The sequence below is a fragment of the Reyranella sp. genome (genome assembly GCF_017305915.1).
Taxonomy (GTDB): Bacteria; Pseudomonadota; Alphaproteobacteria; order Reyranellales; family Reyranellaceae; genus Reyranella.
Window position 1 is genome coordinate 1 of the sequence record NZ_JAFKJN010000043.1, and the last position, 46051, is coordinate 46051.

The 46051-nt window shown below is 68.0% G+C and carries 51 protein-coding genes, 1 tRNA gene and 1 pseudogene; 29 read left to right on the plus strand and 24 right to left on the minus strand.

Going from position 1 to position 46051, the window contains the following annotated elements; genetic code table 11:
* Window positions 1-216: 216 nt before the first annotated feature.
* On the minus strand, window positions 217-1890 hold the full coding sequence (locus J0J01_RS30930) for an NAD(P)/FAD-dependent oxidoreductase (protein WP_296387487.1): 1674 nt from the start codon (window positions 1888-1890) through the stop codon (window positions 217-219).
* Between the two features lie 65 nt (window positions 1891-1955).
* Here J0J01_RS30930 and J0J01_RS30935 point away from each other — a divergent pair, with 65 nt between their 5' ends.
* Both J0J01_RS30935 and J0J01_RS30940 read left to right on the plus strand, forming a co-directional pair.
* Window positions 1956-4259, plus strand: a complete 2304-nt coding sequence (locus J0J01_RS30935; RefSeq protein ID WP_296387488.1) for a xanthine dehydrogenase family protein molybdopterin-binding subunit — start codon at window positions 1956-1958, stop codon at window positions 4257-4259.
* A gap of 38 nt (window positions 4260-4297) precedes the next feature.
* Window positions 4298-5017 (plus strand): FkbM family methyltransferase, encoded by a 720-nt coding sequence (locus J0J01_RS30940; RefSeq protein ID WP_296387489.1) that lies wholly within the window; start codon window positions 4298-4300, stop codon window positions 5015-5017.
* Here J0J01_RS30940 and J0J01_RS30945 read toward each other — a convergent pair.
* Window positions 5014-5250, minus strand: a complete 237-nt coding sequence (locus J0J01_RS30945; protein ID WP_296387490.1) for a hypothetical protein — start codon at window positions 5248-5250, stop codon at window positions 5014-5016. The two genes, J0J01_RS30940 and J0J01_RS30945, sit on opposite strands and share 4 nt — an antisense overlap.
* A gap of 198 nt (window positions 5251-5448) precedes the next feature.
* Between J0J01_RS30945 and J0J01_RS30950 the strand changes: the two genes are divergently transcribed.
* Window positions 5449-6018 (plus strand): TIGR00645 family protein, encoded by a 570-nt coding sequence (locus tag J0J01_RS30950; protein WP_296387491.1) that lies wholly within the window; start codon window positions 5449-5451, stop codon window positions 6016-6018.
* Window positions 6019-6024: 6 nt separating this feature from the next.
* The gene (locus J0J01_RS30955; protein WP_296387492.1) at window positions 6025-6177 is read left to right on the plus strand and encodes a hypothetical protein; all 153 of its coding nucleotides are present in this window, start codon (window positions 6025-6027) and stop codon (window positions 6175-6177) included.
* A 243-nt stretch (window positions 6178-6420) separates the two neighbouring features.
* Here J0J01_RS30955 and J0J01_RS30960 read toward each other — a convergent pair whose 3' ends face one another.
* Window positions 6421-7449, minus strand: a complete 1029-nt coding sequence (locus J0J01_RS30960; RefSeq protein WP_296387493.1) for a LysR family transcriptional regulator — start codon at window positions 7447-7449, stop codon at window positions 6421-6423.
* A 166-nt stretch (window positions 7450-7615) separates the two neighbouring features.
* Here J0J01_RS30960 and J0J01_RS32790 point away from each other — a divergent pair, with 166 nt between their 5' ends.
* The 3 genes from J0J01_RS32790 to J0J01_RS30970 all read left to right on the plus strand — a co-directional run bounded on the left by J0J01_RS32790 (window position 7616) and on the right by J0J01_RS30970 (window position 9118).
* Complete coding sequence (locus tag J0J01_RS32790; RefSeq protein ID WP_365738907.1) at window positions 7616-7723, plus strand: twin-arginine translocation signal domain-containing protein; 108 nt, start codon at window positions 7616-7618, stop codon at window positions 7721-7723.
* A 106-nt stretch (window positions 7724-7829) separates the two neighbouring features.
* Window positions 7830-8708, plus strand: coding sequence for a tripartite tricarboxylate transporter substrate-binding protein (locus J0J01_RS30965; protein WP_296387494.1), 879 nt, complete (start codon window positions 7830-7832; stop codon window positions 8706-8708).
* A gap of 191 nt (window positions 8709-8899) precedes the next feature.
* Window positions 8900-9118 (plus strand): hypothetical protein, encoded by a 219-nt coding sequence (locus J0J01_RS30970; protein WP_296387495.1) that lies wholly within the window; start codon window positions 8900-8902, stop codon window positions 9116-9118.
* Between the two features lie 319 nt (window positions 9119-9437).
* Here J0J01_RS30970 and J0J01_RS30975 read toward each other — a convergent pair.
* Window positions 9438-9514: transfer RNA gene (locus J0J01_RS30975), tRNA-Arg, on the minus strand.
* Between the two features lie 157 nt (window positions 9515-9671).
* Between J0J01_RS30975 and J0J01_RS30980 the strand changes: the two genes are divergently transcribed.
* Entirely contained in the window at window positions 9672-11306 is a 1635-nt protein-coding gene (locus J0J01_RS30980) for a hypothetical protein (RefSeq protein ID WP_296387496.1), read from the plus strand.
* 202 nt (window positions 11307-11508) lie between these two features.
* Complete coding sequence (locus J0J01_RS30985) at window positions 11509-11769, plus strand: hypothetical protein (protein ID WP_296387497.1); 261 nt, start codon at window positions 11509-11511, stop codon at window positions 11767-11769.
* A 10-nt stretch (window positions 11770-11779) separates the two neighbouring features.
* On the opposite strand, the gene arfB is transcribed toward J0J01_RS30985, so the two are convergent.
* The 6 genes from arfB to rsmI all read right to left on the minus strand — a co-directional run bounded on the left by arfB (window position 11780) and on the right by rsmI (window position 16030).
* The gene (gene arfB, locus J0J01_RS30990; protein WP_296387498.1) at window positions 11780-12235 is read right to left on the minus strand and encodes an alternative ribosome rescue aminoacyl-tRNA hydrolase ArfB; all 456 of its coding nucleotides are present in this window, start codon (window positions 12233-12235) and stop codon (window positions 11780-11782) included.
* The gene (locus J0J01_RS30995) at window positions 12232-12786 is read right to left on the minus strand and encodes an ankyrin repeat domain-containing protein (RefSeq protein WP_296387499.1); all 555 of its coding nucleotides are present in this window, start codon (window positions 12784-12786) and stop codon (window positions 12232-12234) included. The genes arfB and J0J01_RS30995 overlap by 4 nt, the downstream gene beginning before the upstream one ends.
* Window positions 12783-13745, minus strand: coding sequence for a glutathione synthase (gene gshB / locus J0J01_RS31000; protein WP_296387500.1), 963 nt, complete (start codon window positions 13743-13745; stop codon window positions 12783-12785). The genes J0J01_RS30995 and gshB overlap by 4 nt, the downstream gene beginning before the upstream one ends.
* A 162-nt stretch (window positions 13746-13907) precedes the next feature.
* Window positions 13908-14750 carry a transglutaminase-like domain-containing protein gene (locus tag J0J01_RS31005; RefSeq protein WP_296387501.1) on the minus strand — a complete coding sequence of 281 codons (843 nt, stop codon included), beginning with the start codon at window positions 14748-14750 and terminating at the stop codon, window positions 13908-13910.
* A 3-nt stretch (window positions 14751-14753) separates the two neighbouring features.
* Complete coding sequence (locus J0J01_RS31010) at window positions 14754-15119, minus strand: YraN family protein (RefSeq protein ID WP_296387502.1); 366 nt, start codon at window positions 15117-15119, stop codon at window positions 14754-14756.
* Window positions 15116-16030, minus strand: coding sequence for a 16S rRNA (cytidine(1402)-2'-O)-methyltransferase (gene rsmI / locus J0J01_RS31015; RefSeq protein ID WP_296387503.1), 915 nt, complete (start codon window positions 16028-16030; stop codon window positions 15116-15118). The genes J0J01_RS31010 and rsmI overlap by 4 nt, the downstream gene beginning before the upstream one ends.
* Before the next feature lie 35 nt (window positions 16031-16065).
* Here rsmI and J0J01_RS31020 point away from each other — a divergent pair, with 35 nt between their 5' ends.
* Together J0J01_RS31020 and J0J01_RS31025 are read left to right on the plus strand one after the other, a co-directional pair.
* Window positions 16066-17232 (plus strand): penicillin-binding protein activator, encoded by a 1167-nt coding sequence (locus J0J01_RS31020; RefSeq protein ID WP_296387504.1) that lies wholly within the window; start codon window positions 16066-16068, stop codon window positions 17230-17232.
* On the plus strand, window positions 17232-17951 hold the full coding sequence (locus J0J01_RS31025) for an HAD family hydrolase (RefSeq protein ID WP_296387505.1): 720 nt from the start codon (window positions 17232-17234) through the stop codon (window positions 17949-17951). The genes J0J01_RS31020 and J0J01_RS31025 overlap by 1 nt, the downstream gene beginning before the upstream one ends.
* A gap of 36 nt (window positions 17952-17987) precedes the next feature.
* Here the strand turns inward: J0J01_RS31025 and J0J01_RS31030 are convergent, their stop codons facing one another.
* Complete coding sequence (locus J0J01_RS31030) at window positions 17988-18365, minus strand: (2Fe-2S) ferredoxin domain-containing protein (protein ID WP_296387506.1); 378 nt, start codon at window positions 18363-18365, stop codon at window positions 17988-17990.
* 2 nt (window positions 18366-18367) lie between these two features.
* Window positions 18368-18631, minus strand: a complete 264-nt coding sequence (locus J0J01_RS31035; protein WP_296387507.1) for a DUF6489 family protein — start codon at window positions 18629-18631, stop codon at window positions 18368-18370.
* Between the two features lie 29 nt (window positions 18632-18660).
* On the opposite strand from J0J01_RS31035, the gene J0J01_RS31040 reads away from it, so the two are divergent.
* Together J0J01_RS31040 and J0J01_RS31045 are read left to right on the plus strand one after the other, a co-directional pair.
* The gene (locus J0J01_RS31040) at window positions 18661-19815 is read left to right on the plus strand and encodes a diaminopropionate ammonia-lyase (protein ID WP_296387508.1); all 1155 of its coding nucleotides are present in this window, start codon (window positions 18661-18663) and stop codon (window positions 19813-19815) included.
* The gene (locus J0J01_RS31045) at window positions 19812-21854 is read left to right on the plus strand and encodes a thioredoxin domain-containing protein (protein WP_296387509.1); all 2043 of its coding nucleotides are present in this window, start codon (window positions 19812-19814) and stop codon (window positions 21852-21854) included. Before J0J01_RS31040 ends, J0J01_RS31045 begins: the two co-directional genes overlap by 4 nt.
* Here J0J01_RS31045 and J0J01_RS31050 read toward each other — a convergent pair.
* Window positions 21847-23268 (minus strand): FAD-dependent oxidoreductase, encoded by a 1422-nt coding sequence (locus J0J01_RS31050; protein WP_296387510.1) that lies wholly within the window; start codon window positions 23266-23268, stop codon window positions 21847-21849. The two genes, J0J01_RS31045 and J0J01_RS31050, sit on opposite strands and share 8 nt — an antisense overlap.
* A gap of 29 nt (window positions 23269-23297) precedes the next feature.
* Here J0J01_RS31050 and J0J01_RS31055 point away from each other — a divergent pair, with 29 nt between their 5' ends.
* Window positions 23298-24041 carry a creatininase family protein gene (locus J0J01_RS31055; protein ID WP_296387511.1) on the plus strand — a complete coding sequence of 248 codons (744 nt, stop codon included), beginning with the start codon at window positions 23298-23300 and terminating at the stop codon, window positions 24039-24041.
* Here J0J01_RS31055 and J0J01_RS31060 read toward each other — a convergent pair.
* Genes J0J01_RS31060 through tsaD form a run of 5 tightly spaced genes read right to left on the minus strand, consistent with a single transcriptional unit; the run spans window position 24017 to window position 27942 of the window.
* Window positions 24017-24910, minus strand: a complete 894-nt coding sequence (locus J0J01_RS31060; RefSeq protein ID WP_296387512.1) for a DMT family transporter — start codon at window positions 24908-24910, stop codon at window positions 24017-24019. The two genes, J0J01_RS31055 and J0J01_RS31060, sit on opposite strands and share 25 nt — an antisense overlap.
* A complete protein-coding gene (locus J0J01_RS31065; RefSeq protein WP_296387513.1) occupies window positions 24907-25317 on the minus strand; it encodes an EVE domain-containing protein in 411 nt (136 codons plus the stop codon). Before J0J01_RS31065 ends, J0J01_RS31060 begins: the two co-directional genes overlap by 4 nt.
* A gap of 1 nt (window position 25318) precedes the next feature.
* A complete protein-coding gene (locus J0J01_RS31070; protein ID WP_296387514.1) occupies window positions 25319-26308 on the minus strand; it encodes an NAD(P)H-dependent glycerol-3-phosphate dehydrogenase in 990 nt (329 codons plus the stop codon).
* Complete coding sequence (locus tag J0J01_RS31075; RefSeq protein WP_296387515.1) at window positions 26309-26920, minus strand: TIGR02466 family protein; 612 nt, start codon at window positions 26918-26920, stop codon at window positions 26309-26311. It abuts the gene before it with no gap.
* Window positions 26917-27942, minus strand: coding sequence for a tRNA (adenosine(37)-N6)-threonylcarbamoyltransferase complex transferase subunit TsaD (gene tsaD / locus J0J01_RS31080; protein WP_296387516.1), 1026 nt, complete (start codon window positions 27940-27942; stop codon window positions 26917-26919). Before tsaD ends, J0J01_RS31075 begins: the two co-directional genes overlap by 4 nt.
* A 168-nt stretch (window positions 27943-28110) precedes the next feature.
* Here tsaD and hemC point away from each other — a divergent pair, with 168 nt between their 5' ends.
* From hemC to J0J01_RS31110, 6 genes are all read left to right on the plus strand, one after another.
* Window positions 28111-29031, plus strand: coding sequence for a hydroxymethylbilane synthase (gene hemC / locus J0J01_RS31085; protein ID WP_296387517.1), 921 nt, complete (start codon window positions 28111-28113; stop codon window positions 29029-29031).
* A gap of 165 nt (window positions 29032-29196) precedes the next feature.
* A complete protein-coding gene (locus J0J01_RS31090; protein ID WP_296387518.1) occupies window positions 29197-30009 on the plus strand; it encodes a M48 family metallopeptidase in 813 nt (270 codons plus the stop codon).
* Complete coding sequence (locus tag J0J01_RS31095; protein ID WP_296387519.1) at window positions 30002-30232, plus strand: sulfurtransferase TusA family protein; 231 nt, start codon at window positions 30002-30004, stop codon at window positions 30230-30232. Before J0J01_RS31090 ends, J0J01_RS31095 begins: the two co-directional genes overlap by 8 nt.
* Window positions 30229-31428 (plus strand): phosphoglycerate kinase, encoded by a 1200-nt coding sequence (locus J0J01_RS31100; protein WP_296387520.1) that lies wholly within the window; start codon window positions 30229-30231, stop codon window positions 31426-31428. The genes J0J01_RS31095 and J0J01_RS31100 overlap by 4 nt, the downstream gene beginning before the upstream one ends.
* Window positions 31429-31665: 237 nt before the next feature.
* The gene (locus tag J0J01_RS31105; protein WP_296387521.1) at window positions 31666-33333 is read left to right on the plus strand and encodes a Na/Pi cotransporter family protein; all 1668 of its coding nucleotides are present in this window, start codon (window positions 31666-31668) and stop codon (window positions 33331-33333) included.
* Window positions 33334-33364: 31 nt separating this feature from the next.
* The gene (locus J0J01_RS31110) at window positions 33365-33973 is read left to right on the plus strand and encodes an NUDIX hydrolase (RefSeq protein ID WP_296387522.1); all 609 of its coding nucleotides are present in this window, start codon (window positions 33365-33367) and stop codon (window positions 33971-33973) included.
* Window positions 33974-33985: 12 nt separating this feature from the next.
* Here the strand turns inward: J0J01_RS31110 and J0J01_RS31115 are convergent, their stop codons facing one another.
* Together J0J01_RS31115 and J0J01_RS31120 are read right to left on the minus strand one after the other, a co-directional pair.
* Window positions 33986-34216 (minus strand): GDCCVxC domain-containing (seleno)protein, encoded by a 231-nt coding sequence (locus J0J01_RS31115; protein ID WP_296387523.1) that lies wholly within the window; start codon window positions 34214-34216, stop codon window positions 33986-33988.
* Entirely contained in the window at window positions 34213-34602 is a 390-nt protein-coding gene (locus J0J01_RS31120) for a hypothetical protein (RefSeq protein ID WP_296387524.1), read from the minus strand. The genes J0J01_RS31115 and J0J01_RS31120 overlap by 4 nt, the downstream gene beginning before the upstream one ends.
* 67 nt (window positions 34603-34669) lie before the next feature.
* Here J0J01_RS31120 and J0J01_RS31125 point away from each other — a divergent pair, with 67 nt between their 5' ends.
* The 8 genes from J0J01_RS31125 (at window position 34670) to J0J01_RS31160 (ending at window position 41873) form a co-directional block, all read left to right on the plus strand.
* Entirely contained in the window at window positions 34670-35101 is a 432-nt protein-coding gene (locus tag J0J01_RS31125; RefSeq protein ID WP_296387525.1) for a helix-turn-helix domain-containing protein, read from the plus strand.
* Window positions 35102-35278: 177 nt separating this feature from the next.
* Entirely contained in the window at window positions 35279-36541 is a 1263-nt protein-coding gene (locus J0J01_RS31130) for a Rieske 2Fe-2S domain-containing protein (protein WP_296387526.1), read from the plus strand.
* 90 nt (window positions 36542-36631) lie between these two features.
* The gene (locus J0J01_RS31135) at window positions 36632-38272 is read left to right on the plus strand and encodes an iron ABC transporter permease (RefSeq protein ID WP_296387527.1); all 1641 of its coding nucleotides are present in this window, start codon (window positions 36632-36634) and stop codon (window positions 38270-38272) included.
* Between the two features lie 15 nt (window positions 38273-38287).
* Window positions 38288-39292 (plus strand): extracellular solute-binding protein, encoded by a 1005-nt coding sequence (locus J0J01_RS31140; RefSeq protein WP_296387528.1) that lies wholly within the window; start codon window positions 38288-38290, stop codon window positions 39290-39292.
* A 3-nt stretch (window positions 39293-39295) separates the two neighbouring features.
* Window positions 39296-40387: an ABC transporter ATP-binding protein gene (locus tag J0J01_RS31145; protein ID WP_296387529.1), complete on the plus strand. Its 1092-nt coding sequence runs from the start codon at window positions 39296-39298 to the stop codon at window positions 40385-40387.
* Window positions 40387-41187, plus strand: a complete 801-nt coding sequence (locus tag J0J01_RS31150; protein WP_296387530.1) for an IclR family transcriptional regulator C-terminal domain-containing protein — start codon at window positions 40387-40389, stop codon at window positions 41185-41187. Before J0J01_RS31145 ends, J0J01_RS31150 begins: the two co-directional genes overlap by 1 nt.
* Window positions 41188-41235: 48 nt before the next feature.
* Entirely contained in the window at window positions 41236-41466 is a 231-nt protein-coding gene (locus J0J01_RS31155; protein WP_296387531.1) for an AbrB/MazE/SpoVT family DNA-binding domain-containing protein, read from the plus strand.
* On the plus strand, window positions 41463-41873 hold the full coding sequence (locus J0J01_RS31160) for a type II toxin-antitoxin system VapC family toxin (RefSeq protein WP_296387532.1): 411 nt from the start codon (window positions 41463-41465) through the stop codon (window positions 41871-41873). Before J0J01_RS31155 ends, J0J01_RS31160 begins: the two co-directional genes overlap by 4 nt.
* Before the next feature lie 5 nt (window positions 41874-41878).
* Here the strand turns inward: J0J01_RS31160 and J0J01_RS31165 are convergent, their stop codons facing one another.
* The 4 genes and pseudogenes from J0J01_RS31165 to J0J01_RS31180 form a co-directional block, all read right to left on the minus strand.
* Window positions 41879-42466: a septation protein A gene (locus tag J0J01_RS31165; protein WP_296387533.1), complete on the minus strand. Its 588-nt coding sequence runs from the start codon at window positions 42464-42466 to the stop codon at window positions 41879-41881.
* Between the two features lie 10 nt (window positions 42467-42476).
* Window positions 42477-43400, minus strand: a pseudogene (gene ftsY, locus J0J01_RS31170) (signal recognition particle-docking protein FtsY); the annotation flags it as partial.
* Window positions 43401-43420: 20 nt separating this feature from the next.
* The gene (dapF, locus tag J0J01_RS31175; RefSeq protein WP_296387534.1) at window positions 43421-44233 is read right to left on the minus strand and encodes a diaminopimelate epimerase; all 813 of its coding nucleotides are present in this window, start codon (window positions 44231-44233) and stop codon (window positions 43421-43423) included.
* A 20-nt stretch (window positions 44234-44253) separates the two neighbouring features.
* Window positions 44254-45147: a hypothetical protein gene (locus tag J0J01_RS31180; protein WP_296387535.1), complete on the minus strand. Its 894-nt coding sequence runs from the start codon at window positions 45145-45147 to the stop codon at window positions 44254-44256.
* A gap of 40 nt (window positions 45148-45187) precedes the next feature.
* On the opposite strand from J0J01_RS31180, the gene J0J01_RS31185 reads away from it, so the two are divergent.
* On the plus strand, window positions 45188-45790 hold the full coding sequence (locus J0J01_RS31185; RefSeq protein ID WP_296387536.1) for a 2-hydroxychromene-2-carboxylate isomerase: 603 nt from the start codon (window positions 45188-45190) through the stop codon (window positions 45788-45790).
* Window positions 45791-46051: the final 261 nt, after the last annotated feature.

Here is a 46051-nt window from a genome sequence, read left to right on the forward strand (position 1 = left end):
GGGTTTGCGAAGACAACGGCCGGGGCCCAAGCTCCCCAACGACGTGCAGTCTTGGTGCCAGACGGGCTCTCCTGCCGCGCCAGAGGATCGGGTGCGAGCCGATCCTCTGGCGACCGCAGTCTGCACCCATTCCAAGACACAAGGTGTCGGCGTCTTACGCTGACGGAGCGTCATCAGCCCCACCGAGCCTGTTGCCTATGACCCCTCCGTCGCGGATTACCGCGACACCTCCCCATATGAATGGGGAGGGTTGCCTGGTGGCGCGCTCGCGCCCAGCGTAACGCCCTCGTAGCCCTTGGCGGCGACGGAGTTGATGATGCCGACGTACTTGGGCGAGCCGCCGTTGTAGACCAGGTAGCGGATGGTGCCCTGCTCGTGGCCCGGGACGTTGGAGTTGTAGCCGGTGAACCACGACTTGGCCCTGCGCATCAGCATCATGGCATACATGCCGGTGACGTGGTCGGTCCAGCGCTTCTCGACCGCCTCGGTCGCTTCGAAGCGCGTGTAGCCCTTCGCCCAGACATGCTCCAGGAAATCGGTGCACCAGTTCACGCCGGTCTCGATGCCGCGCGGATAGTTGGTCGACGCTGAGCCGCTTTGCGGGCCCGACGGCATCAGCAGGTTGGGGAAGCCGTGCACCATCATGCCGAGGAAGGTCGAGATGGTGGTGCGCCACTTGTCGGCCAGCTTCATGCCGCCCACGCCCTCGATGTCGATCTTGTCGAACGCGCCGGTGATGGCGTCGAAGCCGGTGGCGTAGACGATGATGTCGAACTCGTAGTCGCGCTCGCCCCCGTCCTCAGTGGTCCTGAGCCCCGTCTCGGTCTCTCGCACCAGCGGCGTCTCGCCGAGATCGATCAGGTGCACGTTGGGCCGGTTGTAGGCCTCGAAGTAGTTGGTCTCCATCGGCACGCGCTGCACGCCGAAGCCGTGGTCGCGCGGGATCAGCTTCTCGGCGACCGCGGGGTCCTTGACCCGCCTGCGGATGCGGTCCGCGATGTATTCCGAGAACTCGGCGTTGGCCTTCTCGTCGGTGAAGATCTCGCGGAAGTTCGCCAGCCAGATGCCGAAGCCTGGCCCGTCATACAGCTCGTCCCACAGCGCCAGCCGCTCCTCGCGCGAGACCTCGTAGAAGCCGCGCCGGTCGGGCTCGTGCTCGAAGCCGCCGGGCGTGCGGGCGCAGGTGGCGAAGATCTCGTCGTAGCGCCGGCGGAGATCGGCCATGTCCGCGTCCGAGATCGGGCCGTTGTTGAGCGGCGCGCTCCAGTTCGGCCGGCGCTGGAACACCGTCAGCTCGCCCACCTTGTCGGCGATCTCGCCGATCACCTGGATGCCGGTCGCGCCGGTGCCGACCACCGCGACGCGCTTGCCCGCCATGTCGACCGGCTCGTGCGGCCAGTGGAAGGTGTGGAACGAGCGGCCCTTGAAGCTGCCCATGCCTTCGAGCCGGGGCAGGGTCGGGATCGACAGCAGGCCGAGCGTCAGGACCAGGAAGCGGCAGGTGAGCGCGCGGCCGTCAGACACCTGCACGTGCCACAGGTTCCGGGCCTCGTCGTAGCGGGCGGCATCGACCCGACAGTTGAACTGCATGTATTTGCGCAGGCCGAACTTGTCGGCGACGTGGTTGAGATAGCGCAGGTTCTCGGGCTGGCCGGAGAATTTCTCCTTCCAGCGCCATTCGTCCAGCAGCTCGCGCGAGAAGGAGTAGCCGTAGGTGTAGCTCTCCGAATCGAAGCGCGCGCCGGGATAACGGTTCCAGTACCAGGTGCCGCCCAGATCGCCGCCGGCCTCGAGAACCGTGGCCTCGACGCCGAGATCGGCCAGGCGCTTGATCTGGTAGATGCCGGCCACGCCCGCGCCGATGACAATGACTTCGTAATGGCTGGTCATGTCGACAGTCTGGCACGAAATCGCGGGGCTTGCCTCCGGCCGGTCCACCACGCGAGACTCGCGGGATGAACAGGTCGGTGATCGGCGATTCGCCGCGGCGTCGGGAGGATGCCCGTTTCGTCACAGGACGCGGCGCCTACGTCGACGACCTGAAGTTCGACGGCCTCAGCCGTGCGGTGTTCGTGCGCTCGCCGCACGCCCATGCGCGCATCCGGGCGATCGACGCGCGCGCGGCGAAGACGGCGCCCGGCGTGCTGGCGGTGCTGACCGCCGCGGACGCAACGGCCGACGGGCTGAAGTGGCTCAGGCCCTATGCCGAGGCCAACGTCCAGACCGGCGAGCGCTTCCTCTTCGACGAGCAGCCGCTGCTCGCAGCCAACAAGGTCCGCTTCATGGGCGAGACGGTGGCGATGGTGGTAGCCGAGACGCTGGCCCAGGCGCTCGATGCATCAGAGCTCGTCGAGATCGACTACGAGGCGCTGCCCGCGGTGACCACCGCGAAGGCCGCCGTCGCCGCCGCTGCGCCGCTGCTGTCGCCCGAGGTGCCGGGCAATGTCTGCATGGACTGGCGCACCGGCGATGCGGCCGGCGCCGACGCAGCCTTCGCGCGCGCCGCGCATGTCGTGACGATGGAGCTCGACAACCATCGGGTCACCACCAACCCGATCGAGCCGCGCGGCTCGGTCGGCACGTTCGATCCGGCCGAGGGCCGCTACACGCTGCATATCTCCAGCCAGAACATCCACATCAACCGCAACCACGCCGCCCGCTGCCTCGGCGTCGAGCCGAAGGACGTGCGCTTCATCGCGCCCGATGTCGGCGGCGGCTTCGGCGCCAAGAACTTCATCTATGCCGAGCACATCCTGGCCGCCTGGGCGGCGCGCAAGGTCGGCCGACCGGTCAAATGGATCGCCACCCGCAGCGAGGTCTTCCTGGCCGACCACCCGTCGCGCGACATGCAGGCGAGCGCCTCGCTGGCGCTCGATGCGTCCGGCAAGTTCCTGGCGCTCAAGGTCGCGAGCCTCGCCAATGTCGGCGCCTATCTCGCGGGCGTCGGCGGCGGCGTGCCGACCTACCAGTACGTTCACCTGCAGGGCACGGTCTATCGCCTGCCGTCGATCGCGCTGCATGTCCGGGTGGTGCTGACCAACACCACGCCGATCGGCGTGATGCGGGGGCCGGGGTTTGCCGAGACGGTCAACATCCTGGAGCGTCTGATCGATGCCGCGGCGCTCAGGTTCGGCTTCGACCGCGCCGAGCTGCGGCGGCGCAACATGGTGCCGGCGAGCGAGATGCCGATGACCAACTCGTTCGGCTTCGAGGTCGACAGCGGCGCCTTTCCCGAGACGATGGACAAGGCGCTGACCCACGCCGACATCGCGGGCTTCGCCGCGCGCCGCCAGGAAAGCGAATCGCGCGGCCTGCGGCGCGGGCTGGGCTTCGCCTATCACATCAAGGGCACCGGCGGCTCGCCGGAGGAGAATGTCGACATCCGCTTCGAGACCGACGGCACGGTCTCGCTGATCACCGGCACGCAGCATATCGGGCAAGGCCACGAGACCACCTTCCCGCAGATCCTGGCGACGCGGCTCGGCGTGCCCAACGAGCAGATCAAGCTCCGCCAGGGCGACACCGACCTGATCGCCACCGGCGGCGGCCATGGCAGCTCGCGCGCCACCTACATGGGCGGCACCGCGATGTGGCGCGCCTCGGACGAGATCATCCAGAAGGGCACGGCGCTCGCCGCCGACATCCTCGAGGCGAGCGAGGCCGACATCCGCTTCGAGGATGGCCGCTTCGTGGTCTCCGGCACCGACCGCGCGGTCGGCCTCCTCGAGGTCGCTGCGTTCGGGCGCGAGAAAGGCAAGCCCCTCGACACCTATCACTTCTGGAAACGCGAGCACCTCACCTTCCCCAACGGCACGCACGTCGTCGAGGTCGAGGTCGACCCCGAGACCGGCCGCGTCACCCTCGAACGCTACAGCGGCGTCGACGACTACGGCGTGCTGGTCAATCCGATGGTCGTCGCGGGCCAGGCGCACGGCGCGATGGCGCAGGGCATCGGCCAGGCGCTGCTGGAGCACAGCACCTACGATGCCGACTCGGGCCAGATGGTGGCCGGCACCTTCATGGACTACGCCATGCCGCGCGCCGACGACCTGCCGTCGTTCGACCTCGGCTTCAACAACACGCGCTGCACCACCAATCCGCTGGGCGTGAAGGGCTGCGGCGAGGCCGGCGCGATCGCCGCCTTTCCGGCGATCGCCAACGCCATCCTCGACGCGCTGGCGCCGCTCGGCGTCAAGAATTTCGACGGGCCGGCCACGCCGTCACACATCTGGCACGCCATTCACACAGCCACATCTTGATCACCGCACGCCGCGGCAATCGTCGCCATTCTTAGGGCATGGACGTGCTTGAAAACCTCAAGAACGCGTTGCGGCCGTTTGAGCCGTGGATTCCCCTGCGCACGCCGCGGCTCAGTTGGCAGCGCTCGCTGGGCGCGCTGAAGAACCGGGGCTTCGCGCCGGTCACCGTGTTCGATGTCGGCGTCGGCTTCGGCACCTTCGGCCTCTACCAGCTTTTCCCCGACGCCTTCTATCACCTGATCGAGCCGACGCCCGAGTCGCAGCCGCACCTGCAGCGCATCGCGCGCTCGCTCTCCTGCCAGATCCATCCGCTGGCGCTGGGCGACCGCGACGGCGAGGCGAGATTCGAGATTCGCGCCGACATCCAGGGCTCGACCCTGCTGGAGGAGGTCGGCGAGCGCGACTTCCTGCGCTTCGAGACGGTGCCGATGAGCCGCTTCGACACGCTGTTCCCGCACATCGAAGGACCGGCGCTGGCCAAGATCGACGTGCAGGGCGCGGAAATGATCGTGCTGCGCGGCATGACCGGGCGGATCGCCGAGCTCGACGCGGTGATCGTCGAGACCAGCACCATCGCCACCGTCAAGGGCGGTCCCGAGGTCGCCGACGTGGTGGCCTTCATGCGCGAGCACGGCTTCGTCGTCGCCGACGTGCTGGGGCTGAAGCGGCGGCCGCTCGACGACGCCACCGCGCAGCTCGACCTGCTGTTCGTGCCGCAGGACTCGTCCCTGCGCGCCGACCGGCGCTGGGCGGGCTAGCTCTCCCAGTCCTCGATCTCGAGGTGGCCGACCTTGTGGTGCTGCAGCGCGTGCTTGCGCGGCATGTTGAAGAGGTCAAGGCCCTCGCCGAAGAACTGCAGGTGCTCGCCGCGCTCGGCGATCTCGTAGGCCCCGACCGGTGCCACCTGGCGCGTGCCCGAGCCGTCGTCGTACGGGATCGGCCGCAGGATGCGGCCGCGATAGTTGCCTTTCGCCATTGGGCCGTCCGCCATGTCGAATGCCCTCCGCAAAGACCAGAAGGCCCGCACCGATCACCTCGGGCGGGCCTCGCGCGACCTCCACCGGTACATCCGCGGCTCGAGGTCGGGTGGAGCCGTGCTCCGGGAACAATAACGCCGCTTGAACAAAGAAGTTGCCAACCCATTTCACTTCCTGTGCGATGACGCTCAAAGCAGGGAGATGAACAAAATATGTCGACGACGACCGCGCCGACGCCGGGCTCCGATCCCCGACGCGACCTCCGGCCGCTGCCGAAGCTGATCTTCGCCTCGCGCTGGCTGCAGCTGCCGCTCTATCTCGGGCTGATCGTGGCGCAGGTGGTCTATGTGATCCTGTTCCTCAAGGAGCTGCTCCATCTGGTGGAGAAGAGCCTGTCGCTCAGCGAGCAGCAGATCATGCTGATCGTGCTGGGCTTGATCGACGTGGTGATGATCTCCAACCTCCTGATCATGGTGATCGTCGGCGGCTACGAGACCTTCGTCTCGCGCATGCAGCTCAACAAGCATCCCGACCAGCCGGAGTGGCTCAGCCACGTCAATGCCAGCGTGCTCAAGATCAAGCTCGCCATGGCGATCGTCGGCATCTCGTCGATCCATCTGCTGCGCACCTTCATCGAGGCCGGCAACCTCGGCAGCGAGCGCACCGCCTACTCCGAGACCGGCGTGATGTGGCAGGTGGTGATCCACGCGCTGTTCGTGCTGTCGGCGCTGGGCATTGCCGCCATCGACCGCATCAGCCAGCCTCCGGGAACGCAGCACTGAGGCACGATGATGATCGTCGGCGACTCCGATCCCATGACCTACGCCCTGGCCTCGCTGGCCATGGTGGCGGCGGCGGTCCTCGCCTGGCGCGCCTGGCGCGCCGCCGCCCGCGGGGAGCGGGACCGGAAGGAGTCGCGCCGCCGACAGGATGATCGCTAGAGGGCGACGCCCTGGCGCCATCTCCCGGCCGGTCGAAACCTCAAGAGAAGCCGATGGCGGATGTCCTGGGAGTATGGCGTGCCACGGTCGATGAAGATGGGCACTACTCGTTCGCCGGGGCGCTATGAAGCGGCGACCCGCCGCGCGCTCCAATCGGCAAGTCTGCGACGGCCTGCGATCTTGCGCTACGCCTATCGGCGGCTGTGTCCCGATTTCGGTTATCCTTTGATAGCGCCCAGTCGCTCAATCCCGGAATCGACCTGATGGGTCAGAAAGCGATTGAGGAGGCGGTCCTGAACCTTGGAAGGTCCCGCGCGAGGTGGTCTTATGAGCCTGTCGCATTGGCTTCGTGAAATCCCGCACGAATTCAATGAAGAGTTCCACAACCGGGCTCAAGGTTCGACCCTTTAGCGTGGCAATGACTACAGGCCATGGTTGAACGGGTAGATCGATCGGCAAGGCTTTCAAGCCATACCATGCCGCATTCAACTTCCCGATGGCCGTCACAAACTGGCCTTTGGCCAGCAGGTGAGTGCGCAGCAGGGCGTCGTTGCTCCATAGGCCGATTTTCGGCCCAGGCAGCCCGCGGGTTCGAAACGCATCTGCTATGCAGATGTAGTTCCAGCTGTCGGTCCTCGGCAGGAGCCAAGACTCTTCGGCCAATTCGGCAAAGTCGATCTTGCGGCGGTTTGCCCACCGATGTTTCATGCCCGCTGCCACGACCAACGGATCGCTGAAGAGAAACTCCACATTTAAGCCTTCCGGCACGCGGTGCTCCGGCAACGGCAAATTCGTCAGGTAGAGATCGTATTTTCGGTCGTGTAATCCTGGAAGATTCTGGGGATCCTGGACCGCGTCGACATGCAGCAGGACGCGCGGAATTTTTTGTACGAACTGTTCTACAATTCGCGGCATGAGTGTGGACGAAATATTTCCAGGGCAGCCGATCTTCACTTCGCCGGCTGTCGGGTCGGCCAAAAATTCGATGTCTCTGATGCCTTGTTTAAGCTCATCGAAGGCTGCCATTCCGCGTTTGAGCAAGGCATACCCGAAGACAGTGGGCTCGACGCCCTGCGGGCTCCGGTCGAGAAGCCGAACGCCGAGCGCATGCTCGAGATCAGCAATGATCTTCGACACTGCAGGCTGGGAGACACCGAGTTGTAAGGCTGCCTTCGCCATGCTTCGACAGTGCACGACCGTGAAGAAGGCATGAAGGTCACGCAGCCGGAGTTGCCGGCCGACCTGGCCTTCCCAATCGATCCGCCTGGACATATGTGCCCGGTTATATCGATAGAACGAAATAGAGAATTCCATTTATAGCCTGGCGCGGTAGCTTGCAAACGTGAAATGAGGAGCTCTCAAGCTCGGCCCCACGCGAGGCGCAATGGCGCGCGGGGAGACGAGGGCTCGCGCAGAGAGTCAGCACGAGGTCGCAATCATGGATCGTCGTGGTTTTCTCGGAGCATCGGCGGGGCTCTGCGCGCTGGGTGGACTTGCATCCAAGGCAAGCGCAGAGCTGATCAACAAGGAAGTGGGCTATGCCTAGCCGTCGTCACTTCGTTGCCCTGTCGAGTGCCGCTGCCGTCCCAACAGGACTGTTTGCACTCGCTGCCTCAGGCCAAGCCAACGTCATTAGCCGCAATGCTCGCATCATGGTGGGCTTCCCTGCCGGTTCGTCGCCCGATCTGGTCGCACGCCTACTGGCAGAACACATGAAGGGGTATGCACCTTCGTTGATCGTCGACAATCGCCCCGGCGCGGGCGGGCGCCTGCCACTGGAGGGGTTGAAGGGCGCAGAGCGCGACGGATCGGCGATGACGTTAACCCCCGGCGATCAAGTGGCGCTCTTTCCCTACGTCTACGCCAAGTTGGGATACGACGCGCTGCGCGACTTCACGCCGGTGTCGACCGTGTGCACGGTGCAATTCCTGTTGAGCGTCGGTTCGCTGGTGCCTGCCAACGTAAAGACAGTCGCCGACTTCGTCGCCTGGTGCCGCGCGAACCCCAAGCTTGCCAACTACGGTTCCCCTGGAGAGGGAACACGTCCGCACTTCATGGCGGCGAGCTTGGCTCGGTCAGCTGGCGTGCCAATGACGCACGTGCCCTACAAGGGCGGCCCGCCCGTCGTGCAGGACCTGTTGGCGGGCCAGATTGCCGCCGCCCTGAATGTGGTCTCCAACGTTCTTCCCCACGTCCAGGCTGGCCGTCTGCGCGCGCTGGCGACAACGGCACCCAAACGCAGCGCCATCTTGCCGGATGTGCCGACGGCACGCGAAGCGGGCTATCCGGCCATGGAGGGCATCGAATGGTTCGGCTTGTTCGTACCTGTCGGCACGCCGAATGAGGTCGTCGTCGGCCTCAATGCCGCGGTGCGCAAGAGCCTGGAGACCGACGCCCTCAAATCGAGCTTCACAAGGCAGGCGTTCGACGCGGCGGGGTGCACCCCTACCGAATTTGTCCAAATGATCAAGTCGGATCGCGAGATGTGGGCGGCGACGGTCGCGGCCACGGGCTTCACACCGCTGGACTAGAGCGCCGAGGTCGTCGAGATGGCGGTGCCAGCGATCATCGATGCGGCCGAGTTCGACGCGGTGCAGGCGCTGCTCAAGTTCCGCAACCCCGCGCTCACCGCGCCGCGCATCGTGAGCGGCCCGACCCTCCACCAAGGCTCGGCAGGGCAAGACCGGCTGCAAGGGCCGCACGGTCCCGATGGAAAAGCTCGATGCGCTGGTCGCGGACCACATCGAGCGCCGGTTGCTGCAGCCCGCTCGGCTCGAGGAAATCCTGTCCTCCGTTCCTCAATCGACGGGAGGGGCCCGCCGAGCGCCGCGCGACGCATATCGCCGAATTGCGCAAGCGCGTGACCGAAGTCGACGTCAAACTCCGCCGGCTTTACGACGCCATCGAGAACGGCGTCGCCGATCTCGCCGACCCCAGCTGAAAGGCCGCGTTGCCGAACTGAAGGCCACCCGCGATCAAGCCCACGCCGACGCGGAGCGCGCTCTGGGCGCGCACGAGCGGGTCGGGCCGACCATCACACCCCCCAGTCTCTCAAGACGTTTGCCAGGCAGGCCCGCAAGCGCCTGCGAACGGACGGCGGCGGATTCCGTCGCGATTACCTTCGCGCGCTGGCCGCGCGAGTCGAAATCGACATCCAGGAGCTTCGCATCATGGGCGCGAAAGGCGAACTGCTGCGCACGCTCGTTGCCGCTTCAAGCGCAAAAACGGCGGGTTTTGGCGTGCCCAGTTCTGTACCGAAGTGGCGTCCCCGACAGGATTCGAACCTGTGGCCCTCAGTTTAGGAAACTGATGCTCTATCCAGCTGAGCTACGGGGACGTGGCCAGCCGTATAGCATTCGATGCGCAAAGCGTCTGCTTCTTTCACGCCGGGGCAGCGCGCCGCCGACATGCCGGCGAAACCTCCGAAACGAGAGTCTTCTTTTTACCCTGCAACTCGCCGGTGTATCCGGAGGCGGACTGGGAGGAGGCCGCACATGCCGGGCAAGACCAGCTTCGCCTACGCGATCTTCAAGCGCTTCCAGGGCGCCTACGTTGCCGGCATCGGCACGACCGACGGCGGCCATTTCGACGACGCCAATCCGATGGGCGGCTTCTGCCTGCTCTATCCCCACCATCCGCACGGCATCCTGAAGGTGCTCGGCAACAACGCGCCGCCGGGCCTCGCCGGCCAGACGCCGCTGGGAGCGACCAACGTCCCGACCGACAGCCCGCTCTACAACATGCTGGCGCCGTCGTTCAAACCGCCCAACATGGTGCCCGCCGAGATCTCCTTCGCCGGCAAGACCTGGCCGGTGATGCCGCCGCCGGAGCCGCCGGGCCAGCCGCTCGCGACCCAGTTCGACGCGCTGTGGCTCGAGTTCAACAACGGCAACCCGCCGCCGCTGCTCACCGCCTTCGGCACCTGGATCGCCAACGGCAAGCCGAACGACAGCCCGCAGAACGGCCCGCTCGCCCAGCCGGGCGTGCACGACAACCCGCCGCCGACCTTCCCCGGGGCGGCAACGGCGCTGCTGTTCGTCGCGAGCTTCGCGAAGGATGACGGCCGGCGGTTCGGCGACGGCGAGATGCAGGGCGTGCCGCTCGACCATGTGCCCGCCAACTTCTGGGCGACGTCGCAGATCTTCCTCTACGACGAGACCGGCCTCCACCAGCTGCCGTCCTTCCTCAATGCCGGCGCCGAGTATTACGTCAGCGCCCTGATCGGCAATTCCTGCGGCACCCAGCCGGCCGGGCGGGCGTTCTTCTCCACCAACCCGGTGAACGTTCTGTGCGACGCGCAGTGCTTCAACACCTTCATGAGCCCGGGCGTGCCGCTGCCGTCGCTCGGCAACTACGATCCCGCCGACCCCAACCCGACCTTCGAGCAGCACTTCATGGGGAAGCAGAGCTACGAGGTGGCGGCCTTCCGCCTCGACGTCGGCAAGGTCTTCTCGGCTCTCGCCGCAGGTCTGCAGGGCGTCAATCTCGGCGGCATGACGCCGGCCGAGTGGCTGAAGGCGGGCCATCCCTGCGTCAAGGTGCGCGTGACCTCGGGCGAGCAGCCGAACTTCTTCCCGCCGATGGGCAACGTGCCGCTGACGCTCGACTCCAACCCGCGCTACGACCGCCACATCGCGCAACGCAATCTCGCGCCCTTCAACACGGCGCTGATGGCGATCAAGAAGCCGCTCTGGATCAACTTCATCGTGGCCCAGGCCGCGCGGGGATCGAACGGCCTGAGGCTGCAGCATCCCGGCTGGCCGACCAACGCGGTGCGCTTCCATCTCGCCATCCCGCGTGCGCCCTTCGAGCGCTATGTGGCGCCGGCCGGCCATCGCGGCTTCGAGTTGGTGCGCGAGGGCCTTGCCAGGCCTTTCCCCGACGCGGTGATCCTGCGCCAGACCACGCCGGGCGCGGGGCTCGTGGTCGCCGACCACGATTCCGGCGACGGCCGTCGCCACGGCCCCGACCGCTTCTTCGGCATGGCGCTCGGCATCGAAGCCGATCCGGCGCGGCTGCGCGGCCATCGGCTGGGCAACATCGAGATGGTGCACACCGCCCACGACCGCGCCGGCCGTCAGGAGATCGTCGGCGGCTTCACCTTGCAGCCGATGGCGACGCGCAGCTGACACGAGGCGTCTTGCATCGCTGCGGGCGCGGGGTCATGGTGCGTGCGCTTCCGACATTGCACGAAGTTCCACGGTCACAGAAAGGTCACTGGTGACCGGTGTAACCAAATGCGATGTGCCGCAAACGGCGGTCACAAAATCGCCCCAGCCGGCGGCCGCACCGGGAGGAAGCATCACAGTGAAGCACGCTATGCCTGCTGCCTTGGTCGGTCTCACGGCCCTGATCACCAGCGCTCTGGTGCATGCCGGCTACGCCGTATTGTGGCTCACCCAGTCCCTCTCCCGCGCAGGCACAGCATCCTACGATTGGGCAGAGGCGCTGGCGGTGTCCGGCACGGCCACGACGATCGTCCTGATCGCCGCCCTGGTCGTCCGTCGCCTCGCGGCCGGCAACACGCCGCCGTCCGAGATCGCGACGGCGCCAGAAGTCGTGCCGGCCAGCGTCGCGGTGCGCCGGCCTTAAACGGTATCCTTCAGTCGAAGCTCGAACGGCGCGACGCCTTGAGCGCGCCGTGCTTCTTCTTGCTGTCGAGCCGCCGCTGCTTGCTGGACCGCGTCGGCTTGGTTGCCTTGCGCACGACCGGCCGCACGGCGGCGGCGCGCACCAATTCAACCAGCCGCACCAGCGCCTCCTCGCGGTTGCGCTTCTGGCTGCGATGGCCCTGCGCCTGCAGCACCAGCACGCCGTCGCGCGTCAGCCGGCTGCCGGCCAGCCGCTCGAGCCGGCGGCGCACGTCGTCCGTCAGGCTGGGCGAGTGGCGCACGTCGAAGCGCAGCTGGACCGCGGTCGAGGTCGTGTTGACGTGCTGGCCGCCCGGCCCGCCCGCGCGCACGAAGCTCTCATGGATCTCCGACGGGTCGAGGGCGATGCTGCCGGTGATGCGGATCGGCGCGGCCGGCCGCGGGTAGTCGGCCGCGTCGTCGCTCATTCGCGGGCGCCGGCCTTGCGCAGCATGGTTTCGATGCTGCCGCGGTTGTTCTGCTTGGCGTAGGTGAGCGCGGTGCGTCCGGTGAAGTCCGGCTTGTTGGGATCGGCCTTGTTGGCCAGCAGCAGCCGCACGACCTCGGCATGGCCGAGCCGCGCCGCCACCATCAGCGGCGTCACGCCCTGGCGAGTCTGCGCGTTCGACTTGGCGTTCTTCTTCAGCAGCATGTCGGCGATGTCGACGTCGCCGCGCTCGGCAGCGCGCAGCAGCGAGGTGTAGCCGTCGCGATCGGTCGCATCGGCCACCGCGCCGCCCTTGAGCAGCGCGTCGACTACGGCGATCTGGCCGTCCATCGCCGCGATCATCAGCAAGGGCCGGCCGCTGGTATCGATCTGATTAGGGTTCTCGCCCTTGAGCAGCGCCTGGCGGACCTTCTCCTCGTCGCCGGCGCGCACCGCCGCGACGATCGGCTTCTGGGTCAGCGTGTCGAACTGCGCCAGCGCGGGCGCGGCGGCCACCGCCAGTGCCAGCGCCAAGAAGCTGCGACGCATCATGCCTTCCCTCCTCGCGATTCTTGGTAACGGACCTCGATGCGGTCCCAGATCTGCGCCTCGAGCGAGACGCCGTCGAAGCGGTTGATCTGCTGCAGGCCGGTCGGCGAGGTGACGTTGATCTCGGTGAGATAGTCGCCGATCACGTCGATGCCGACGAAGATCATGCCGCGCTTCGCGAGCTCCGGCCCGATGATGTCGCAGATCTCCTGGTCGCGCCTGGTCAGCGTTTCCTTCACCGCCTTGCCGCCGACATGCATGTTGGAGCGCGCCTCGCCCTCGGCCGGCACGCGGTTGACCACGCCCGCCGCCTTGCCGTCGACCAGGATGATGCGCTTGTCGCCCTGGCGCACCTCCGGCAGGTAGCGCTGGGCGATCACCGGCTCGCGGCTGCGCTGCGAGAACATCTCGAGCAGCGAGGCGAAGTTCTCGTCGCCCGGCTTCAGCCGGAACACGCCGGCGCCGCCGGCGCCGAACAACGGCTTGATGATGATGTCCTGGTGCTCGTCGCGGAACTCGCGCAGCGCGCGCGGATCGGCGGTGATCAGCGTCGGCGGCATCACCTTGTCGAAATGGGCGACGAACAGCTTCTCCGGCGCGTTGCGCACGCTCGCCGGATCGTTGACCACCAGCGTCCTGGGATGGATGTGCTCCAACAGATGCGTGGTGGTGATGTAGGACATGTCGAACGGCGGGTCCTGGCGCAGCAGCACCACATCGAAGCCCGCGAGATCGACGACCTCCGGCGCACCCAGGGTGAAGTGATTGCCCTTCTCGCGCCGGAGCTTCATCGGCTGCGCCCGCGCCATCACCTTGCGGTCGCGGAAGATCAGCTCGGGCGGCGTGTAGTGCCAGACCTCGTAGCCGCGCCGCTCCGCCTCCAGCCCCAGCACGAAGGTGGAATCGCCATCGATGTCGATGGTGGACACATGGTCCATCTGGATGGCGACCTTGAGCTTCATTGCACGTCTCTCCGCCTTCTTGTCCTCCCCATTCAAATGGGGAGGTGCCCGCGTCTTACGCGGGCGGAGGGGTCATGGCCGCAGCACGACTGTGACTCATGACCCCTCCGTCGCGGATTACCGCGCCACCTCCCCCGATGACGGGGGAGGGATTCGTCGCGTTCAGTTAAGCCCGCGGCGCAATTCCTGCAACAGGGCAGAGGCGCGCTGGCCCAGCACCGGATCGGCTTTTGCGGCCTCTGTGGCAAGGAAGCGCTCGAAGGAGGCGATCGCGGCGCGCCGCTTGTCGAGCCGTGCATTGATCTGGCCCGACTCGAACAGGAGCTCCGGCTTGTCGGGTGCAATCGTCAGCATGCGGTCGAGCGAGCGCGCCGTCGCCGCCCAGTCCTCGCGCTTGGCGAGCCGCAGCCGCACGTTGTTCTCCAGCCGCAGCAGCACGTCGCGGTCGGGCACCGGGTCGAAGTGCTCGGGCGCCAGGTTCGCCTCGGGGCCCAGCACGCGCTGCAGCAGGCTGCGCAGCGCCGGCGCCTCGACCGCCTGGCCGTCGTTGAAGGGATCGAGCACGTGACGCGCGCCGTCGATCTCGACCCGGATCAGGAAATGGCCGGGAAAGGCCAGGCCCTCGGCGTCCCAACCCTGGGTCCGCGCGACATGCAGGTAGAGGATGGCGAGCGCGACCGGCAGCCCCTTGCGCCGCTCCAGCACCCGCGCGACGTCGGCATTCTGCAGATCGTCGTAGGTCTCGCTGTCGCCGCGATAGCCGTAGGCTTGCGCGATCACCTCGCCCAGCCGCTCGGGCGAGGCCCCGCGCCGGTGCACGAGATCGGCCAGCGCCGCCTCGATCGCGGCGACGTGGCTCTGCAGCGGCGCGAGGTCGATCGCCTCGTCGCGCTGCAGGACGCTCAGGATCAGCGCCGCATTCAGCAGGTCGATGCGCTCGCCATCGGCGCACAGCTCACGCAACCGCGCGAGCTGCGCGGCGGTATCGGTGGCAGCGAGCGGCACCGCCTACTCCGGCGCGCGCCAGACATCCGGCAGGTGCCGCGGCCACAACCCGGCCACCAGCATGGCGTCGAAGCGCAGCGCGTGCGCGGCATATTGCGGATGGCGCGCCACGAACAGGCTGGCGGCGGCGGCGACACGGCCGAACTGCCGGCCCTTGAGCGCGAAGCCGGCGTTCTCCAGGTCGGCGCGCGCCTTGACCTCGACGAAGGCGAGCACGCCGGCGCGCCGCGCCACGATGTCGATCTCGCCGAGCTTGGTCTTGTAGCGCCGCGCCAGGATCGAGTAACCGGCAAGCCGCAGGCGCCACACCGCGCGCCATTCGGCGGCGTGGCCAAGGCGGTGAGCCTGGCGGCGAGTCTCGATCGTCATGACACACCCTGACGCTTAAGCGTGAGGGCGCGAGCATAAACCTCGCGGCGGCGAAGTCCAAAGCGTGCTGCGACTTCCGCGGCAGCATCCTTCACCGACGCCGCCTGCAGGGCTTCCCGCAACGCAGCATCGAGGGCGCCGGCCGGCGGTGCGTCGGCTTCGCCGGGCGGGCCGATCACCAGCACGATCTCACCCTTCACCTCAACGTCGGCGTAGTGTGCGGCCAAATCGCTCAGCGATTGCCGCCGCACCTCCTCGAACAGCTTGGTGAGCTCGCGCGCCATCGCGGCCGGCCGGTCGCCCAGCAGCTCGGCCAGATCGGCGAGCGATGCCGCCAGCCGATGCGGGGCTTCGAAAAAGACAAGCGTGGCCGGTATTTGCGCCGCCTCGGCGATCGCCCGTCGCCGTTCGCCGGTCTTGGCCGGCAGGAAGCCGCCGAAAAAGAAGCGGTCGGTCGGCAAGCCCGACAGGGCGAGCGCCATCGGCACCGCCGACGGCCCGGGCACGGCGGTCACCGCATGGCCGGCCGCCAGCGCGGCGCGCACCAGGCGGTAGCCGGGATCGGAGATCAGCGGCATGCCGGCGTCGGACACCAGCGCCACCCGCTGGCCCTCGGCCAGCGCGCGCAACAGTCGCGGCTCGCTGGCGTCCTGGGTGGCGTCGCTGTAGGCGACGGTCGGGACGGCAATACCATGGGCGCTGGCGAGCTTGGCGAAGACCCGCGTGTCCTCAGCCGCGATCAGGTCGGCGGCCCGCAGCGTGTCGAGCGCCCGCAGGCTGATGTCCCGCAGGTTGCCGATCGGGGTCGCGACAATGTGGAGGCCGGGCGCCAGCGGACGATCCGGCGCATGGGCCGGCGGTTTACCTTCGGCCTGCCGGCCGGTAGCTTGGGAACGCTCGTCACCGTCCATGTGAAATCCCATCCACCCCGGAGTCCAGCCGCCCGATGCGTTCCCTCCTCGCGCTCGCGATCGTCGCTTTCCTGCTGGGCGCCTGCACCGAATCGCCGCCGAAGAGTAGCACGCCTGCGCCGCCGCCTCAGCCCATCGGGCAGCAGGCCGGCTCGCCGACCACGGCGTCGGGCAAGGCGCGGATCGCCCTGCTGCTGCCGCTCAGCGGCCGCAGCGCGCCGATCGGCCAGGCCATGCAGCAGGCCGCCGAGATGGCGCTGTTCGACACCGGCGCCAAGGACCTGGCGCTCGCCGCCTACGACAGCGGCGAATCGGGCGAGCAGGCGATCCAGGCCTACAACAAGGCGCGGACCGACGGCGTGGCGCTGATCCTGGGGCCGCTGTTTGGCGCTTCGGCCTCGGCGCTGGGTCCGGCGCGCCGCACGGACAAGGTCAACATCATCGCTTTCTCCAACGACGAGAGCGTGGCCCAGCCCGGGCTGTGGGTGATGGGCATCGCCGCCCCGCCGCAGGTGCGCCGGGTGGTCGACTACAGCGTCTCGCAGGGCATCAAGCGCTTCGCCGTGCTGGCGCCGCGCGGCACCTACGGCCAGCAGATGACCAGCACGCTGCAGAACCAGGTGACGATCCGCGGCGGCTCGGTCATCGCGACCGAGACCTACGACGAGGGCACCGACGTCCGCGGCGCGGCGCAGCGCATCGCCGACGCCGCCAAGGTCGGCGACGGCAAGGTCGCGATCCTCGTTCCGGTCGCGCCGCCCCGGCTGACGACGGCGGTGGCCGCGCTGACCGGCGCCGGCCTCGATTCGAAATCGGCGCAGCTGATCGGCACCGGCGTGTGGGACGTGGGCGGCATCGGCTCCGACCCGCAACTGCGCGGCGCCTGGTACGCGGCGCCCGATCCGGCGCGGCGCGCCGATTTCGAGCGCAAGTACATCTCGACCTACGGCCGGCCGCCGCATCGCCTCGCGACGCTCGCCTACGACGCGGTGTCGCTGGCCGGGCAGCTCGCGCGCGCCAGGCCGGGCGGCGACTTCGCGGCCGAGGCGATCGCCAATCCCAACGGCTGGTCGGGCGTCGACGGCGTGTTCCGCTTCCTGTCCGACGGCCGCACCGAGCGCACGCTGGCGGTGATCGAGGTGCAGGGCGACCGCGGCGTCGTGATCAGCCCGGCCCCGACCACCTTCGCGCCGACCAACTGATGCCGCTTCCGCTCGCGATCCTGTTCGATCTCGACGACACGCTGATCCGGGCCTATGCGCAGCCCGAGGACGCGTGGACGCGCCTGCTGCATGTCTTCGCGGCGCCCCTCGACGCGCACGATACCGCCGCGATCGAGCGCGTGCGCATGGCCGTCATGGACGAGGCGCGCGCCTTCTGGAGCGACCGCGCCGCAGCGGCCAAGTGGCGCCTCGACATTCCCGGCGCGCGGCGGCTATCGGTGCGGCGCGGCCTGGCGCGGCTCGGCTACCACGACGAGGCGCTGGCCGACCGGATCGCCGACGCCTTCACCGAGCTGCGCCGCGCCGAGTACCGGCTCTATCCCGACGCGCTCGCCACGGTCGACACGCTGCGCCAGCGCGGCGTGAAGCTCGCGCTGGTGACCAACGGCGCGGCCGAATTCCAGCGTGCCAAGATCGAGCGCTTCGACCTGGGCCACCGCTTCGACCACATCCAGATCGAGGGCGAGTTCGGCATGGGCAAGCCCGAGCTCGACGTCTACCGCCACGCCCTCGAGCGGCTGGGCTGTGCGGCGTGCGACGCCTGGATGGTCGGCGACAACTATGAATGGGAAGTCGAGGCGCCGCAGAAGCTCGGCCTGTGCGGCATCTGGTACGACCCGTTCGAGGCGGGCATCCCGGCCCACGCGACCGCCCAGCCGACGCGCGTGATCAGGCGGCTGGGCGAGCTGCTGGAGTGACGCCTTCCTCCTCTCCCCTGTTGGAGGGGAGAGGAACTAAGAGGCCTTCACCCGATCCTTCGGCAGCCGCTCGTGGGGCAGCAGCATCAGGCGCTCGACCCGGCCGCCTTCGACCAGGTGCCTCTGCAGCACCTCGTCGACATCCTCCTTGGTCTTCACCTGATACCAGATGCCCTCGGGATAGATCACCATCGAGGGCCCGAGCTCGCAGCGGTCGAGGCAGCCGGCGTTGTTGATCCGCACCTTCTTCAGCCCGAGGTCCTTGGCGCGGCTCTTCATGTAGTCGCGCAGCTCCTCGCTGCCCTTGTCGGAGCAGCAGCCGCGCGGATGGCCGGCCGGTCGCTTGTTGGTGCAGCAGAAGACATGGGCGTCATAGTACGGGCCGGGATCGGCCGGCTTCTGGCGGTTGCTCATCGTCACTCCTTCTTGCCGCCGGTCGTGGCGATGTTGGCGAGCTGCGACCAGAAAGCCTGCTGCATCTGCTGCATCTGCTCGACGCCCTGCATCGAGGCCGGCAGCCAGGTCTTGAAGATCGTCTCCGGGTTCATGGCGTTGAGGCCGGAGCGCAGCCGCTCCTCGATCTCGCCCATCACCCGATCCTGCATCGGCTTGAGGTCGGGCAGGCCGAAGAAGGCGCGCGCCTCCTCGGGCGTGCAGGTCACCTCGACATTGACTTTCATGGGCCGTTCTCCGTTTGCTGCACCTTATCATGACCCTCGACTGGATCGACCGAAACCCCCGCGCCCGCGCCCTGCCGTTCGGCCGCGACCAGCAATATGTGGTGAACCCCAACGGGGTGCCGGAGTTGCTGGACATGCTGAAGGCCTGCCCCGTCCACAAGGAAACGCCGCTCTACGCCTTGCCGGCGCTCGCGGCGCGGCTCGGCGTCGGCGAAGTCCGCATCAAAGATGAAAGCCAGCGCTTCGGCTTCGGCGCCTTCAAGGCGCTGGGCGGCGTGCTCGCGGTCTACGACAAGCTCTCGGGCGCGGTCGGCGAGGCCTACCGCTCCTCGCCGACCTTCGAGGAGGTGCTGAGCGGCGAGCATCGCCGGATCACCGGGGACTATGTCTTCACCACGGCGAGCTCGGGCAACCACGGTCGCTCGGTCGCCGCCGGGGCCAAGCTGTTCGGCAATCGCTGCATCATCTTCCTGCCGAAGTTCACCTCGGCCGACAAGGAGGCCGCCATCCGCGCCCGCGGCGCCGAGGTCATCCGCGTCGACGGCGACTACGATACCGCCGTCGCTGAATGCCGGCGCCAGGCCGAGGCGAACGGCTGGACGATCATCTCCGACACCTCGTGGGAGGGCTACGAGGACACGCCGCGCAGCGTGATGCGCGGCTACACCGTGCTGGTCGAGGAAGTGATCCGCCAGTGGCGCCCCGGCCCGACGCACGTCTTCGTGCAGGCAGGCGTCGGCGGGCTGGCTGCGGCGGTGTTCGGCTATCTCTGGGCGCGCTACGAGCCCCGGCCGCGCTTCATCGTCGTCGAGCCCGAGAGCGCCGACTGCTGGTTCCAGAGCAATCGCGCCGGCAAGCCGACCTCGGCAAGCGGCAATGCCGACACGGCGATGGGCGGCCTCGCCTGCCGCGAGATCTCGCCGGTCACCTGGCCGGTGATCGGCCTCGCCGCCGACTGGTTCATGACCATCGAGGAGGACCGTGTGGCGCCGACACGCAAGCTGCTGGCCCATCCGCTCGACGGGGATCCCGCGATCGCCTCCGGCCCGTCGGGTTGCGCCGGCGCCGCCGGGCTGGTGCGCGTCTGCGAGGACGACGAGGCCTTCAAGATGCTGCATCTCGACAAGCGCTCCCGCGTTCTTCTGATCAACAGCGAAGGCAACCTCGGAGAGGGCGACGCATGAACCGGCTCGCCGGCGAAACCAGCCCCTACCTGCTGCAGCACGCCGCCAACCCGGTGCACTGGTGGCCGTGGGGCGGGGACGCGCTGGCCGAGGCGCAACGCACCGACCGGCCGATCCTGCTGTCGATCGGCTACGCCGCCTGCCACTGGTGCCACGTCATGGCGCATGAGAGCTTCGAATCGCCCGAGGTCGCGGCGGTGATGAACGCGCTGTTCGTCAACATCAAGGTCGACCGCGAGGAGCGGCCCGACGTCGACGCGATCTACATGCAGGCCCTGCAGATCATGGGCGAGCAGGGCGGCTGGCCGCTCACCATGTTCTGCACGCCCAGGGGCGAGCCGTTCTGGGGCGGCACCTATTTCCCGACGCCGGCGCGCTACGGTCGGCCGGCCTTCGTCGACGTGCTGAAGGGCGTGGCCCAGACCTTCCGCGAGCGGCCGCAGGACATCGAGACCAACCGCGCCGGGCTGCTGAACGGCCTGCGCAGCCGCGCGCGCAACAAGGCGGTCGAGTTCCAGGGCGACGGGCCGCCCGTTCCGCTCAGCCTGCTCGACGATGTCGCTCGGCGCATCGTTCGGGAGTGCGACATGGCGTGGGGCGGCTTCGGACAGGCACCCAAGTTCCCCTCGCCCTACGTGTTCGAATTGCTATGGCGCGCATCGCTGCGCCTCGAGCAGGACGGCGCCTTGAACGACCAGGTGGGCGACGCAGTGATCGTCACGCTCGATCGCATGTGCCAGGGCGGCATCTACGATCACCTCGGCGGCGGCTTCGCGCGCTACGCCACCGACAACGAATGGCTGATCCCGCACTTCGAGAAGATGCTGTACGACAACGCGCAGCTCGTCGATCTGCTCACGCTGGTCTGGCAGTCGAGCCAGAATCCACTCTACGCCCGACGCGTCATCGAAACCTGCGATTGGGTCCTGCGCGAGATGACGGCCGACAGCGGCGGCTTCGCGGCGTCCTACGACGCCGACAGCGAAGGCGTCGAAGGCAAGTTCTACGTCTGGGACGCCGCGGAGATCGACGCGATCCTCGGTCCCGAGGACGGCCCGAACTTTCGCACCGTCTACGACGTAACGCTCGCCGGCAACTGGGAGCATCGCAACATCCTGCATCGCAATCGCGCGCCGGCCTTTCCGCTCGAGGCCGAGGAAGATCGGCTCGCCGCGCTCCGGGCGAAGGTCAAGGCGGTGCGCGACAAGCGCGTCTGGCCGGGCTGGGACGACAAGGTGCTGGCCGACTGGAACGGCCTGATGATCGCCGCACTGGCTAACGCGGCCGTCGTCTTCCGGCGCGTCGAGTGGCTGGCCGCCGCCATCCGTGCCTGGCGCTTCATCATGGACACGATGCGCGATCAGGATGGGCGCCTCTTCCGTTCGTACCGCGCCGGCAAACGGCTGCACCGCGGCACGCTCGACGACTACGCCAATATGGCACGCGCGGGCGTCGCGCTGTTCGAGGTTACGGGCGAGATGCGCTATCTCGACGAGGCGCAGTCGTTGATCGCGGTGCTCGACCGGCACTTCGCCGACGCCGCGGGCGGCTACTTCACCACCGCCGACGATGCGGCCGACCTGATCGTGCGCGGCAAGCATTGCCACGACAATGCGGTCCCGGCCGGCAACGGCACCCTGATCGGCGTGCTCGCACGCCTGTGGGTCCTCACCGGGGACGAGCGATGGCACGACAAGGCGCGCCGGCAGTTCGCGGCCTTCGCCGGCGAGCTCGACAGCAACTTCTTTCCGCTGATGACCCTGCTCAACGGCTACGAGACGCTGCACAGCCCCGTCGAGCTGGTAATCGTGGGCGATCCCAACGATCCCGCCACCGAGGCGCTGCGCCGGGCAGTCTATCTTCTCTGCCTGCCCAACAAGGTCGTGCGGCGGCTCACGCCCGGCGCTGATCTGCCGCCGAATCATCCTGCGACGGGCAAGGGATTGGTCGGCGGCAAACCCGCACTCTATGTCTGCCGGGACATGGCGTGCGAGGCACCGATCACCGATGTGCCCGAGGTCGCGCACGCATTCAGATGACCGCATCGAGATATCGGTCGAGTACCGCTGCATCGCGCGTCATCGCACCGATGTAGCCGTCTGGACGAACCAGAACGCAGTCGCCGGGTGCGAGGCCGTAGTGCTCTCGCACCAAACCCTGATCGTCGACGATGTCGCCGCCGACGCGATAGATGCGCAAACCGGCGCGCGCGGCGATCGGTGACGGCGCGTCGTAGACCAGCAAGGTCCAGTGCGTGCCCTGGAACAGGGTGAACAGCCGCGTCGGCTGGCCGGCGGCGCCGCGCACCGGCGCATCGGGTGCGCGATTGCCGGCATTGGGGCCGCGCGCGAGGCTCGACTCGGGATAGCCGAGATCGAGCTGCTGCTCGGCGCGGCCGCGCCGGTTGCCGCCGCCGGTCCGCGTCGCCTGCAGTAGCCGGGTTGCCAGCCCCAGCATGCCGGCGGCGATCGGCCGACGCTCCTCCTCGTAGGTCGCCAGCAGGGAGGATGCGCCATCGAGCGCCGCGGCGAGCTTCCAGCCGAGATTGTAGGAATCCTGCACGCTGGTGTTCAGCCCCTGGCCGCCGGTCGGCGGATGGGTGTGCGCGGCATCGCCGGCGAGGAAAACGCGGCCGACCTGGTAGCGGTCGGCGAGGCGGGCATTCATCGAATAGGCCGAGGCCCACGATACCGAATGCACCTTGAGATCGTCGCGCCGCGTGCGACTGGCGATCATCGCCTCGAGACCGACCGCGGAAAGATCGACCTCACCGTCGCCCGGGATGCGCGCCTGGAGCTGGAACTGGTCGGTGCCCATCAGCGGGCAGAGCGACATCGATTCGGGCTTGCCGTCGTTCCAGCGATGCCACGCGTCGCGGCTCAAGCCCTCGAGATCGAGGTCGGCCACCAGCGCGCGCACGCCGAGCGTCTCGCCCGGGAAGCCGATGCTGAGGGTCTGGCGCACCGTGCTGCGGCCGCCGTCGCAGCCGATCAGGTAACGCACCCGCATCGGCGCGCCGTTCACTATGGCCGCCACGCCGTCGGCATCCTGCGTGAAACTCTCCAGCGCCTCGCCGTAGCGCGGCCGATGGCTCAATTCGGCGAGGCGTTCGCGCAGGATCGCCTCGGTCTTGTGCTGCGGCAGCATCAGCGGGATGCGATAGGGCTCGCGCGGCGTCGGATCGCTGATCTCCATGAACGGCGAGTCATCGAAGCCGCCGTCGCGATGCACGCGCTGCGGCGGGTAGGGCCCGCCCGCCGCCACCATGCGATCGACGATGCCGAGATCCTCGAACACTTCGAGCGTGCGCGGCTGGATGCCCTTGCCGCGCGAGCCGTGAAACGGCTGCGCCGCCGCATCGATCAGGCGGAAGGCGACACCGCGGCGCGCCAGTTCGACCGCCAGCGTCAGGCCGGCGGCGCCGGCGCCGCAGATCAGCACATCGGTTTCCATGGTATCCTTCCGCAAACGAGGAGTTCCCTGTGCAGCTTCAGCTCAAGACTTGGCAGTTCGTCGAGGATTATCTCAAGAGCAAGACCGGCATCATCATCCCGATCGGCTCGACCGAACAGCACGGCCCGACCGGGCTGATCGGCACCGACGCGCTGACCGCCGAGATGATCGGCCGCGGCGTCGGCGAGAAGGTGGGCGCGCTGGTGGCACCGACCATCTCGGTCGGCATGGCGCAGCATCACCTCGCCTTCCCCGGCTCGATGACGCTCAGGCCCTCGACGCTGATCGCGCTGATCAAGGACCAGGTGATGTCGCTGGCGCGGCACGGCTTCACCCGCTTCTATTTCATCAACGGCCACGGCGGCAATGTCGCGACGGTGACGGCGTCGTTCTCCGAGATCTATGCCGACCGCTCGATGGAGCGGCTCTCCAACCAGCCGCCGATCAAGTGCGTGCTGCGCAACTGGTGGGAGAGCGCCGGCATCAGGGGCCTGAGCCGCGAGCTCTACGGCAACGCCGAGGGCAGCCACGCGACGCCGTCGGAGGTGGCGCTGACCTGGTACGGCTATCCCGAGACCCAGCAACAGAAGCCGATGGAGCCGCGCATCGCTGCGACCGGCAGCTTCGCCGACGCCGAGGACTACCGCCGCAACTTCCCCGACGGCCGCATCGGCTCCGACCCGAACCTCGCGACGCCCGAGCACGGCAAGCGGATCTACGAGACCGCGGTCACGGACGTCGCCCGTGACTACGAGGCCTGGGTGGCGCGCTGACCGGCGCGCCGCACCCGCTCGCGGTGCAGGATGTAGAGGCCGGCGCCGACCACTACCGCGATACCGGAGATCGCCAGCAGGTTGGGCACGTCGCCCCACAGCACGTAGCCAATCCCGAGCGCCCACAGCACCGAGGCGTAGCGGAACGAGCCGATCACCGAGAACTCCGCGCCCGTGCGCAGCGAGATCATCAGGAGCTGGTAGCCGGCGGCGAGCAGCAGCGACGAGCCCATCACCAGCAGCACGCCGCGAAGACTCATCGGCTGCCAGCCATTCAGCGTCGCCCAGACGCAGCCGACGACCGCCAGCGTCACGGCCGAGCTCAGCGACACGACCAGCGTCGGCACCTGCGCTGGCACCCAGCGGGCGATGACGTCGCGCGTCGCCCCGACGAACGAGGCCAGCACGACCAGCCAGGTCCAGAGATTGACGTCGCCGGGCCGCGGCTGGATCACCATCAGCACGCCCACGAACCCGACCGCGATCGCCGTCCAGCGCCGCCAGCCAACCGTCTCGCCGAGCAGCAGCACGGCGAGGATCGCGAGGAACAGCGGCGTCGACAGGTTGACCGCCGTGGCGATCGCGAACGGGATGAAGGCGAGCGCGATCAGGTAGGAGACCGCCGCCCCCGCCTCGAGCAGGCCGCGCAGGGCGACCCACGGATGGGCGAGCCGCGGGACATGGCGCAGCTCGCCGCGGATCAGCAGGGCGAGCCCGCACCATAGGGTGGCGAAGCAGCCGCGCAGGCCGATCGCCTGCAGCGGCGGCATGGTCTCGGCGGCGAGCTTGATCAGGGCGTCGTTGAAGATGAAGACCACGACCGACGCCGACATCGCGAGGATGCCGCGGCGGTTGTCGACCGGGCTCACTTGGCCGTAGTCATCTTCGTGATCAGTTTCCACTGCTCGTCGTTGACGGGAACCACGGACAGCCGCGACTGGCGCACCAGACCGAAGTCCTTGAGCTTGGGCTCGGCCTTGATGGCGGCCAGCGTCACCGCCTGCTTCACCGGCTCGACCGCGGCGACGTCGACGGCCACCGCCTTGCCGGCCTTGTCGGTCGGATCGGGATAGGCGGTCTTCACTACCTTGGCGATGCCGACGATCTCCTTGCCCTCGTTCGAGTGATAGAAGAAGCAGAGATCGCCCGTCTTCATCGCCTTGAGGTTCATCGCGGCCTGCGGATTGCGCACGCCGGTCCACGACGTCTTCTTGTCCTTGACGAACTGCTCCCACGAATAAGCCGAGGGCTCGGACTTGATGAGCCAATGCGCCATGTCACTCCCCTTCGCGTCTCAGCGGACGCGCCAGCAGGCTGCGGATCGTCTGATCGAGGTCCGCGCCCTTGTGCAGGATAGCATCGACCGCGCCGCAAATCGGCATCTCGATGCCAAGCCTGGCGGCCCGCGCCAATACGGCCGGCGCCGTCGCCTCGCCCTCGACCACCTGGCGGCGGCCCTGCATATGGTCGGCGAGCCTGGTGCCCTTGCCCAGCGCCAGCCCGAGCGAGCGGTTGCGCGACAGCGGCCCGTGGCAGGTCAGCACCAGGTCGCCCAGGCCGCTCAGGCCCGTCAGCGTCTCGAGCTCGGCGCCCATCGCCTGGCCGAGCCGCGCCATCTCGGCGAAGCCGCGGGTCGCGAGCGCGGCAGCGGCGTTGTAGCCGAGGCCCCTGCCCTCGACGATGCCGGCGGCGATCGCCAGCACGTTCTTGACCGCGCCGCCCAGCGCCACGCCCAGCACGTCGTGGCTCCAGTACGGCCGGAACGCGCCGGCCGCCAGCGCCGTCGCCAGCGACTGGCCGAGCGCCGGCTCGAAGGTCGCGATGCTGATCGCGGTCGGCAGGCCGCGGATCGCCTCCTCGGCGAAGCTCGGCCCCGACAGCACGGCGATGCGCCGCCCGGGCTGCACCTCGGCGAGCACTTCGGGCATCAAGAGGCCGGTCGCGACCTCGATGCCCTTGGCGCAGATTACCACCGGACCGTCGCCCGGCAGGCGCCGCGCCAGCTCACGCACGGCCTGCGCCGGGCAGACCAGCAGCAACCCGTCGCAGGCGCCGAGATCGTCGAGGCCCGCCGCCGCCTCGATGCCGGCATCGATCGGGATGCCGGGCAGATAGACCGGATTGGCTTTATCGGTCGCGATGGCTTTTGCAATCGCCGGATCGCGCGACCACAGCGTCACCCGTCGGCCGGCGCGGCGCGCCAGGCAGGCGAGCGCGGTACCCCACGCGCCGCCGCCCACGACACCGATATGCGCAGCGTCCACCATCTAGAGGCTCAGGTTGAAGGCGATGGAGATGCGCTGCTGGGTGCCCTTGTAGGGCCGCACCTGGTGCAGCAGCCACGCCGGGAACATCACCATCCGGCCGGCCTTGGGCCGCACGATCTCGTTGGCGCCGACCGACAGGCCGGCGCTGCCATAGGCGAGCTGCGGCGCGTACATCGCCGGGCCCGGTCCGCGCGGATCCATGAACTCCAGCTCGCCGCCCAGCGCCGGATCGGCATCGATGCCGCCGTCGTCGACGTAATAGACCGCCGACCAGAAGCTGCCCGGATGGGAATGGAACTCGTTGCCGTGGCCCGAGCGGTTGATGTTGGCCCACATGTTGGCCTTCCAGGCGATCGACACCGGCTTGCCCTGGCGGTCGGTGGTGATGCGGTTGGCGGTGTTGCGGCCGATCGCGAGCAACCTGATCGCCGCGGCGCCGCCCCAGCGGTCCATCTCCCAGTCCGACTGCCAGCCGCCGAGATTGGAATGCTGCGTGCCGGGATGGCTCTTCTCGCGCTCGAAGATGGTCGTGCTGAGCGCCGCGTTGAGCGTTGCGGCGTCGGGCAGCTCGACGACGATGATCGGCGTGCCGAACAGGATGTTGACGTTCATCGCGCCGCCCCCGCGTCCGCATCGAGCGGCCAGCGTGGGCGTGGCGCGAAGTCGAGCGCATCGACCATGCCGCGCCGCAGCCGCTCGACCCCCGCCCAGGCGATCATCGCGCCGTTGTCGGTGCAGAATTTTATCGGCGGCGCGACGAGGCGGACGGCCAGCCCCTCGAGCCGGCCGCGCAGGTAGGTGTTGGCCGCGACACCGCCCGCCACGACCAGCGTGTCGCTCGGCGCCCGCGCGAGCGCGTTGCCGCTGCGGTCGGCCAGCACGTCGCCGACCGCGCGCTGGAACGAGGCGCAGAGATCGGCGATCGCCTGCGGGTCGTCCTTCGGCAGCGACTCGGCGAGCTGGCGCACCGCCGTCTTGAGGCCCGAGAAGGAGAAGTCGCAGCCGGGCTTGCGCCACATCGGCCGCGGCAGCTTGAAGCGAAGGGAATCGCCGCTCTTCGCCGCGCGCTCGACCGCCGGTCCGCCCGGGAAACCGAGGCCGAGCAGCTTGGCGGTCTTGTCGAAGCATTCGCCGACCGCGTCGTCGATGGTGGTGCCGAGCCGCGTGAAGTCGCCCGGCCCGCGCACCGTCAGCAACTGGCAATGGCCGCCCGACACCAGCAGCAGCAGGTACGGAAACGCCACGCCCTCGGTGAGCCGCACCGACAGGGCATGGCCCTCGAGATGGTTGATCGCCAGGAACGGCTTGTCGTGCGCGAAGGCGATCGCTTTGGCGGTCATCACGCCCACCATCACGCCGCCGATCAGGCCGGGTCCGCCGGTCGCGGCGATGCCGTCGAGCTCGGCCATCTCCAGCCCGGCCATGGCCAGCGCCTCGGCCACCAGCCCGTCGAGCCGCTCGAGATGGGCGCGCGCGGCGATCTCCGGCACCACGCCGCCGAAGCGGCGGTGCTCGGTGAGCTGGCTGTAGACCAGGTTGGCGAGAATCCGGCCGACCGGCCGGTCGTCGGCAGCCCCCTCGATCACGGCCACCGCCGTCTCGTCGCAGCTGGTTTCGATACCCAGGACGCGCATGGCTGCCTTCTAGCCTCCGGAGGGTGTGTAGGCTAGAACGCAATCCGTCCGGCTGACTTCAGCCGGACGGATTGCGTCTCTCTCAACAACATCACCCGCGCGCGCATTTCCGGTTAGATGGAACCGCGCGCGGTTCCATCTAACCGGAAATCGCTCTAGAGCAGCGCCATGGCTTCCCTCCTTCGCCTCGGCACGCGCGGCAGCAAGCTCGCCCTCACCCAGACCGGCCTGGTACGCGACGCGCTCGCGCGGGCCGTGCCGGAACTGGCGGCATCCGACGCGATCGAGATCGTCGCCATCCGGACCACCGGCGACGCCATCCAGGACCGCCCGCTGTCCGAGGCCGGCGGCAAGGGCCTGTTCGTCAAGGAGATCGAGGAAGCGCTCCACTCCGGCCGCATCGACGCCGCCGTGCACAGCATGAAGGACATGCCGACGGCGCAGCCGGCCGGCCTCGTCATCTCCGCCTTCCTGCCGCGCGAGGATGCGCGCGACGTGCTGATAGCGGGCGACGTCACGCGGATCGCCGACCTCAGGCAGGGCGCGATCGTCGGCACCGCTGCGCTCCGCCGCAAGGCGCAGCTTCTGTATCACCGGCCCGACCTGCAGATCGTCACCCTGCGCGGCAACGTCGACACGCGGCTGGCCAAGCGCGAGCGCGGCGAGGTCGAGGCAACCTTGCTGGCGATGGCCGGCCTGAAGCGGCTCGGCCTCACCGTCGGCACGCCGGTGCCGGAAGCCGAGATCCTGCCGGCCGTCGGCCAGGGCGCGGTCTGCATCGAATGCCGCGTCGACGACGCGAGGGCGCTGGGCTGGCTCGCCGCCATCAACCACGCAGCCACTGCCACGTGCATCACGGCCGAGCACGCGATGCTCGCCGTGCTGGACGGCTCGTGCCGCACGCCGATCGCGGGACATGCGATCTTCGACAAGGACGGCGCGCTCTACCTGCGCGGCCTGATCGCCAGGCCGGACGGCTCGGAGCTGATCGCCAACGACCGCACCGGCCCCGCGACCGACGCCGAAGCGATGGGCCGCGAGCTCGGCGAGGAATTGAAGCGCCGTGGCGGTCCGGGGTTTTTGACGTAGCCCGTCGTCTCGAGCGTAGCCGAGCGCAGCGAGGCGCAGTCGAGGGACCTTCTCTTTGCGGTCAAGCAACGGGCCGCGGAAGAGATGGTCCCTCCACTCCGCTTTGCTCCGGTCGGGACGACGGACGGTCTCGACCCCGTCACGCTCCTTTACTAGAGTCGGCGCATGCGGCGCGTCTTCCTGCTCGCTTTCTGCTTGCTCGCGGCGTGCGAAAGTGCGCCCGTGACCGGCCGCTCGCAGATGATGCTGGTGAGCGAGAGCGAGGAGCGCCAGCTCGGCGCGCGCACCTATCGCGAAGTGCTGGCCAAGGAGCCGCAGAGCCACGACGTCGAGCTCAACGCCCTGGTCGAGAAGGTCGGGCGCCGCATCGCCGACGCCGCCGAGCATCCGCCGGCCGACATGTGGAAGGCCCCCCATTACAATTGGGAATTCCGCACCATCGCCAAGAACGTGCCCAACGCCTTCTGCCTGCCCGGCGGCAAGGTCGCGGTCTATGCCGGCATCCTGCCGATCACCCGTACCGAGGCGGGCCTCGCCACGGTGATCGGCCACGAGGTCGCGCATGCGCTGGCCCGCCACAGCGCCGAGCGGCTGAGCGACCAGAAGGCCGTCGCCGCCGGCACGATGCTGGCGACCCTCGGTCTCGCGGTGGCCGGCGGCAAGAGCGGCAGCACCTATGCGCCGATGGCGGCCGCGGCGCTCGGCGCCGGCGCCACGGTCGGCATCCTGCTGCCGATGTCGCGCACCCAGGAATCGGAGGCCGACCATATCGGCCTCGTGCTGATGGCGATGGCGGGCTACGATCCGCGCGAGGCGGTCGGCGTGTGGGAGCGCATGAAGGCGCGCAGCGGCGGTCCGCGGACGCCCGAATGGCTCAGCACCCATCCTGCCGACGACACCCGCATCGCCGACATCAGGCACTGGGTGCCCGAGGCGATGAGGTACTATCGACCTCAAGGCAGATCCGCTCGTGACTGACCGCCTCGAATATGACGCGACGGGCCTGCTTTGCCCGCTGCCGGTGCTGCGCGCCAACCGCAAGATGCGCGAGCTCGATGCCGGCGGGCTGTTGACGGTGCGCGCCACCGATAAGGCCGCGGAGCAGGACTTCCCCGCGTACTGCCGCCAGACCGGCCACGAATTGGTCTCGACGGCGCGCGAGGGCGATGTGTTGGTGTTCGTGATCAGGAAGAAAGCATGAGCGATTTCAAGACCATCGATTCCGAGCGCGTCTCGGGCAAGCGCGTGCTGGTGCGCGTCGACCTCAACGTGCCGATGAAGAACGGCAAGGTGACCGACGCGACCCGCATCGAGCGCGCCGCGCCGACGCTCAGGGAGCTGGCCGACAAGGGCGCCAAGGTGATCGTGCTCAGCCACTTCGGCCGGCCCGACGGCAAGCGCGTGCCTGACATGTCGCTGAGACCTCTGGTCGAGCCGCTGAGCAAAGCCGTCGGCAAGCCGGTCGCCTTCGCCGAGGACTGCATCGGCCCGCAGGCCGAGGCCGCGGTGAAGGCGCTGAAGGCGGGCGACGTGCTGCTGCTCGAGAACCTCCGCTTCCACAAGGAGGAGGAGAAGAACGACAAGGGCTTCGTCGACCAGCTCTCGACCCTGGGCGACGTCTATGTGAACGACGCCTTCTCGGCCGCGCATCGCGCGCACGCCTCGACCGAAGGCATCGCCCATCGCCTGCCGGCACTGGCCGGCCGGCTGATGCAGGGCGAGCTGGAGGCCCTCGACAAGGCGCTCGGCCGGCCCAGGCGGCCGGTCTGCGCCGTGGTCGGCGGCGCCAAGGTCTCGACCAAGCTCGACCTGCTGGGAAACCTGGTCGGCAAGGTCGACAAGCTGATCATCGGCGGCGGCATGGCCAACACCTTCCTGCTGGCGCAGGGCATCAAGGTCGGCAAGTCGCTGGCCGAGAAGGACCTCGGCAAGACCGCGCTGGAGATCGTCGAGAAGGCCAGGGCCGCCAAGTGCGAGGTGCTGCTGCCGGTCGACATCGTGGTCGCGGCCAAGTTCGAGGCGAACGCGCCGCACAGGGTGGTCGATGCCGCCCACTGCCCCGACGACCAGATGATCCTCGATGTCGGGCCGAGGTCGCTGGCGATGTACGAGGAGCATGTGAAGGCGTGCGCGACGCTGGTGTGGAACGGCCCGCTCGGCGCCTTCGAGATCAAGCCGTTCGACGCCGGCACGGTCGGGCTCGCCAAGACCGTCGCCGACCTCACCCAGGCCAAGAAGCTGCTGTCGGTCGCGGGCGGCGGCGACACCGTCGCGGCGCTGGCCGCGGCGGGCGTCGAGAACCAGTTCTCCTACGTCTCGACCGCGGGCGGCGCCTTCCTCGAATGGATGGAAGGCAAGCCCCTGCCCGGCGTCGCCGCGCTGATAAGAGCGGCGTGACCGCCGCTCAGGGCGGCGTAACCGCCGTCCCGGGCGGCGTAACCGAGCCATTCCGTCCATGGACGATAATCCATAATGGACACATGGTGGAGAGCCGCTGTACTTCAAGGGGCATCACCCGCGACCTGCATCTTTTCGCGTGTTGAACTCGTTTGAAAACGGCGCGATGAAAAGCCCGTCGTCGCATCGATCCGCCAACGCAGGGTCGGTCCAGCTCCTCCAGGGACAGTCGGTAGAATGGAATTCCCGATTACGCTCGTGAAGCTCGCGGGATCAGTGGCGCTCCTCCTGTGGGGTATCCACATGGTCAGCACCGGTGTCCAGCGGGCGTTCGGCGCCAAGCTGCGCAGCTATCTGAGCAGCGCCCTGCGCAATCGCTTCAAGGCGTTCCTGGCGGGTCTCGGCATCACCGCGCTGCTGCAGAGCAGCACCGCCACCGGCCTGATGGTCACCGGCTTCACGGCAAGCGGCATGGTCGAGCTGATGCCGGCGCTCGCCGTCATGCTCGGCGCCAATGTCGGCACGACGCTGATCGTGCAGCTGCTGTCGTTCGACATCGCCGAGTTCTCGCCGGCTCTCATCCTGATCGGCGTCCTGCTGTTCCGGCGCGCCTCGGCGGGGCCGCGCGACTTCGGCCGTGTCCTGATCGGGCTGGGACTCGTCCTGATGGCCCTGCATGAGTTCATCGCGCTGCTGCGTCCCTACGAGGATGCGCCGAACCTGCGCCTGCTGCTGGGCGCGATCGCCACGCAGCCGGTGCTCGACGTGCTGCTCGCCGCCGGCCTGACCTGGCTGGCGCATTCCAGCGTCGCCGTCGTGCTGGTCGTGATGTCGTTCGCCATCCAGGGCACGGTACCGCCCGAAGCGGCCTTCGCCCTGGTGCTCGGCGCGAATCTCGGCACCGCCATCAACCCGGTCGTCGAAGGCACCACGGGGACCGACCCGGCGGCGCGGCGCCTGCCGCTCGGCAACCTGCTGAACCGGATCATCGGCGTGGTCGCCGCCCTCGTCGCCCTGCCTTATGTCAGCCCCCTGCTGATGGCGATCGAGCCGAGCGCTTCGCGCGCGGTGGCCGACTTCCACACCGCGTTCAACCTCATCCTGGCGGCCGTCTTCTTCCCGCTGCTGCGGCCCTTTGCCGACCTGCTGAAGCGCCTGCTGCCGACCCGCGTCGATGCCGCCGATCCCGGCCGGCCGATCTATCTCGATCCGGTGGCGCGGGACACGCCGGCCCTCGCGCTGGGCGGCGCCGCCCGCGAGGCCTTGCGCATGGCCGACGTGCTCGAAAGCATGCTGGTCGGCCTCAAGGACAGCTTCGGCCGCCAGGACCGGCGCCAGATCGGCGGGGTCAAGCGGATGGACGACGTGCTCGACCGGCTGAACAGCGCGATCAAGGCCTACGTGACCTCGCTGGACACCGACGGGCTGGGGCCGGACGACCTGCGCCGGATGCGCGAGATCCTGATCTTCGCGACCAACATCGAGCAGGCCGGCGACGCCGTCGACCGCAACCTGCTCGGCATCTCGAGCAAGCTCTCCAAGCGCGGCCTGACCTTCTCCGACAACGGCAAGGCCGAGCTGGTCGAGATGATCGACCGCCTGATCACCAACACCCGCACCGCCGCGTCGCTGTTCATGACCAGCGACGAGCGCGCGGCGCGCCTGCTGGCGGCCGAGAAGGAGGCTTTCCGCGAGCTGCAGGCTTCATCGACCGACGCGCACTTCGATCGGCTGCGGTCCAGGCGTGTCGACACGGCGGCGACCAGCTCGCTGCATCTCGACGCCCTGCGCGACCTCAAGGTGGTCAACAACCACATCGTCGCCGCGGCGGCCTATCCGGTGCTGGAGCACAAGGGCGAGCTCCTGCCCTCGCGGCTGCGGCCGTCCGATGCGGAGCTCCCTTGATGGGCGGCGCCTCTGGCTGTGGAATGTTCGCATGAATTCACCCGTCGTCCCCGATCGCCCGCGGCTGCCCTGGGACCCGCCCGACCATTTCGAGAAGCGCATCCCCGAGGGCGACAACCGCGAACGCCTGGTCTGCGCGCGCTGCGAGTTCATCCACTACCAGAACCCCAAGATCGTCGCGGGCGCGGTCTGCACGTGGCAGGACAAGGGGCAGGACAAGATCCTCATCGCCAAGCGCGCGATCGAGCCGCGCAAGGGTTTCTGGACCCTGCCCGCGGGCTACATGGAGCTCGGCGAGACGACCGAGCAGGCGGCGCAACGCGAGGCGCGCGAGGAAGCCTGCGCCACCATCGAGATCGACCGGCTGCTGGCGATGTACAGCGTCGCGCGCATCGGCCAGGTGCAGATCATGTACCGCGCGCGGCTGGTCAGTGACGACATCGCCGCCGGTCCCGAGAGCGAGGACGTGGCACTCGTCGACTTCGCGGACATCCCCTGGGAGCAGCTCGCCTTCCCGACTGTGGTGTGGGCGCTGGCGCACTTCCACGATTCGCGCGGCAAGACCGACTTCGCGACCTATTCCAATCCGACCGGCGACCTTGCGCGCCTGTGGCCGCCGCGCAAGCCGGAAGGGATTTAGCGTCGGTCGGAACTACGCCGTGTTGCCTTGCCGGCAGCAGTCATCGGCTTGTCCTTGCTGGATCGGCGGGCAAGCCACGCTTCCGTAGGAGCAAAAGACGCAGCAGTCTCCGGCCCTGGGCTTGAGCAGCGTCTTGCAAGCAAGGCATTCGTAAAAATATTGGCAGGCGTCCGTCGGCATCGTCTCGGTCGTCATGGCGCCGCACGACGGGCATGTCAGCATGGATCGGAGAATGACGTTCATATCGGAGGCTCAATCCAGAAAGTCAGGGCGAGTAGGCCGATCGCCAGCACGACGGCGATCTTGTTTCCCCAATTCAAAAACGGCCGCACGCACGCAGAATCCGGGCTGCAGGCTTGCAGTCGGCGCTGTCTCCACATGACGAATGCGGCCGCCGCCAGCGACAGCACCGCTCCATAGAACAGCTCCTGCTGATATTGGACGGCCAGGTAGCCGATGCCAACCAGGGAAGCGGTACCTATTCCCAGCAGCGACAGCGCCATGGGCAACGCACAGCAGGAGGCAACGCCGAAGGCGGCCGCCAGCCCGCTCGCCGCGAACAGTGTCTTTGCGAGGTCCTTGCCCGTTTCGGGCCGTACTGCGCCGGAGGTCTTGTGTCGAGCAACCATGGCGGGACCATGCACCCTGTAGTAGCTACAGACTCAACGGCAATGCCGGTCAAAGGACCGTGATCCCATGACGATGCCCGCAGCTTTTCAAATCGGCACCCTTTCGCGTCGGACCGGCGTGAACATCGAGACCATTCGCTATTACGAACGGTCGGGGCTTTTGCCGAATCCGGCGCGGACGGCGGCAGGATATCGAGCCTATGGACCCGCCGATGCCGAGCGGCTCCAGTTCATCCGTCGCGCCCGGGACCTCGGCTTTTCGGTCGAGGAGGTGCGCCGCCTGCTCGGGCTCGCAGACCAGAAGTCTCGCAGCTGTCGCGCCGTGCACGCGCTTGCCCGCGAGCACCTGACGGAGGTCAGAGCGAAGATCGTCGACCTGCGCAGGATGGAAAAGGTGCTGGCCGGGATGGTGGCGGAATGCGCGCAGGGAACGATGCCGGAATGTCCGCTGCTGGAGACATTGGCCGAGCCACGGCGCAGCCGGCTGCCGGAGCCGTGACCTTCCGACGGGCTTCATCCGGCCACGATCTGCCCTGGGAGACTCGCTGCTTCGGGCCCGATCTGCTATCATCGTACAAACGTCCGTAGAGCGTACAAATCGGAGGAAACGATGCTCACAGCAGCCGCTAATGAGATGCTTACGTGTACGGGTCCGGGCACACCGATGGGCAATCTGATGCGCGAGTATTGGATTCCCGCGTGCCTCTCCTCGGAGCTGAAGGCCGACGGCGAGCCGATGCGGCTGCTGCTGCTCGGCGAGCGGCTCATCGCCTTCCGCGACACCGACGGCCGCGTCGGCATCATGGAGCATCGCTGCCCGCACCGCTGCGCCTCGCTGTTCTTCGGGCGCAACGAGGAAGGCGGCCTGCGCTGCGTCTATCACGGCTGGAAGTTCGACGTCGAAGGCAACTGCACCGACATGCCGAACGTGCCGCCGGCGCAGGACTTCAAGCACCGCATCAAGGCCCGCGCCTACAAGGTGGTCGAGCGCGCGGGCTTCGTCTGGACCTACATGGGCAAGCGCGAGCAGCCGCCGGAGCTGCCGGCGCTCGAGACCCTGAACCTGCCCGAGGACCAGAAGACCATCCGCGTCCACCAACGCGAGTGCAACTGGTTCCAGTCGCTCGAAGGCGACATCGACACCTCGCATTTCGGCTTCCTGCATATCGGCGGCCTCAAGATGGAAGACGTGTCGCCCGACACGATCCACAAGTGGGGCGTCGGCGACCGCGCGCCGGACTACAAGGCGACCGAAACCGACTGGGGCACGATGTACGCGGCCTACCGGCCGGCCGATGCGGGCAACCTCTACTACCGCTTCGCCCACTTCATGTTCCCGTTCATCACGCTCACGCCGAACGGCTTTTTCGAGGACCAGGTCGCGTGCACGCTCAACGTGCCGATGGATGACACCCACACCATGGTCTACAATCTGACCTGGGTGAAGAAGACGGCGCCGCTGCAGACGCTGAAGAATGGCGACTGGATCCCGGGCCTCAAACCCGACATGGAATACCTGCCCAACACCAACGACTGGCACGGCCGCCACCGGCTCGTGGCGCGGCGCGAGAACGACTACTTCATCGATCGCGAAGCGCAGAAGCACTCCAACTACACCGGCATCCAGGGCATCGGCCGCCAGGACCAGGCCGCCGTCGAATGCATGGGCGAGATCGTCGACCGTTCGCTCGAGCACCTGGCGCCGTCGGACCGCATGATCGCGATCACCCGCAAGCGCCTGCTCGAGGCGTGCCAGAAGTTCGCCAGCGAGGGCACCGCGCCGCCACTGGTCGACAACCAGCACGACTGCCAGCGCGCCCGCGGCGGCGCCTTCGTGGCACCTGCTACGCAGGACTGGCTCGACGCCTATGCCGAGAAGCTCCAGACCGCGCTGAGCCCGCTCGGCATGCTGCAGCGGCTGCCGCTCGCCGCCGAGTAGCGGCCTCTGGCCGTCGCCGTCGACCTTCCCGCCCGGACCGCCGCGCGCGGTCTGGGAAGCTACGGCCGGCCGCTGGGCATCGGCCTGCTGGTGCTCGTCCTCGCCTTCCTCACCGTCTATCCGATGGCGATGCTGCTATACGGCAGCCTGCATTCGACGCCGCCGGGCATGGCGGGCGAATACAATTTCGACGGCTATGCCAGCCTCGCCACAGCCGAGAATCTCCAGGCGCTGATCAACACCGCGGCGCTGTCGCTGGTGAAGACGGTGCTGTCGCTGGCGCTGGCGATCCTGCTCGCCTGGATCGTGGCGCGCACCGACACACCGGGCCGCGGCGTGCTGGAGATCCTGATCACCCTGCCGTTCTTCATCCCGCCGATCCTGACGGCGACGGCGTGGGCGATGCTGGGCAACGCTCAGGTCGGCACGATCAACCTGGCGTGGCGCTGGCTCACCGGCACCGACGGCACGCTGGTCGACGTCTATTCCTATGGCGGCATCGTCTGGCACATGATGCAGTACTCGACGCCGTTCATCTTCCTGTTCGTGGTCGACGCCTTCCGCGCCATGGACCCCTCGCTTGAGGAATCGAGCCGCATGTCGGGCGCCACGCGCTGGCAAACCTTCTGGCGCATAACCTTCGGCCTGATGCTGCCGGTCACCACCTCGGCCTTCATCCTGAGCTTCATCCGCGGCATGGAGTCGTTCGAGTCGGCGGTGTTCTTCGGCACGCCGGTCGGCATCAAGGTGTTGACGACGCAGATCTTCGACATGATCACCCAGCGCGCCCAGCCCGACTACCAGGGCGCCACCGCCATGGGCTTCGCCACCATGGCGCTGATGTTCCTGCTGCTGGTGCTGCAGAGCCGGCTGCTGCGCGGCCGCAGCTTCACCACGGTGACCGGCAAGGCCTATGCGCCCAGCGTCACGCGGCTCGGCGGCCTGCGCTGGGTCACCTTCTCGATCTGCGTGCTGTTCTTCGCGCTCGCCGTGGCGCTGCCGGTCGGCCAGCTCATCCTGAGCTCGTTCTTCCAGTTCTTCGGCTTCTACCAGCTCGACATGCTGACGTTCGAGCACTACCGCAGCGTCTGGGAGAATCGCGAGTTCTGGACCGCCTTCGGCAACACCCTGCTGCTGGGCTTCCTCGGCGCCACCGCGACGATGATCCTGGGCGGCATCGTCGCCTACATCACGACGCGCACCGCCTGGCACGGAAGGCGGCTGATCGACATCCTTGCCTGGCTGCCCTGGATGATGCCGGGCATGGTGCTGGGCATCGGCTTCCTATGGGGTTTCGCAACCCTGCCGCACGAGATCCCGATCTACGGTACGCTGTGGGCGCTGCTGCTGGCTTATGTGGCGCTCGGCACGCCGGTGGCGGTACGCGTGACCTCGGGCGCCTATGCCCAGATCGCGCGCGACATCGAGGAATGCAGCCGCGTCCACGGCGCCAACTGGTGGCAGACCATGGGCCGCATTCTGGTGGCGCTGGCGTGGCCTGCCTTCGCGGTCGGCTGGGTGCTGATCTTCTTCGGCATCATGCGCGAGCTCAGCGCCTCCATTTTGCTCTATGTGCCGGATACGACGGTGCTGTCGGTGGTGATGCTGAAGCTGTGGAACAGCGGCAAGCCCGAGACGGTGAGCGTGATCGGCCTGGTCATGCTGGCGATGGTCCTGCTGTTCCGCTGGGTCCAGCTCAGATTCATAAAGCGTCGCATAAGCACGCTGTGAAAAAGGGAGGCAATCATGCGTAGACGGAAGGTTCTGGGGTTGCTCGCAGCAGCACCCGCGATCGCGGCATCGGCGCAGACCGGCGACTGGAACAAGGTCGTCGAGGCGGCGAAGAAGGAAGGCAAGCTGCTGATCTACACCGCCTCGATCGGCTCGGTGTTCCACAAGAAGGTGATCAACGCCTTCGAAGCGAAGTACGGCATCAAGGTCGACCTGCTCGAGGCGCGCGCCAGCGAGGTCCGCGAGCGGGTGCGCGTCGAGCAGGCGGCCGGCCGCTTCCTCGGCGACCTGCACCACAACGGCTCGACCACGACCGGGCTGATGCAGCGCGACGGCAACTTCCAGCCGCGCGGCGAGGTGCCCAACACCCGGAACATCGAGGCGCCCTACGAGGCCGACGCGTTCAAGATCCCCGCCGAGGTCATCAGCTACTGCCTGATGGTCAACAAGAACCTGGTGAAGCCGGCCGACGAGCCCAAGAGCTGGAAGGACATCCTCGATCCCAAATGGGCCGGCAAGATCCTGTCCGACGACTACCGGGCGCTGGGCGGCGGCGCGGTGTTCTTCGTGGTGATGCAGAACGCCTTCGGCCGCGAGTTCCACGAGAAGCTGGCAGCGCAGAAGCCGTCCTTCTCGCGCGACCTGCAGAACAGCGAGCGGCGCACCGCGCGCGGCGAGTACCCGATCTACCTGCCGTTCAACCTGCAGGACCTCAACAACCTCAAGGGCCTGCCGATCAAGGCGATCGTGCCGGCCGAGGGCCGGCCCTACGTGCGCTTCGACATCTCGATGCTGAAGAACGCTCCGCATCCCAATGCCGCGTGCCTGTTCATGAACCACTATCTCGAGCCCGAGCAGCAGCTCGTCTTCGCCAACGCCGGCTACAATCCGGTGATCAAGGGCGTCATCGAGAAGACGATCGACGAGATCCGGCCGCTGCTCGCCACCAAGGCGATGGGTACGACCGATCCCGCCCGGCAGGACGAGATGCTGGCGCTCGCCAAAGAGATCTACAAGTAGACGATGCCCACCGTCACCCTCAGCGGCGTCGGCCGGCATTTCGGCGCGCTCAAGGCCGTCGACTCGGTCGACCTGGCGATCAAGCACGGCGAGTTCGTCACCCTGCTCGGGCCCTCGGGTTGCGGCAAGACCACGACCTTGCGCATGGTGGCCGGGCTGGAGCGCAACGACACCGGCTCGATCGCCATCGGCGGCCGGATGGTGAGCGATGCGGCGAGCGAACTGTTCGTGCCGCCCGACCATCGCAAGCTCGGCATGGTGTTCCAGTCCTACGCGATCTGGCCGCACATGACGGTGTTCGACAACGTCGCCTATCCGCTGTCGGTGCGGCACGTCGCCAAGGCGGAGATCAAGGCCAAGGTGACGGCGGCGCTGAAGCTGGTCGAGATGGAAGCCTATGCCGAACGGCCGGCACCGGCCTTGTCGGGCGGCCAGCAGCAGCGCGTAGCGATTGCCCGCGCGCTGGTGTTCGAGCCCGAGGTGCTGCTGCTCGACGAGCCGCTCAGCAACCTCGATGCGCGGCTGCGGGCGCAGATGGGCGACGAGTTCCGCGCGCTGCAGCGGCGCCTGAAGATCACCACGCTCTACGTCACCCACGACCAGGAAGAGGCGATGGCCCTCAGCGACCGCGTCGTCGTGATGGACAAGGGCAAGGCGCTGCAGGTCGGCGCCCCGGAGGACGTCTATCGCCGGCCGGCGAGCCGCGCCGTCGCGGCCTTCTTCGGCACGCCCAACTTCATCGAGGCCAAGGTCACCGCTTGCCGCGCCAACGGCACCGACCACGTGCTCACCATCGAAGGCGCCGGCACCGAAGGCGACTGCCGCGCCGGCGACGCCTATCGTCCGGGCGATGCGGTGCTGGTGATGATCCGGCCGGAGGACGTGACGCTCGGCGCCGCGGGCCACCTTTCGTGGGCCGGCACCGTGGTCGACGGCGTCTTCCGCGGGCCGCGGCGCACCCTCACCGTCGAGAGCACTGTCGGAGGGCAGGCCCGGCGCTTCACCGTCGAATGCCCGGCGACGCGCGCGGCCTCGGTCGGCGACGCGGTGACGCTGAGCGTCGAGTCGGACAATGCCTGGGCACTGAGGTCCTGATGGCGCGGTTGCGGGAACAGGACGCGGCGCGGCGCGCGGCCAGCGGCTACGGGCCGGACTTCCTCGAGGCCTTCGCGCGCGGGCTGCGGGTGATCCGCGCCTTCGACAAGCAGCGCAGCGCGATGAGCCTGAGCGACGTGGCGCGCGCGACCGACCTGCCCAAGCCTAGCGTGCGGCGGGCGCTCTATACGCTCACCTGCCTGGGCCTCGCGACCAGCGACGGCCGCACCTTCCGCCTGACGCCCAAGGTGATGGAGCTGGCCTCGGTCTATCTCGGCTCCAACATGATCTCGACGGTGGTCCAGCCGGCCTGCGAGCGGCTGGCCGAGGTCACCGAGCAGTCGTGCTTCGCGGCGGTGCTCGACGGCCACGACATCATGGTGATCGCCCATTCGATGCACGGCCGGCCCGACGTGCTGGCGCCAACCATCGGCCTGCGCCGGCCCGCCTTCAATACCGCTGCCGGCCGCGCCATCCTGAGCCAGCTCTCCGACGAGGCGCTCGACGCCTGGCTCGGCACGCTCGAGCCCAAGGGCGTCACCGACTTCACTATCACCGACAAGCGCGCGTTGCGGCAGCAGATCCTGCATGTCCGCAAGGAGGGCTTCGCCATCACCGCCCAGGAATGGCGCCGCGGCTACCACGCCGCCGCGGTGCCGCTGCGCCGCTACGACGGCGTCGCCATCGGCGCGCTCTGCGTCGCCGTCTGGATGGAGGATTCCTCCACCGGCTCCGCCGCCGAACGCCACGTCCCGGCGCTCACCGAGGAAGCCCGCGCGCTGCAGCCGCAGCTTCTCTGAATGGGCCTGTCGTGGTATTACTCTTACCGGTAAGAGTAGGAGCCAGCGATGCGCATCACCTCCAAGGGCCAGGTCACCATTCCGCAGGACATCCGCGAGCGGGCGGGCCTGTTGCCGCACACCGAGGTCGAGTTCGTCTATGACGGCAAGGTCGTCCAGCTCAGGCGAGCGGACCGCGGCAAGAAGGCGAGCCGCGGCGCCCGGCTGGTCGAGCACATGCGCGGCCGCGGAACGATCAAACTCACCACCGACCAGATCATGGCGATGACCCGCCGATGACAGTCCTCGTCGACAGCAACGTCATCCTCGATCTCTTTTCCGAGGATCTGCGCTGGTGGTCATGGTCGAGCGCGGCGCTGGAGGAGGCCGCGAGCGACGCTCGGCTGGTCATCAACCCGATCGTCTATGGCGAGATCTCGTTCCGCTTCGAGGCGATCGAGGACCTGGAAGACGCGCTACCGCCAATCATCGAACGCGAGGACATTCCGTACGAAGCGGCTTTCCTCGCGGCGAAGGCCTTTACCGTCTATCGGCGCCGGGCCGGCGCGGCCGGCAGGACGTCCCTGCTCCCCGACTTCTATATCGGCGCCCACGCGGCGATCCGCGGCTACCGCCTCCTCACGCGCGACGTGGCGCGATACAGGACCTACTTCCCCAAAGTGGATTTGATCGCGCCGGAGACCTGAATCGATCAGGCGAAGGGGTTATCCTCGCCCAGCCAGTGGCGCTTGAGCAGCGGGATCTGGAAGAAGGCGAAGATCATGGTCGCGGGGAAGCTCACGAACATCTTGCTGGCGATCCAGGTATCGGTCGAGAAGTTGTGCCAGAAGAACTCGTTGATGGCGGCCAGCACAAAGAAGAACACCGCCCAGCGCACGGTCAGCTTCCACCAACCCTCGTCGGTGAGCTGGAACGCGGCGCCGAAGATCGGCTTGAGCAATGGCCGTTTGAACAGCAGCAGGCCGGCACTGAGGATGACGCCGAACAGGCAGTTCACGATGGTCGGCTTGAGCTTGATGAAGGTCTCGTCCTGCAGCCAGATCGTCAGGCCGCCGAACACCAGCACGAAGAAGCCGCCGACCATTGGCATCACCGGCCAGCGCCCCTCCATCCAGCGGTAGCAGGGCAGCGCGATGGCCGTCGCGACGATGAAGACCGCCGTGCCGACGAAGATGCCCCACTTGGTGTTGGCGGCGAAGAACAGCAGCAGCGGCCCGAGCTCCAGCCCGGTGGCCCACAGCTTGCGCATGCCCTTCTCGGGCTTGATGTCGTCGCTCATGCCCGATCCATCATGAGGGCAGGCCCATCAGGCTGCGTGCGAAGGCGCGCGCCTCGAACGGCCGCAGGTCGTCGATGCCCTCGCCGACGCCGATGGCGACGACCGGCAGCTTGAACCTCTCGGCCAGCGCCACCAGCACGCCGCCCTTGGCGCTGCCGTCGAGCTTGGTCAGGACCAGCGCGTCGACCGGCGACAGGCTCTTGAAGGTCTCGACCTGGGCATGGGCGTTCTGGCCGACCGTGGCGTCGAGCACCAGCAGGCAGGACTGCGGCGCGTCGGGATCGAGCTTGCGGATCACCCGCACGATCTTGGCCAGCTCTTCCATCAGGTTGGCCTTGTTGTGCAGCCGCCCCGCGGTGTCGATCAGCAGCACGTCGCAGCGCTCGGCCTTGGCCTTCTCCAGCGCCTCGTAGGCCAGGCCCGCGGCGTCGGCGCCGGTCTGCTTGGCGATCACCGGCACGCCGGCGCGGTCGCCCCACACCTTGAGCTGCTCGACCGCGGCGGCGCGGAAGGTGTCGCCGGCGGCCAGCATGACCGTCCTGCCCTCGCCTTTGAGCAGATGGGCCATCTTGGCGATGGTGGTGGTCTTGCCGCTGCCGTTGACGCCGACCACCAGCACGACATGCGGCTTGCGCGCGGCATCGATCTTCAGCGAGACCGCAACCGGTTGCAGGATCTCGGCGATGTCGTCGGCGAAGGCCGAGCGCACCTCCTCGTCGGTGACCTCCTTGCCGAAGCGCTCCTTGCCGAGCTTCTCGACCAGGCGCGCGGCGACGGTGACGCCGAGGTCGGCCTGGATCAGCGCGTCCTCGAGCTCGTCGAGCGTCGCCTGGTCGAGCTTCTTCTTGGTGAAGAGGCCGGTGATGCTCTCGGTGACGCGCTTGGTCGACTTGGCGAGCCCGTCGCGCAGGCGCGACAGCCAGCCCTTCTTCTTCTTCTCGGACTCGACCAAGGTCACAGCTCACCCTTGAAGGCGAGCGCGATGCCGCCGGTCATCATGACGTGGCCGTCGCGCAGCCATTCGATCGATAGAGTGCCGCGCTCCAGCATCACGTCGGCCTTGCGGTCGACCAGCCCGCGCCGGCTCGCCGCGACCACCGCGGCGCAGGCGCCCGAGCCGCAGGCGAGCGTCAGGCCGGCGCCGCGCTCCCACACCCGGAGCTTCAGCTTGTCGCGAGCGATCATTTGCGCGACGCCGATGTTCGCGCGCTCGGGGAAGAACGAGTCGTGCTCGAGTGTCGGTCCCAGCTCGGCGAGCGGGATCTTCGACAGGTCGTCCACGAAGAAGGTGGCGTGCGGGTTGCCCATGCTGGTGCCGACCGGATCCTGCAACGGACCGGCGCCGACGGGCAGGTGATTGGTGTCGCAGGCCCCGGCGACCGGAATCTCGCGCCAGTCGAGCAGAGCCGGCCCCATGTCGACGGAAATGACGCCGTCGCCGACCTTTTCCGACTCCAACAGGCCCGAGATGGTCTGCACCGTGACCTGGTCGGTCTTGCGCTCGTCCATCACCACCGAGGCGACACAGCGCGTGGCATTGCCGCAGGCGCCGGCCTCGCCGCCGTCGGGGTTGTAGATGCGCATGAACACGTCGGCCGCGCGGTCGGTCGGCGGCTCGAGAACGATCAACTGGTCGCAGCCCACGCCCAGCCGCCGGTCGGCGATGGCGCGGCGGCGCTCGACCGGCAGGTCGATCGGCCGCGCGCGGGCATCGAGCACGACGAAGTCGTTGCCCAGCCCGTGCATCTTGAGGAAGGGAACCGTCACGCGGGCTATATGGCCGTTCGTCAGGGTTCGCGCAATCCGCGCGGGCCGGGCCAGCGCAACGAGCGCGGCCGGACCTCGCCGGCGTGCGGGCCGTTGATCTCGCGCACGTCCAGGGCCTGGAGCCGCTTGGTGTAGATCGTCATGTGCAGGATGCCCAACGGATCCCAGGGCATGGCCGGCTCGACGAACAGGCCGCGCTCGGCGTCCCAGGCCGGCGTGGCGTGATGGATCGGCCAGTTGCAGCGGCTGGGCAGCGGCTCGCAAGCATAGCCGTGATCGTAGACCAGCACGTTGAGCGCGATCTGGTCGGTCATGTCGGCCGAACGTTGCAACGACTCGCCCAGCAGATCGGCCCAGCCCTGCCAGTGCGGCGCGTCGGCCTGGAGCGCGAACACGCCGGCATTGATCAGCGGATAGCGGATCAGCCGCTCGGCCGTTTCCGTACCGAAGGCGGCGGTGTAGGCCGCGCCGTTGATGGTCGAGAACTCTTTCCAGGCGTGGTGGTAGTGCCGCATCGAACGATGGATCTCGGGCGCCACGGCGAGCGCGCCGGTGCGCGCCGCCGCAAGGAACAGCGCGATCGCATCGCCCTGCTGCACCCAGCAATCGGCGTCGATCCAGAGATAGAGGTCGAAGCCCGGGAAGTAACGCGGCAGGAACGGCCGCGCCGTCAGCGCCTTGTAACCGTCCTTCAACTTGGCGCGGCCCGGGAAATCGAAATCCCACTCGGGTACGACGAAGATCGCGCCCTGCGCGGCGAACCACGCCCGCTGCTCGGGCGTCAGGCCGCAATCGAGGATGCCGAGCGCCATCGCGCGGCCCTCTTCCGTTGCGCGCAGCGAGCCGACGCACTCCTTCAGCAGGTCGAAGTAGTCGGCGTCGCCGCCGGTGATGGCGATGGTCTTTTGCGTCACCTCGGAAAGATGCCACAGTCCGCGCCTTCGGAGGACCTAAATGGCCAAGCACGTCGATTACTACCTGTCGCTCAACTCGCCCTGGGCCTATCTCGCCTCGAAGCGCTTCGAGGCCATCGCGAAGAAGCACGGCGCCGACGTGACCATCTGGCCGGTCGATTTCGGCGCGGTGTTCGCGGTGTCGGGCGGCTTCCCGCTGCCCAAGCGGTCGCCGCAGCGCCAGGCCTATCGCATGATGGAGCTGAAGCGCTGGCGCGATCACCTCGGCATCAAGATCACGCTGGAGCCCAAGTTCTTTCCGGCCGACGAAGCGCCGGCAGCGCGCTGCGTCATCGCGCTCCGCGAGCAGGGCCGCATGGCCGACGCGATCAAGCTGGCGCACGCCGTGCTGGCCGCTCTGTGGGCCGAGGAGAAGAACACCGGCGATCCGGCGACGCTGAAGGCGATCATCGCCGGCTGCGGCCTCGATGCCGATGCGGTGCTGGCTGCGGGCGCGGCGCCGGAGACGGCCGCCAAGCGCGAGGCCTACACCAAGCACGCGATCGCCGAGAGCGTGTTCGGCGCACCGTTCTTCGTCATCGACGGCGAGCGGTTCTGGGGCCAGGACCGGCTCGACTTCGTCGACCGCAAACTCGCGAGCTAGAAGACGTCGAAATTTCGCGCGAACAGCACGAAGGTCGAGTTCTCGGTCGCGTGGGCGATCAGCGACGGGAAGAGCGAGTTGGACCGCCGGCGCAGCCAGCTCAGGAACAGCCCTAGCCCGGATATCTCACAGGAAGAGGTGCATCGGAGCGCGGGTTCTGAGAAAGTTGTTTTGCAACAACGACCGTCTCACTCCCAAAGGAATGCTCCGATGCCCACAGAGTGTATCGCGGACCTGTTCGGATTTGAAGCCGTAGAAGGG

Excerpts from the sequence above, each read along its gene's own strand:
- J0J01_RS30930 (WP_296387487.1), bottom strand. The coding sequence starts at position 1,890 with ATGACCAGCCATTACGAAGTCATTGTCATCGGCGCGGGCGTGGCCGGC.
- J0J01_RS30935 (WP_296387488.1), top strand. The coding sequence starts at position 1,956 with ATGAACAGGTCGGTGATCGGCGATTCGCCGCGGCGTCGGGAGGATGCC.
- J0J01_RS30940 (WP_296387489.1), top strand. The coding sequence starts at position 4,298 with ATGGACGTGCTTGAAAACCTCAAGAACGCGTTGCGGCCGTTTGAGCCG.
- J0J01_RS30945 (WP_296387490.1), bottom strand. The coding sequence starts at position 5,250 with ATGGCGGACGGCCCAATGGCGAAAGGCAACTATCGCGGCCGCATCCTG.
- J0J01_RS30950 (WP_296387491.1), top strand. The coding sequence starts at position 5,449 with ATGTCGACGACGACCGCGCCGACGCCGGGCTCCGATCCCCGACGCGAC.
- J0J01_RS30955 (WP_296387492.1), top strand. The coding sequence starts at position 6,025 with ATGATGATCGTCGGCGACTCCGATCCCATGACCTACGCCCTGGCCTCG.
- J0J01_RS30960 (WP_296387493.1), bottom strand. The coding sequence starts at position 7,449 with ATGTCCAGGCGGATCGATTGGGAAGGCCAGGTCGGCCGGCAACTCCGG.
- J0J01_RS32790 (WP_365738907.1), top strand. The coding sequence starts at position 7,616 with ATGGATCGTCGTGGTTTTCTCGGAGCATCGGCGGGGCTCTGCGCGCTG.
- J0J01_RS30965 (WP_296387494.1), top strand. The coding sequence starts at position 7,830 with ATGGTGGGCTTCCCTGCCGGTTCGTCGCCCGATCTGGTCGCACGCCTA.
- J0J01_RS30970 (WP_296387495.1), top strand. The coding sequence starts at position 8,900 with ATGCGCTGGTCGCGGACCACATCGAGCGCCGGTTGCTGCAGCCCGCTC.
- J0J01_RS30980 (WP_296387496.1), top strand. The coding sequence starts at position 9,672 with ATGCCGGGCAAGACCAGCTTCGCCTACGCGATCTTCAAGCGCTTCCAG.
- arfB (WP_296387498.1), bottom strand. The coding sequence starts at position 12,235 with ATGAGCGACGACGCGGCCGACTACCCGCGGCCGGCCGCGCCGATCCGC.
- J0J01_RS30995 (WP_296387499.1), bottom strand. The coding sequence starts at position 12,786 with ATGATGCGTCGCAGCTTCTTGGCGCTGGCACTGGCGGTGGCCGCCGCG.
- gshB (WP_296387500.1), bottom strand. The coding sequence starts at position 13,745 with ATGAAGCTCAAGGTCGCCATCCAGATGGACCATGTGTCCACCATCGAC.
- J0J01_RS31010 (WP_296387502.1), bottom strand. The coding sequence starts at position 15,119 with ATGACGATCGAGACTCGCCGCCAGGCTCACCGCCTTGGCCACGCCGCC.
- rsmI (WP_296387503.1), bottom strand. The coding sequence starts at position 16,030 with ATGGACGGTGACGAGCGTTCCCAAGCTACCGGCCGGCAGGCCGAAGGT.
- J0J01_RS31020 (WP_296387504.1), top strand. The coding sequence starts at position 16,066 with ATGCGTTCCCTCCTCGCGCTCGCGATCGTCGCTTTCCTGCTGGGCGCC.
- J0J01_RS31025 (WP_296387505.1), top strand. The coding sequence starts at position 17,232 with ATGCCGCTTCCGCTCGCGATCCTGTTCGATCTCGACGACACGCTGATC.
- J0J01_RS31030 (WP_296387506.1), bottom strand. The coding sequence starts at position 18,365 with ATGAGCAACCGCCAGAAGCCGGCCGATCCCGGCCCGTACTATGACGCC.
- J0J01_RS31035 (WP_296387507.1), bottom strand. The coding sequence starts at position 18,631 with ATGAAAGTCAATGTCGAGGTGACCTGCACGCCCGAGGAGGCGCGCGCC.
- J0J01_RS31040 (WP_296387508.1), top strand. The coding sequence starts at position 18,661 with ATGACCCTCGACTGGATCGACCGAAACCCCCGCGCCCGCGCCCTGCCG.
- J0J01_RS31045 (WP_296387509.1), top strand. The coding sequence starts at position 19,812 with ATGAACCGGCTCGCCGGCGAAACCAGCCCCTACCTGCTGCAGCACGCC.
- J0J01_RS31050 (WP_296387510.1), bottom strand. The coding sequence starts at position 23,268 with ATGGAAACCGATGTGCTGATCTGCGGCGCCGGCGCCGCCGGCCTGACG.
- J0J01_RS31065 (WP_296387513.1), bottom strand. The coding sequence starts at position 25,317 with ATGGCGCATTGGCTCATCAAGTCCGAGCCCTCGGCTTATTCGTGGGAG.
- J0J01_RS31070 (WP_296387514.1), bottom strand. The coding sequence starts at position 26,308 with ATGGTGGACGCTGCGCATATCGGTGTCGTGGGCGGCGGCGCGTGGGGT.
- J0J01_RS31075 (WP_296387515.1), bottom strand. The coding sequence starts at position 26,920 with ATGAACGTCAACATCCTGTTCGGCACGCCGATCATCGTCGTCGAGCTG.
- tsaD (WP_296387516.1), bottom strand. The coding sequence starts at position 27,942 with ATGCGCGTCCTGGGTATCGAAACCAGCTGCGACGAGACGGCGGTGGCC.
- hemC (WP_296387517.1), top strand. The coding sequence starts at position 28,111 with ATGGCTTCCCTCCTTCGCCTCGGCACGCGCGGCAGCAAGCTCGCCCTC.
- J0J01_RS31090 (WP_296387518.1), top strand. The coding sequence starts at position 29,197 with ATGCGGCGCGTCTTCCTGCTCGCTTTCTGCTTGCTCGCGGCGTGCGAA.
- J0J01_RS31100 (WP_296387520.1), top strand. The coding sequence starts at position 30,229 with ATGAGCGATTTCAAGACCATCGATTCCGAGCGCGTCTCGGGCAAGCGC.
- J0J01_RS31105 (WP_296387521.1), top strand. The coding sequence starts at position 31,666 with ATGGAATTCCCGATTACGCTCGTGAAGCTCGCGGGATCAGTGGCGCTC.
- J0J01_RS31110 (WP_296387522.1), top strand. The coding sequence starts at position 33,365 with ATGAATTCACCCGTCGTCCCCGATCGCCCGCGGCTGCCCTGGGACCCG.
- J0J01_RS31115 (WP_296387523.1), bottom strand. The coding sequence starts at position 34,216 with ATGAACGTCATTCTCCGATCCATGCTGACATGCCCGTCGTGCGGCGCC.
- J0J01_RS31120 (WP_296387524.1), bottom strand. The coding sequence starts at position 34,602 with ATGGTTGCTCGACACAAGACCTCCGGCGCAGTACGGCCCGAAACGGGC.
- J0J01_RS31125 (WP_296387525.1), top strand. The coding sequence starts at position 34,670 with ATGACGATGCCCGCAGCTTTTCAAATCGGCACCCTTTCGCGTCGGACC.
- J0J01_RS31130 (WP_296387526.1), top strand. The coding sequence starts at position 35,279 with ATGCGCGAGTATTGGATTCCCGCGTGCCTCTCCTCGGAGCTGAAGGCC.
- J0J01_RS31140 (WP_296387528.1), top strand. The coding sequence starts at position 38,288 with ATGCGTAGACGGAAGGTTCTGGGGTTGCTCGCAGCAGCACCCGCGATC.
- J0J01_RS31145 (WP_296387529.1), top strand. The coding sequence starts at position 39,296 with ATGCCCACCGTCACCCTCAGCGGCGTCGGCCGGCATTTCGGCGCGCTC.
- J0J01_RS31150 (WP_296387530.1), top strand. The coding sequence starts at position 40,387 with ATGGCGCGGTTGCGGGAACAGGACGCGGCGCGGCGCGCGGCCAGCGGC.
- J0J01_RS31155 (WP_296387531.1), top strand. The coding sequence starts at position 41,236 with ATGCGCATCACCTCCAAGGGCCAGGTCACCATTCCGCAGGACATCCGC.
- J0J01_RS31160 (WP_296387532.1), top strand. The coding sequence starts at position 41,463 with ATGACAGTCCTCGTCGACAGCAACGTCATCCTCGATCTCTTTTCCGAG.
- J0J01_RS31165 (WP_296387533.1), bottom strand. The coding sequence starts at position 42,466 with ATGAGCGACGACATCAAGCCCGAGAAGGGCATGCGCAAGCTGTGGGCC.
- J0J01_RS31185 (WP_296387536.1), top strand. The coding sequence starts at position 45,188 with ATGGCCAAGCACGTCGATTACTACCTGTCGCTCAACTCGCCCTGGGCC.